Below are 43,663 nucleotides of genomic sequence, written 5' to 3'. Positions count from 1 at the left end.
GTTGGGCCGTATCGAGTTCGACCGCCACGGCGGCAAGGTCAACACGGACGCGATCGACAACAGCGCCGGTGTGGACACCTCCGACCACGAGGTGACCACCGGCGGTGCGGCACGGCTCTCGTGCTCTGCGCACGGTGCCCGCGAAAACTGTGTTTCCCCTCACCGCGCTCCGGCCGGGCCTGGTGAGATCATCCCTTGGGCCGTACGCGATGGGCCGAGGGGAGCTGACTGTCATGGCGGAGCGGATGAGGGGCAAGGGCCGCGTCCTCCCGGTCGACGACCCGGTCGCGGAGAGGGTCTACGCCGAGCTCGCCCGGTCGCCCTGGCTGGAGATCGCGGAGCTCGCCGCCCTGACCTCCCTCACCGAACAGGAGACCCACGCGGCGCTCGGCCGCCTGGTGGACATGGGGGCCGCGGAGCACGCTGCCGGGGTGCCGCTGAAGGTGGTCGTCCTGCCGCCGAGCGCGGTCGCCGCCGAGTGGGTGCGCCGGCTGGAGGACCAGGTCATCCAGTCGCGCCAGGCCGTCGAGACACTCACACAGGAGTACCTCGCCGCCCGTGGCGCGGGCAGCGCGTCGCGGATCCGGGCCGTGTCGGCCCAGGAGATGCTGCACCTCTTCGAGACCGGCCAGGAGAACTGCCGCAGCAGCGTGCGGGGCATAGCGGCGCCGCCCTTCGCGGCGGTGATCGGCACCAACGACGAACGTCAGCTGCGGCGGATGAGCCAGGGCATCTCGTACCGGACGGTCTACGCGGCCGAGGCGCTGAACCACCCGGCCGCCCGCGCGAGCATGCACCACATGCTCGCGCACGGCGAGGAGGGGCGTTTCATCGCCAGGACCCCGATGAAGCTCGTCGTCTTCGACGAGGATCTCGCCCTGGTGCCGGTGGTGTCGCGGACCCGGACCGCCGAATCCCTGGTGATCGGCCGCTCCGACCTGCTCGACGGGTTCCTCAGCCTCTTCGAGACCGTCTGGGAGATGGCGATGCCGCTGGGCGTCGAAGGCACGGTCGACACCGATCTGGGCGACGACGAACGGGAGCTGCTGTGCCTGATGGCGGCGGGCTCGACCGATCTGCGCATCGCCCGCCACTTCGGGGTCTCGTCGCGCACGATCGAGCGCCGGATCAAGACGGTCCTCGAACGGCTGGGCGCCACGAGCCGTTTCCAGGCCGGTGCCCTGGCCGCCCGCCGAGGCTGGTTGTGACCCCCGCCCCCGCCGGCCGCGGTCAGCCGCCGGACAGGACCCAGAAGTGGTCCACGATGCTGTCCAGGAAGTCACGGCCGGGCTCGCCCGTGTCCCTCGACGTCTCGCCCCAGCTCAGGGTCGCCACCATCCGGGACTGGTAGTCGGCGTGCAGCCGCTGGAGCACGGCCTCCAGGTGGCCGCGGTCCAGTGGGAGCATCTTGCCGACCGGACGGACGTACGCCTGCCAGCGCGCGGTCACCGCGCTGCGCAGGAGCTCCGCCAGTTCCTCGTCGCGGCCCGTGGCGGCCAGCAGCGCGCGCGGGGACAGCTGCAGGGCCTCGGCGAGTGCGGCGGTCTGGCGCTCGTTGCCGCGCCAGTGGCCCGATTCCTCCATCCTCCGGTACGCGGCCGTGTCGAGACCGACCCGGCGGGCGAGGTCGTCGGGCGCCAGGCCGCGCGCGATGCGGTGCTCGCGCAGGGTCGTCGCGGCGGCGAACAGCTCGCCGGGGGAGCACCACAGAACACCCGCGAGGGCGGTCAGTTCACGGGTGCCGGGCGTCGCGAGCCCGCGTTCCCAGGCCATGACCGTCTCCGGCGAGACGTGGAGTCCGTACTGGGCGCGCAGTCCGTAGGCGACGTGACCGGGCGCCATCCCCAGGGCCTCGCGGAGACGGCGCGCGGCGGGGGCGTTGAAGGGCGGGGAAGGGGTGTACTGCACGGGCACAACGTACGGGGCCGCGGCCGCCGACGACTACGGTGCGTTCCCCTCAAGCTACATGTCGTAGGAATCTCCGAGCTGATCCACGGCCGTGGACGTATGCGGGAGCTACCGAACAGTACCGGCGTGCCAGTGCGGCCCCCGGCCGGCGTCATCCCTTGACCGCGCCGCCGAGGGCGAACCCGCCGCCGAGCCTGCGCGCGATCAGCACGTACAGCACCAGCACCGGCGCCGAGTACAGCAGCGAGAACGCCGCCAGCTGACCGTAGACGACGGAGCCGTAGTTGCCGAAGAACGTGAAGATCGAGACCGACGCGGGCAGTTGGTCGGGGGACAGGATCAGCATGAAGGGGACGAAGAAGTTCCCCCAGAGCATGATGAACGTGTAGATCGTCACCACCGTCAGGCCGGGGCCCATCAGCGGAAGCACCACACGGGTCAGGGTCTGCAGGTTCGACGCGCCGTCCGTCCAGGCCGCTTCCTCCAGCACCACCGGCACGCCGTCCATGAAGTTCTTCATCAGCCAGATGGCGAAGGGGAGTTGGGAGGCGGCGAGGAACAGCGCCGTACCGTACACCGTGTCGATCAGGTTCACCTGCACGAACAGCCCGTACACCGGGACCATGACCGCGGTGATCGGCAGGCACGTCGTGAACAGGATGGTGAGCAGATACGGGCGGGTGAACCGCGAACGGTGCCGCGACAGCGGATAGGCGGCGAGCGCCGCGCACACCACCGACACCGCGGTCGCCCCGCCGCACAGCACCAGACTGTTGAGCATCGGCGTGAACGTGATCTCGTCCGTGAGCACGGCGGCGAAGTTCTCCGTCGTCGGCGACGACGGAATCCGTACGCGCAGATCGGCGTTCGCGTCCACCGACGCCAGCAGCAGCCACACCAGCGGCAGGGCGAAGGCCGCCGCCGTCAGCAGCAGCGCGCCGTTCGCCGCGAGGCGGGCGCGGGTGGCACGGCGCATCACGGCCCGCATCACACCTCCACCTTCATCAGACGCAGGTACACCACCGAGAACAGCGACCCGACCAGCAGAAGCAGCAGTGCCACGGCCGTGCCGTAGCCGATCAGGGACTTCAGGAACGCCTGGTCGTACATGAACACCGGCAGCGTCTGGCTGCGGTTGCCGGGGCCGCCGCGGGTCATCGCCCAGATCAGGCCGAAGACGGACAGCGTGGAGAGGGTGTTGAGCATCAGGTTGGTGCCGATGGAACGGCGGATCATCGGCAGCGTGACGTGCCAGACGCGGCGCGGGCCGCTCGCCCCGTCCACCTCGGCCGCCTCCGTGATGTCACGCGGGATCTCGGCCAGGGCGGCGGAGTAGATCAGCATCGAGAAGGCGGTGCCCCGCCAGACGTTGGCGAACGACACGGCCAGGATCGGCAGCGTGAACAGCCAGTTCTGCGAGGGGAGGTGGAGCCAGTCCAGAATCGCGTTGAGCGTGCCCTCGCGGCGGAAGAAGGTGTACAGCAGGAACGCCGCGACGATCTCCGGCAGCACCCACGCGGTGATCACCAGAACCCCGGTGAGGGTCCGCACCGGACGCGACGCGACCCGCATCAGACCGGCCAGCGCCAGACCCAGCGTGTTCTGGCCGACGATCGCCGAGACGAACGTGAAGACGAGCGTGAGCCACACCGCGTTGCGGAAGTTCTCGTCGGCGAAGGCCCGACGGAAGTTCGCGAGGCCCACGAAGTCCGCGCCCGACTGGCCCGTGAGTTGCGCGTTCGTGAAGGCGATCCACACGCAGTAGCCGATCGGTCCCGCGAGGAACAGCAGCAGGAGGACGGTGGCGGGGGCGAGCGGGGCCCACCGCCACCGTCCCGTCCGGGACGCGCTCACCGGCCGGTCACCGGGAGACGACCGCGCCGTCGGTGATGGTCCTCAGCTGTTCGTCGTACGCCTTCGCCGCGTCGGCCGGTGACGCGTCACCCGTGGTCACCTTCTCCATGGCCTCACCGATCGCCGTCGACACCTGCGGGTAGACGGGCAGCGCCGGCCGGTAGTGGGTGTAGCGCACCAGGCCGGTGAAGAAGTCGATGCCCGGCATGGACTTCAGGTACCGCGGATCGGCGGCGACGTCCTCGCGCACCGCGATCTGCGCGCCGACCACGCACCACTCGGTCGCGTTCTCCTTCGACTGCAGCGTCCTGATGAACTCGAAGGCCAGATCCGGGTTCTGGGCCTTCGCCGGGATCGACCAGGCCCAGCCGCCGGACATCGAGACCTTGCCGGGCGCCTGGCCATTCTGGGTCGGCATGGGTGCCTGCGCCAGCTTCTCGCTCCACTCCGGCCACTCCTTGGGGCCCTCGTTCACCCAGTTCTGGCCCATCCACGAACCGTCGAGGGAGATGGCCAGCTTGCCCTCGGGGAAGAACTCGGTGGCGACCCGTGTGCCGATGTTCGGGTCGAGGGCGTCGGACACGTCCGGACCGAGCTTCTCCTCGTACACCGTGCCCACGAAGCCGAGGGCGTCCTCGAACCCCTTGCCGCCCGCCACCCACTTCTTGGCCGACGGGTCGTAGAGAGGGTCCTCGCCCGTGCCGTAGAGCAGCATCTCGAAACCCTGCATGACCGCCGCCTCGCCGGGGCCCTTGCCGGTGTAGACGTTGATCGGGATGACGCCGGGGACCTTCTTCTTGACCGTACGGGCCGCGTCGAGGACCTCCGCCCAGTTCTTCGGCGCCCAGTCGGCGGGCAGCCCGGCCTTGGCGAAGATCTCCTTGTTGAACCACAGCCCGCGGGTGTCGGTGCCGTCCGGCACTCCGTACGTCTTGCCGTCCTCCGCCTTCGCCGCGGCCTTCGCGGTGTCCACGAAGCGGTCCCACTGGTCCCACTCGGCCAGATAGTCGTCCAGCGGCTTCAAGTAGCCGGCCCTGATGTCGGAGTTGATGCGGAAGGTGTCCTCGTAGACCAGGTCGGGCGCGGTCTTGGGGGAGCGCATCATCTGCTGCGCCTTGGTGGCGTAGTCGTTGTCCGGGGCCTGGATCGGGATCAGCTTGACCTTCTTGCCCGGATGCTCCTTCTCGAACTGCTTCTTGGCCGCCTCCAGATAGGCGTCCTTGAAGCGGATCTTGTTGTCGGTGGACCGGTTGTAGGCGACTTCGACGGTGTCCGGATCACCGCCGGAGCCGCTGCCGCATGCGGTGAGGCTCGCCGCGAGGGCGGTGACAGCGGCGGTGAGGATCAGTGGGGCGGTGGGGCGCACGAGCACGACCTCCTCTGAGCCGGGGGAGCCGGGCGCCGGGCGTGCTGCGGGCGGCGCGGGGCTGCGGGCTGCTGCCCGTGACGGTATGACCGGTCAGTTGACAAAATCAATCCCCGTGCAGAGCGCGGCGGTTGAGGCCCGAGGCGGTGCTCAGTGGCGGGTGCTGACCCAGCGGTACTGCAGCTCGGGGCGGCCGATCTGGCCGTACTGAGGGCTGCGGACGGCCCGCCCGGCGGTGACCAGATGCTCCAGGTAACGGCGGGCCGTGATCCGGGAGATGCCGACGGCCGCGGCGGCCTCGGTGGCGGTCAGGCCCTCGCCGGAGTCGCGCAGAGTGCGGGTGACCGCCTCCAGTGTGGGCCCGCTCAGGCCCTTGGGGAGCGTCGTCGCGTTGCGCGGCGCGCGCAGTGCGGCGAGGGCGCGGTCGACCTCGTCCTGCCCGCTGGCCTCTCCGGCGGCGGCCCGGAACTCGGCGTAGCGGCCGAGGCGGTCGCGGAGGGTGGCGAACGTGAACGGCTTCAGCACGTACTGCACGACCCCGAGCGACACGCCCTCCCGGACGATGGCGAGGTCGCGGGCGGAGGTCACCGCGATGACGTCGGTTGAGTGCCCGGCGGCGCGCAGGGACCGTACGAGGTGCAGGCCGTGTCCGTCGGGCAGGTACAGGTCGAGCAGCAGGAGGTCGACCTCCGCCCGGTCCAGCGCGCGCACGGCCTCGGCACGGGAGTGCGCGACCCCCACGACGACGAACCCGGGCACGCGCCCGACGTAGAGCGCGTGCGCGTCGGCGGCGACGGGGTCGTCCTCGACGACCAGTACCCGGATGGTCACGCGAGCACCTCCCGGGCACAGCGGCGCTCCGCGGTCAGGCCGTGGCGGCCGGCCGCGTCCGGGCGACCCGGCGACGGAGCGTCCGGCCCGCGAAGGCGCGCCTCCAAGGCGTGCGCGTCGGCGGCGGCGGGGTGGGCCGGGTGGCCCGCGGGGTGCACGGCGGCGACGGCCGGCGTGGACGCGCTGTGCGGCCGCGGGGAGCGGGGCGTCGGTCTGCCGTGCGGCTCGGCGGTCCGGTCGGGGCCCGTCGCCGCGCGGAGGGGATCGGCTCCGGCGCGGACCGGGGCGGTGCCGGCGGGGCGGTGCTCCGCGTCTTCGCGGGGGCGCGGGCCGCGCGCCGACGCGCACGGGCGGTGGCGCTGAGGGCCGGGTGCGGCGCGGGTGGAAAGGGGCGTCATGCGGGTGCCTCCGTCGTGTTCAGCGGGAGCAGAACCGTGAACTCCGCTCCGCCTTCCGGAGCGCGCGTCAGCGTGACCGTGCCATGGCCGCGGTGGACGGCCTGGCGTACCAGCGCCAGGCCGATGCCCCGGCCCGGGCCGTGCGTGGACCAGCCGCGGCGGAAGACGTCCTCGACCGACTCGGGTTCGACACCGGGACCGGTGTCGGTGACGCGCAGCAGCAGCTCGTCCCGCTCGGCCCGCGCCGTCACGGTGACGCGTGCGCGCACGCCGCCCGGCGGGGGCGGCGCGACCCGCAGGTCGGCGTCGGACTCGGCGTGGCCGGACTCGGCGGGGCCGGCCGGCACCAGGGTACCGACGCCGGCCGCCGCGTCGACCGCGTTGTCGATCAGGTTGCCCAGGATCGTCACCAGGTCCCTCGACGGCAGCGACGCCGGGAGGACGCCGTCGTCGATACGGCTGTCCTCGGTGAGGACCAGCTCCACACCGCGCTCGTTCGCCTGCGCCGCCTTGCCGAGCAGCAGCGCCGCGAGGACCGGTTCGCCGACCGCGCCCACGACGCGGTCGGTCAGGGCCTGCGCCAGCTCCAGTTCCGCCGTCGCGAAGTCGACCGCCTCGTCCGCGCGGCCCAGCTCGATCAGTGACACCACCGTGTGCAGGCGGTTCGCCGCCTCATGGGCCTGCGAGCGCAGGGCCTGCGAGAAGCCGCGCTCCGAGTCGAGCTCGCCCGAGAGCGCCTGGAGCTCCGTGTGGTCGCGCAGGGTCACCACCGTGCCGCGCTTCTCGCCGCCGACGACCGGCTGCGTGTTCACCACGACCACCCGGTCCGCCGTCAGGTGCACCTCGTCGACCCGCGGCTCGGACGCCAGCAGCGCACCCGTGAGCGGGGCGGGCAGGCCGAGTTCCGCCACCGGGCGGCCCACCGCGTCGTCGCCGAGCCCCAGCAGCTCCCGCGCCCCGTCGTTGACGAGTGCGATGCGCCGGGACCCGTCGAGCATGATCAGGCCCTCGCGGACCGCGTGCAGCGCCGCCTGGTGGTAGTCGTGCATCCGCCCCAGCTCGGCCGCGTTCATGCCGTGGGTGTGCCGGCGCAGCCTGGCATTGATCACGTACGTGCCGACGCCGCCGAGCGCCAGCGCGCCGCCCGCCATCACGAGCAGCGCCGTGACCTGCTCGGCCACCTGCTCGCTGATCTCCTCGATCGTGATCCCGGCGCTGACGAGCGCGACGACCTTCCCGCCGTCGCGGACCGGCGCCACCGTGCGCACGGACAGGCCCAGCGTGCCCGTGTACCGCTCGCTGTAGATCTCGCCGCGCAGGGCCGGCTCGATGTGGCCGAGATACGTCCGTCCTATCTCGCCCGGCTCCGGGTGGGTCCAGCGCCGCCCCCGCGGATCCATGATCACGACGAAGTCCATGCCCGCGTCCTTGCGCAGGGCCTCCGCGTACGGCTGGAGCGCCGCCGACGGGTCGGCCGAGCGGACCGCCTGGACGACCGAGGGCGACCGCGCCGCGGCCGCCGCGGTCGCGCTGGTCTGCAGCCGGGCCGACTCCTCTGCCTGCGAGCGGTCCGTGAAGTACGCGAAGAGCGCGCAGCCCGCGACGATCGCGGCGACCAGCACGACCTGCATCGCGAAGAGCTGGCCCGCGAGGCTGCGGGGGCGGGGAATGCGCATGGGTTAAGTCTGCCTGGCCGGATTTGTGTGAACGAAACGAACGCAAGGGTGACCGGGGTCACAGGGCTGTTGGATATTCACCGCATCCATCGGGACATGGACGCACAGGAAATCTGAGGAGGACCCCGTGGCCACAGGAGCCGTCAGGCGGGACCGTACCCACTATCTCTACATCGCGGTGATCATCGCGGTGGCGCTCGGCATCGCCGTCGGCCTGGTCGCTCCCGACTTCGCCGTCGAGCTCAAGCCGATCGGCACCGGGTTCGTCAATCTGATCAAGATGATGATCTCGCCGATCATCTTCTGCACCATCGTGCTGGGCATCGGCTCGGTGCGGAAGGCCGCCAAGGTCGGCGCGGTCGGCGGTATCGCCCTCGGCTACTTCGTGGTGATGTCGCTGGTCGCCCTGGGGATCGGCCTGGTCGTCGGCAACATCCTGGACCCCGGTTCGAGCCTCGCGGTGACCGACGCGGTCAAGGAGGTGGGCCAGGAGCAGGTCTCCGCCGAGGCCAAGGACACGACCGAGTTCCTGCTCGGAATCATCCCGACCACGATCGTCTCCGCCTTCACCAGCGGTGAGGTCCTGCAGACCCTCCTCGTCGCCCTGCTCGCGGGCTTCGCGCTCCAGGCCATGGGCCCCGCCGGCCGCCCGGTGCTGCGCGGTATCGAGCACATCCAGCGGCTCGTCTTCCGCATCCTGGCGATGGTCATGTGGGCCGCGCCCATCGGTGCCTTCGGCGCGATCGCCGCGGTGACCGGTTCGGCCGGTCTCGACGCGCTCAAGAGCCTCGCCGTCCTGATGCTCGGCTTCTACGTGACCTGTTTCCTGTTCGTCGTCATCGTGCTCGGCGCGCTGCTGCGGATCGTCGCGGGCCTCAACATCCTCTCGCTCTTCAAGTACCTGGGCCGCGAGTTCCTGCTGATCCTCTCCACTTCCTCGTCCGAGTCCGCCCTCCCGCGGCTCATCGCGAAGATGGAGCACCTGGGCGTGAGCAAGCCGGTCGTCGGCATCACCGTCCCGACCGGATACTCGTTCAACCTCGACGGCACCATGATCTACATGACCATGGCCTCGCTCTTCATCGCCGACGCCATGGGCAGCCCGATGTCGGTCGGGGAGCAGATCGCGCTCCTGCTGTTCCTCTTCGTCGCGTCGAAGGGAGCGGCGGGTGTCACGGGCGCCGGCCTGGCGACGCTGGCGGGCGGTCTGCAGTCGCACCGGCCGGAACTGGTCGACGGTGTGGGCCTGATCGTCGGCATCGACCGCTTCATGAGCGAGGCCCGCGCCCTGACGAACTTCGCGGGCAACGCCGTGGCGACGGTGCTCATCGGCACCTGGACCAAGGAGATCGACAAGGGGCAGGTGCAGGAGGTCCTCGCGGGACGTCTGCCGTTCGACGAGAAGACCCTGCTGGACGACCACGCGGTCGTGGAGAAGGCCGGAGTGCCGGAGCCGCGTGAGGACGAGCGCGAGCCGGCGAAGGTCTGATACCCCGTCACCGGCGGAGGCGACGACCCTCGCCACCGCCACCGGCGGAGCTCCGCTCCCGCCACCGCCACCGGAGTGCGCCGGGCCCCACCCCCTCGGGCCCGGCGCACACCGCTGACCGGCCCTGGCGGAGCAACCTCGAACGTGACCGGCCCTCGTGGAGCCGCCTCCGAACGCCGTTGATCCGGGCCGGAGCCGCCGCCGCGCACGCGCTCACGCGTCGAGCGCCGCCAGCTCCTCCTCCGTCAGGTCCAGTGCGGCCGCCGCCGCGGAGTCCCTGACCGTGGCCGGGCGGCTCGCCCCGGGGATGGGCACGACCGTGGGGGACTTCGCCAGCAGCCAGGCCAGCGCGACCCGTTGCGGACTCACCCCGCGCTCGCGCGCCACGCTGTGGAAGGCCGCGTACACCCTCGCCGCCGCGAGTGCCGACGGGCCGTCCAGGGAGCTGCGCGAGATCCCGCCGAGCGGACTCCACGGCAGGAACGCCAGCCCCAGCTGCGCACACAGGCGCAGCTCGGCCTCGCTGTCGCGCACCTCGGGCGAGTAGCGGTTCTGCACGGACACCAGACGGTCGCCCAGCATGTCGTGCGCGAGAACGATCTGCCCGGAGTCGGCGTTGGAGATGCCCGCGTACCGGATCGTCCCCTCCTCCAGCAGGTCCTGCAGCGCGCCGACGGATTCGGCGTACGGGACCGCCGGATCCGGCTTGTGCAGCTGGTACAGGCCGATGGCGGGGCCGCCCAGCCGGGCGAGCGAGGCCCTCGCGGCCCGCTTGATGTGCCGCGGGTCCCCGTCGACCGTCCAGCCCCCGTCGGCCGTACGTCCCCGGCCGCCCTTGGTGGCGACGAGCACCTCGTCGGTGTCCCCGCCGTACGAGGCGAGCGCGCGGGCCACGAGCCGTTCGCCGGTCCCCGGTTCGCCGCCGGGCACGTGGTACGAGTCGGCGGTGTCGATCAGGGTGACACCCGCGTCGAGCGCCGCGTGGACGGTGGCGACGGCCCGCCGTTCGTCGGGGTGGCCCTCGATGGACAGGGGCATGGCCCCGAAGCCGATGGCGCCGACCCGCAGAGCGCCGAGCATGCGGTGCTTCATCGCCGGGCCTCCGCGTCGCCGCCGCGCGCACCGAGCGTCTCCGCGACGGCGTCGTGCAGCCAGTCCGAGGTGTGGCCGAAGGCGAAGCCCAGGGCGGTCGCGCGGGCGTTGTCCATGCCGTACGAACGGGCAAAGGAGAACGGCGACGTCTCGCCGACCTCCACCGTCGTGAACTGCGCCTCCGCGCCGGTGAGGCGACCGATCGCCGCACAGATGTCCGCGGTCGTGAGCGGTCCGTGGGAATTCGCGTTCACGGGGCCGGTGAAGTCCCGCCCCGCCGTCCAGAGGAGGAAGTCGGCGATCTCCTCGACATGAATGTAGGTCGCCGGGTGGTTCGTCGCGGGCACCGCGACCGGGCGGCCCGCGCGCATCAAGGACGCGTAGTGCTCCAGTCTCCCGGTGAAGTCGTCGGCCCCGCCCAGCACATGGGCGGTCCGCACCGACACCCAGTCGAAGCCGGCACCGGCCGCGAGGACGGCCTCCGCCTGGCGCTTGCCCTCGCCGTAGCGGCCGTCCCGGAAGTCCGCGTCGTCCCACGGGGCGGCGAGGTCGACCGCCACAGTCAGCGGGTCCACGGCGTCCTCGCCGACCGGCTCCGCGGCGTCCTCGTACTCGTAGACCTCCACGGTGGACGTCATGACGTAGCGCCCGGTGCGGCCCGCGAACACCCGGCGGGCGATGTCCGCCTGGCGCGGGGTGTAGCAGACCTGGTCGATCACCACGTCGAAGCCGCGCGGGCCGAGCGCGCCGCGCAGGGCGTGCTCGTCGTCGCGGTCCGCCCGCAACGCCGTCACACCCGCGGGCGGGGCCGACGAACCGCGATTGAGCACGGTGACCCGGTCGCCGGAATTCAGCAGCCGGGATATCAGCCGCTTTCCGAAATACCGATTTCCCCCGATGACCAGTACGTCCCTCATCCGACCCGGATCCTCGTTTCCTGCCGTCGATTTCCTTGCGGGACACCAGTGTTATGTTTGCGGGCCGCGTCATGAAGGGGGAGACATGGGAGATCCGGCCGCGCTGCCGAAAGAACCACGGCATTCGAGGGCCGCCGCCGGGGAAACGTCGGTTGCCGCTCTGGACGCCGTCGACCGGCACATCCTGGAGATCCTCCAGAGGGACGGTCGCGTCAAGCTCAGCGAGCTCGGGCGCCGGGTCCGGCTGAGCCCGGCGGCGGTCACCGAGCGCGTCCGCAGGCTGGAGGCGTCCGGGGTGATCACGGGCTACGGGGCGCACGTCTCACCGGCCCGGCTCGGGCACGGCATCCAGGCGTTCATCCGCGTGAATCCCCACGGCGGCCACAATTTCAAGCACCCGAGGACCCTGGAGCTGCTGGAGCGCCCGGAGGTGATCGAGGCGCACCACGTCGTCGGCGAGGACTGCTGGATCCTCAAGGTCGCCGTCACGGACACGGTCCATCTGGAGGACGTGCTGGAACAGGTCTCGGCGCTCGGCCGCACGACGACGTCGATCGTGCTGACCTCCCCGCTGGAGCGCAAGCCGCTGCTGCCGTACGGCGGTTGAGCGTCGCCCGCCGTCGTTGCCTTGACGTCGGCGTCAAGCATTACGGTCGGGGACATGCGAATCGGCGAGCTTGCGGAGCGGGCCGGCACGACCACCCGCACTCTGCGCTACTACGAGTCCCGCGGGCTCCTGCCCGCCCGGCGTGCGGTGAACGGCTACCGCACCTACGACGAGGACGACCTGCGACTGCTCCGGCAGATCCGGACCCTGCAGGACTTCGGGTTCGACCTGGAGGAGACCCGGCCGTTCGTCGAATGCCTGCGCGCCGGGCACCCGGCGGGGGACTCCTGCCCCGCATCGCTCGCCGTCTACCGGGCCAAGCTCGCGGAGCTGGACGCGCTCATCGGCCAGTTGAGCTCGGTGCGCGCGCAGGTCGGCGCGCAGCTGCTGCGCGCCGAGGCGCAGCAGCAGGCCGGCCCGGAACCCAGATGCGAATTCGGAGGCTGATCGATGATTCTGGCCAAGGACGTGGCCGTGGTGACGGACGCGGATTTCGACGCCGAGGTGCTCGGCGCCGACCGCCCGGTCCTGGTCGAGTTCGGCGCCGACTGGTGCGGCCCGTGCCGGCAGCTCGCGCCCGTGCTGAGCGCGGTGTCCCGGGAGGAGGCCGACCGCCTGAAGGTCGTGCAGATCGACGCGGACGCCAACCCGGAGGCGGTGACCCGCTACGGGGTGCTGTCGCTGCCGACGCTGCTGGTGTTCCAGGACGGCGAACCGGTCCGCTCGATGGTCGGCGCCCGCCCCAAGCGACGGCTCCTCCAGGAACTGGAGGACGTGCTCACGCGCTGACGCACGGCCCTACGGGGCGAGCGTGAGGCGCACCCGGCGCTGCACCACGTTGACCCTCGCGATCACGACGTCGACCTCGTCGCCCGCGCGCAGCGCGCGGCCTGCGCGGTCGTCGTCGTGCAGCAGCCCTTCGACGCCGTCCGCGACGCGCACGAACATCCCGAACGGCGTCTCCTTGGTCACCGTGCCCCGCAGGGTGTCACCGAGCCGGGTACGCGCCAGCTCCCGCAGAGGGTCCGGACACAGGTCCTTCAGCGACAGCGAGACACGCTCATGCCCGTCCGCGTCCTCCGTCTCCACGCCCAGGACGGTGAACGCCAGTTCCTGGCCCTCGCGGACGACCTCGGTGGGGAAGTCGATGCGGTGCCACGAGACCTCGGGGATGTTCAGCATCGCCCGCACGCCGCCGAGTTCGACGAACGTGACGCCGAAGTCCGCGACGACGTGGACCACTCCGGTCACCACATCGCCCCGTTCGAGGCCGCGCAGGAAGGCCTGCCGCTCCTCGCCGCGCAGGGTGAGGACCTCGCGGGCGTCCTCGTACGCCGCTTCCGTCAGCAGCGGGCGCCACGCGGTGAACAGCCGCAGCAGTGCGCCGCCGTGCTCGGCCCGTATCGCGTCGTTCACCACCGCGAGGTCCAGTTCGTTCGCCGCCGTCAGTTCGGCGAAGTCCCGCAGCAGCGCGGGCGCCGGTGCGGACGTGCGGCCCGTGAAGCGGTCGTGGAAGAGCGCGCCGGGCCGCGCCAGGGTGCGGTAGGAGGCCTCGCGGTCGCAGCTCGCGTAGAAGTGCACGAGCTCCTCCGCCTCGGCGCCGATCACGTCGGCCAGTTCCCCGCGCCGCTCCCGTGGCAGCAGCGACGTGGCGAAGCCGTCGGTGCCGTAGAAGGCGTGGCACAGTCCCGCCAGCCGCAGTGCGGGGCGCGCCGACCAACCTGCGAGGCGCTTCTCGACCCGCTCCAGGTGGGCCAGGAGGGTGCCTCCCGGGTGGCCGAGGTCCGCCGCGCCGTGCCGTCGCAGCAGCGCTGTCGCCGCGGTGATGCCCGCCGATATGTCCGTCGGTGTGTCCATGCGCAGAAAAATACCCCGGACCGAATTGACGGCCAGGGGCTTTCTCTGCGTATATTGAATGTTTCCGAGTTTATCCGCCTCAGGGCGCAGCAATAAACGCGGAGAAGTTCATTGGTGACACCCTATCGCGTCAGGAGCTGAATTGTCAACCGAGGAATTGCAGAACGAGCAGCAATTCATCACCCGGCTCTACGAGCGTCTCGACGCGCTGCGCGAGGAGGCGGAAGGGGCCGTGGCGGCCACCTTGAGGCAGGCCAGCACCGGCCTCGCCCAGTCCCGCGTGGAACGGGACGTCAGCGTCGCCGAGCACGGTGCGCACCTCTCCGCGCTGAATGCGGTCGACAACGGCTTGTGCTTCGGTCGCATCGATCTCAAGGACGGCACACGCCATCACATCGGCAGAATCGGAATGCGCAAGGACGATCCTCAGCGCACTCCGATGCTCATCGACTGGCGCGCGCCCGTCGCCCGGCCCTTTTACCTCGCCACCGGCCACGAGGCGATGGGGCTCAGCAGGCGGCGGCACATCAGCACCCGCGGCCGGACCGTCACCGCGCTGCACGACGAGATCCTCGACCTCGCGGACACCACCCGCACCGGATACGAGGCGCACGACGCCGACGAGGTGCTGCTCGCCGCGCTCGGCGCCGCCCGCACCGGGCGCATGGCCGACATCGTGCAGACCATCCAGGCCGAGCAGGACCGCATCATCCGTGCCCCGCGCCACGGCGTGCTCGTCGTCGAGGGCGGCCCCGGCACGGGCAAGACGGCCGTCGCGCTGCACCGCGCCGCGTACCTCCTCTACGCCCACCGCGAGCAGCTCGCCCGCCGCGCCGTTCTGATCGTCGGCCCCAATCCCGCCTTCCTCGGCTACATCGGCGAGGTGCTGCCCTCCCTCGGCGAGACCGGCGTCCTGCTGTCCACGATGGGCGAGCTGTTCCCCGGCGTGCACGCCACCGGGACCGACACCCCCGAGGCCGCCGCCGTCAAGGGCGCGGCCACGATGGCGGACGTCCTCGCCCGCGTCGTCGCCGGCCGGCAGACGCTTCCCGAGACCCTGCCGACGGCCACCGGCGAGGACGGCGGCACCCTGCCCGAACCCGCCCTGGAAATCGACCACGCCGAGTACGGGACGCTGCTGCTGCACCGGGAGATGGCGTACGAGGCCCGCGACCGGGCACGGGACACCGCGCTCCCGCACAACCTGGCCCGCCCCCACTTCGCCTTCCGCATCATCGACGCCCTGACCGAGCAGCTCGCCGACCGGCTCGGCGCCGACCCGTACGGCGGCGAGAACCTGCTGGGACCCGACGACATCGCCCAGCTCGGCAAGGAGATCGCCACCAGCGCGGAGGTCCACGCGGCCATCGACACCCTGTGGCCCCCGCTCACGCCGCAGCAGCTGGTCGCCGGCTTCCTCGCCGAGCCGGAACCGTATCTGGACCCCGAGGACGCGGCCGCCGTCCGGCGCGCCGGAGGCCCCTGGACGCCCGCCGACGTGCCGCTGCTCGACGAGGCGGCCGAACTCCTCGGCGTCGACGACAGCGCGGAGCGGGCCGCCGCCGAGGCCGAGCGCCAGGACCGGATCGCCTACGCGCAGGGCGTGCTGGAGCTGTCGCACGGCTCGCAGACGTACGAGTTCGAGGACGAGGAGTCCGAAGTGCTCGCCGCGCACGACATCATCGACGCCGAGCGCATGGCCGAGCGCCACGAGGAGGCCGACCACCGCAGCGCGGCCGCCCGCGCCGCCGCCGACCGCACCTGGGCGTTCGGGCACATCATCGTCGACGAGGCGCAGGAACTGTCCGCGATGGCGTGGCGGCTGCTGATGCGCCGCTGCCCGACCCGGTCGATGACCCTGGTCGGCGACCCGGCGCAGACCGGCGACGCGGCGGGCTGCGGATCGTGGCGGGAGATCCTGGAGCCGTTCGTCGGCGACCGTTTCGAGCACACCCGGCTGGGCGTCAACTACCGCACACCCGCCGAGGTCATGGCGCTCGCGGCCGAGGTGCGGCGCGCCGAGGACCCGGACTTCGAGCCGCCGCGCTCGGTGCGCTCCACCGGCGTCGACCCCTGGCAGGTCGTCGTCGCCCCGGACGAACTCGCCCGCACCATGGCCGCGCACGTCGCCCGCGCACCGCACGAGGGGCGGCTCGCGGTGATCGCACCCGCCGCGCTGCACACCCTCCTCGCCGCCGAACTGCCGGACGTGACCGCGGGCGAGGAGCCGGACCTGACCCGGCCCGTCGTGCTGCTCGACCCGAAGGCGGCGAAGGGACTGGAGTTCGACACGGTGATCGTGGTCGAGCCCGGCCTCATCCGCTCGGGCTCGCCCCGCGGTGTGAACGACCTCTACGTCGCCTGCACCCGCGCCACCCAGCGGCTCGGCCTGGTGAGCACCGAGGCGTAGGACCGCACCGGTGCCCCGCTGCCGCACCGGCAGCGGGGCACGTCCCGCCCGTCAGGCCGGGCGCAGCCAGATCGTCGCCAGCGGCGGCAGCGTCGGCGCGATCGACGTCCGCCGCCCGTGCGACTCCACCTGCTCCGGCTTCATCGGGTCCGCGTTGCGCACACCGGAGCCGCCGAACCGCTCCTCGTCCGTGTTCAGGACCTCCACCCAGGCGGACACCGACTCCGGCACCCCGAGCCGGAAGCCGTGACGCACCACCGGCGAGAAGTTGCTCACCGCGAGCAGCGGCCTGCCCTGCTTGTCGAACCGCAGGAAGGCGAAGACGTTGTCCTCGGCCGCCCCGCCGTCCACCCAGGCGAAGCCCTCCGGCACGGTGTCGAGCTGCCACAGCTCGGGCGCGTCGCCGTAGACCGCGTTCAGCTCGCGCACGAGGTCCCGCACACCCCGGTGGTCGGGCTCAGCCGAGTACGACGGGTCCAGCAGCCACCAGTCGGGGCCGTGGCCCTCGGACCACTCCGCTCCCTGGGCGAACTCCTGGCCCATGAACAGCAGTTGCTTGCCGGGATGGGACCACATGAAGCCAAGGTACGCGCGGTGGTTGGCCCGCTGCTGCCACCAGTCGCCCGGCATCTTGCTCACCAGCGCACGCTTGCCGTGCACCACCTCGTCGTGCGAGATGGGCAGCACGTAGTTCTCGCTGTACGCGTACACCATCGAGAACGTCATCTCGTTGTGGTGGAACTTGCGGTGCACCGGCTCCTTCGCCACGTACTGGAGCGAGTCGTGCATCCAGCCCATGTTCCACTTCAGGCCGAAGCCGAGGCCGCCGTGGTGCGTGGGCCGGGTCACGCCGTTCCACGCCGTCGACTCCTCGGCGATCGTGACGACGCCCGGGTTGCGCCGGTAGACGGTGGCGTTCATCTCCTGGAGGAAGGAGACCGCGTCCAGGTTCTCCCGGCCGCCGTGCTCGTTCGGCGACCACTGGCCGTCCTCGCGCGAGTAGTCGAGGTAGAGCATCGACGCGACGGCGTCCACCCGCAGCCCGTCGACGTGGAACTCCTCGCACCAGTACGTCGCGTTCGCGACCAGGAAGTTGCGCACCTCCTTGCGGCCGTAGTCGAACTCCAGCGTGCCCCAGTCCGGATGCGCCGCCCGTGCCGGATCGCTGTGCTCGTACAGCGGCCTCCCGTCGAACTCGGCCAGCGCCCAGTCGTCGCGCGGGAAGTGCGCCGGCACCCAGTCCACCAGCACGCCGATGCCCGCGCGGTGCAGGCTGTCGACGAGGAAGCGGAAGTCGTCCGGGGTGCCCATCCGGGAGGTCGGCGCGTAGAAACCGGTGACCTGGTAGCCCCAGGAGCCGCCGAAGGGGTGCTCGGCGACCGGCATGAACTCCACGTGGGTGAAACCGAGGTCCTTCACGTAGCGCGGCAGCTGCTCGGCGAGCTGGCGGTACGACAGGCCCGGACGCCACGACGGCAGATGCACCTCGTACACGGAGAACGGCGCCTCGTGGACGGGGCGGTCGCCGCGGTGCGCCATCCACTCCTCGTCCTGCCACACGTGGTGGGACCGGGTCACGATCGAGGCGTTTGCGGGCGGCACCTCGGTGCGCCGGGCCATCGGGTCGGCCCGCTGCGTGCGCCAGCCGTCCGGGCGGGTGATCTCGAACTTGTACAGGGCGCCCTCACCGACACCCGGCAGGAACAGCTCCCACACGCCCGTCGCGCCGAGCGACCGCATGGGGTGGCCGGTGCCGTCCCAGAAGTTGAAGTCGCCGACGACCCTGACGCCGCGGGCGTCGGGCGCCCAGACCGTGAACCGGGTGCCGGTCACCCCCTGGTGCGTCATGGGATGCGCGCCGAGCGCCTTCCACAGCTCCTCGTGCCGGCCCTCGCCGATGAGATACAGGTCGAGGTCGCCCAGCGCGGGCAGCAGGCGGTACGGGTCCTCGACCTCGAAGCCCTCCTCGTGGCCCTCGTAGGCGACCAGGAGGCGGTAGTCGGGGACGGTCCGCTGGGGGAGCACGCCGGAGAAGAGCCCGTCGCCGTCGTCGTTCAGCTCGGCGCGCAGGCCCTTGGCGACGACGGTCACGGACAGCGCGTGCGGACGCAGGACGCGGATCTGGACGCCGCCGCGGACCGAGTGCGCGCCGAGCACGGCGTGCGGGTCGTGGTGGCTGCCGGACAGGAGCCGTCCGCGGTCGTCGTCACCGAGCGGCTTGGCCGCCCGTACGCCACCGGTCCGGGGGCGCGGTGCGCCCCGGCCGCCGCCGGAGCCCTTGGCGGCCGCGCCCGCCGCGCCCGAACGGCCGCCGCCCGAGCGCTTCGAGGGCGCGGACCCGCCGGCCGCGTCCGCCGTGCCGGCCCGTACCGCGCGTGCCGCTCCCGCCGCGGACCCGCCCACGGCCAACGGCTCGCGCGCCGGGCCGTCCTCCACGGGATCGGCCTTGCGCGCCGCGGTGACGCGCCGCCGGGCGGATGCCTCGTCGCCGGCTCCGGGAACGGGGCTCGTCGCGGGCGCGGGGGAGTCGTCGGCGGTCGCTGTGCCGTGGGCGGAGGGGACCCGGCGCGCGGTGGGTGCGGGGGTGCCGGTCCCGGTCGTGCCGGCCGGGACCGTGGGCGGGGTGGTGGGCGCGGGGCTGTCCGGCGCGGCTTGCTCGTCGTCTCCGGCCTTGCGGGCGGAGGCCACGCGTCGTGCGGTGGGTGCGGGGGTGTCGGTCCCGGTCGTGCCGGCCGGGACCGTGGGCGGGGCGGAGGACTTCGTGCCGGCCGCGTCCCCGGCCGCGGCGGCGGGCGCTTGGCGGGGCTCGCCCGGCGCCGCCTTCGCGTCGTCGGCCCCGGCGGTACCGGACGCGATTCCGGGCGAGGGCATCGACGCATCACCGGACGCGGTGCCGGGCGACGACCCCGACGCGCTGTCCCCGCCCGGCCCGGCCGCCGTCGGCTGCGGCGGGGTGCCGGACACGGACCCGTCCGCCGTGCCGGGCCCAGCGGGCGCGTGCGCCGCCGCGCCGGCCGGACCGGCCGCGGCCCGGCCGGTGCCGGGCGCGGTCCCCGCGGGCCCCGCCGAGGCAGGCGCGTCGTCCCCGCCCGCCCGAGTGGTCTCGGCGCCCTGCGCAGGGGCCTCGGGCGGGGTCGCGCCGTCGTCGCCCGGTGGGGGCGGGGCAGGGGTCGGGGCGGCGTCAGGACGGGAGGAGCGGCGGCGGGTCACGGGGGTCGGCCTCCTGGGCGCGAGTAAGGGAGCGGGGGAGGAGTCAGTCGAGCGTCGCGAGCCGGTCGATCGCGGCCATCGGAACCGGCAGCCAGTCCGGCCGGTGCCTGGCCTCGTACACGACCTCGTAGACGGCCTTGTCGGTCTCGTAGGCACGCAGCAGTTCGGGCTCGGCACGCGGGTCACTGCCGCAGGCCTCCGCGTAGCCCGTGCAGTACGCGTCACGGCACGCCTCCGCCCAGGCCGGGTTCCACGGGCGGTGCGTACGGGCCGCGTAGTCGAAGGAACGGAGCATCCCGGCGACGTCGCGCACCGCAGGCTGCGGCCGGCAGCGCTCGCTGAGCGGCCGGGCCGGCTCGCCCTCGAAGTCGATGACCGACCAGGGCGTCGCGACGGGGCCGCGCAGTATCTGGCCGAGGTGCAGATCGCCGTGCACCCGCTGCGCGGCCCAGATGCGGCCGCGCCGCCCCAGCAACGCCACCGCCTCGAACGCCGTCCGCAGCCGGGGCGCGTACGGCTCCAGCGCCGGAACCGCGCCCACGGCGGCCTCCAGCCGCCGGGTCATCGCGGTGGCCAGCTCCTCGCTCTGCGCTCCGCTCAGCTTCACGCTCGGCAGCGCGCGGGCCAGCGCCGTGTGCACCTCGGCGGTCACGCGCCCGAGTTCACCGGCCTCGCTCCGGAAGGAGCGGCCCTCGGCCAGAGCCTCCAGGGCGAGCACCCATCCGTCGCGCGAGCCGCGCAGGAACGGCTGGAGCACGCCCAGGGTGAAAGGTTCCGGCATTTCCGACTCGTACCAGGCGACCGGCGTGGGCACCCGCTCGCATCCCGCGCGGGCCAGCGCGAGCGGCAGCTCAAGATCCGGGTTGGGGCCGGGGTGCAGACGACGGAAGAGCTTGAGGATGTACGTGTCGCCGTACACCAGCGAGGAGTTGGACTGCTCGGCGCCGAGCGGCCGGGGCGCGAGCCCGCCGGGGATCGCGGGCGAGCCGTCGTACCGCTGGAAGCGCAGCGGCCCCAGCGACCCCGGCGTACGCAGCCGCTCCAGGAGCAGGGCGGCGAGCCGGGGGTCGTGGGTGCCCTCGTACACGGTGCGCCCGGCGAGCGGGCCGTCGGAGAGATGGCCGATGAGCGCGGGGGCGAGAGCCGGCGGCAGGGCCTGCCGTACACCGACCAGCAGTTGGTAGCAGTCGCCCGGCGACCCGGGCTGCTCGACTCGTACGAGCAGATGCAGCAGGCCCGGTCCCGGGCCCCGCAGAGGCAGCAGTTCGGTCGCCGACACGAGCGAGAAGCCGGTGACGGGCGTTCCCTTGCCCGCGAACCAGCGCTGCCGGGGCAGCCATTGGTGGAGCAGGGGGGCGAGCGACGGAAGCAGAGCGAGCGGGATCCGGGTGGATGCAGCCTCCGACATGGGCATCGCGTCCTTTCCCCGGGTACACCACGAATGCGCAAAGTGTCCCGGATTACAGCTGTGGCTGTCCGGCGGCGCGCGGGGATGAGGGGGAGAGTGCCCGGTGCGGGGCGGCGGAAACCGCCCCGCCGGCGCAGGGGGCGCCTTTCGGACTCGTGACTCCCCCTCAGGGGCCGTCAGGCCGGGGTGGTACCCGTTCCGGTGCCGGGCATCACGGTCGGCGCCGGCATCGGCGCGGCGTCCTTCCGCAACCGGAACCAGTAGAAGCCGTGGCCCGCGAGCGTCAGCAGATACGGCCACTGCCCGATGGCCGGGAACCGCACCCCGCCGATCAGCTCCACCGGATGCCGTCCGTTGAACGCCCGCAGATCGAGCTCGGTCGGCTGTGCGAACCGCGAGAAGTTGTGCACGCAGAGCACGAGATCGTCCTTGTACTCGCGCAGGAAGGCGAGCACCGCGGGATTCGACGACGGCAGTTCGGTGTACGAACCCAGCCCGAAGGCGGGGTTCTGCTTGCGGATCTCGATCATCCGGCGGGTCCAGTGCAGCAGCGACGACGGGGAGGACATCGACGCCTCGACATTGGTGACCTGGTAGCCGTAGACCGGGTCCATGATGGTCGGCAGGTACAGCCGGCCCGGGTCACAGGACGAGAAGCCCGCGTTGCGGTCCGGGGTCCACTGCATCGGTGTGCGCACCGCGTCGCGGTCACCGAGCCAGATGTTGTCGCCCATGCCGATCTCGTCGCCGTAGTACAGGATCGGCGAGCCGGGCAGGGACAGCAACAGAGCGGTGAACAGCTCGATCTGGTTGCGGTCGTTGTCCAGCAGCGGGGCGAGACGGCGCCGGATGCCGATGTTGGCGCGCATCCTCGGATCCTTGGCGTACTCCGCGTACATGTAGTCGCGTTCTTCGTCCGTGACCATCTCGAGCGTGAGCTCGTCGTGGTTGCGCAGGAAGATGCCCCACTGGCAGTTCTTCGGGATGGCGGGGGTCTTGGCCAGGATCTCCGAGACCGGGTAGCGGGACTCGCGCCGCACCGCCATGAAGATCCGCGGCATCACCGGGAAGTGGAACGCCATATGGCACTCGTCGCCCCCGGCCGCGTAGTCGCCGAAGTAGTCGACGACGTCCTCCGGCCACTGGTTGGCCTCGGCGAGGAGCACCGTGTCCGGATAGTGCGCGTCGATCTCCTTGCGCACCCGCTTCAGGAAGGAGTGCGTGCGCGGCAGGTTCTCGCAGTTGGTGCCCTCCTCCTGGTACAGGTACGGCACGGCGTCCAGCCGGAACCCGTCGATGCCCAGGTCCAGCCAGAACCGCAGCGCCGAGATGATCTCCTCCTGCACGGCGGGGTTCTCGTAGTTGAGGTCGGGCTGGTGGGAGAAGAACCGGTGCCAGTAGTACTGCTTGCGCACCGGGTCGAAGGTCCAGTTCGACGACTCCGTGTCGACGAAGATGATGCGGGCGTCCTGGAACTGCTTGTCGTCGTCGGCCCAGACGTAGTAGTCGCCGTACGGGCCGTCGGGATTGGCCCGGGACTCCTGGAACCACGGATGCTGGTCGCTGGTGTGGTTCACCACGAAGTCGATGATGACGCGCATGCCGCGCTGGTGGGCGGCGTCCACGAACTCCACGAAGTCGGCCAGGTCACCGAAGTCGGGCAGCACCGAGGTGTAGTCGGCGACATCGTAACCGCCGTCCTTCAAGGGGGACTTGAAGAACGGCGGCAGCCACAGGCAGTCGACGCCCAGCCACTGCAGATAGTCCAGTTTGGCGGTGATTCCCTTGAGGTCGCCGATGCCGTCGCCGTTGCTGTCCTGGAAGGAGCGGACGAGGACCTCGTAGAAGACGGCCCGCTTGAACCAGTCGGGGTCGCGGTCGCGGGCGGGAGTGTCCTCGAACGTGTCGGGAACGGGTTCATTGACGATCATGATGTGGGTGACCCTCCGGTCTGCGGGGACGGTCGCAGGGTGACGATGTGCGCGGGCGTGATGCCCGGCTCGAGGCGCACATAGTTGGCCCTGCCCCAGTGATAGGTCTCGCCGGTGAGCTCGTCGCGCACCGGTACGGTCTCGTGTTCTTCGAGTCCGAGTCGCGGCATGTCCAACGAGACCGTGGCCTCCTGGGTGTGGTGGGGGTCGAGGTTGGCGACGACGAGCACGACGTCCTGGCCCGAGCGCTTCGAGTAGACGATCACCGCCTCGTTGTCGGCGTGGTGGAAGTGGACGTCGCGCAGCTGCTGAAGCGCCGGGTGGCGGCGCCTGAGCCGGTTGAGCAGGGTGATGAGCGGAGTGATGGTGCGGCCCTCCCGCTCGGCCGACTCCCAGTCCCTGGGCCGCAGTTGGTACTTCTCCGAGCAGCGGTACTCCTCGCTGCCGACACGCAGCGGCACGTTCTCGCACAGCTCGTACCCGGCGTACATGCCCCACGACGGCGACAGCGTCGCGGCCAGGACCGCCCGCACCTCGAACGCGGGCCGGCCGCCCTCCTGGAGGTAGGCGTGCAGGATGTCGGGGGTGTTCACGAAGAAGTTCGGCCGCATGTACGAGGCCGACTCGCCGGACAGCTCCCGTACGTACTCGGTGAGTTCGTGCTTGCCGTTGCGCCAGGTGAAGTAGGTGTACGACTGCTGGAAGCCGATCGCGGCCAGGGTGTGCATCATGGCCGGTCTGGTGAACGCCTCCGCCAGGAAGATCACGTCAGGAGCCTCGCCGTTGATCTCGGCGATCACCTGCTCCCAGAAGACGACGGGCTTGGTGTGCGGATTGTCGACACGGAAGATGCGCACCCCGCGGTCCATCCAGAAGCGCAGCAGCCGCACCGTCTCGCGCACCAGGCCCGGCATGTCCGCGTCGAACGCGATCGGGTAGATGTCCTGGTACTTCTTCGGCGGGTTCTCGGCGTACGCGATGGAACCGTCGGGCCGGTGACGGAACCACTGCGGGTGCTCCTTCACCCAGGGGTGGTCGGGCGAGCACTGGAGCGCGAAGTCCAGCGCGACCTCCATCCGCAGCGAGCGGGCCGCCCGTACGAAGTGGTCGAAGTCCGTGAGCGTGCCGAGGTCGGGGTGGATCGCGTCGTGACCGCCCTCGGCCGAACCGATCGCCCAGGGCACGCCGACGTCATGGGGGCCGGGCGTCAGGGAGTTGTCGCGGCCCTTGCGGTGGGTGGTGCCGATGGGATGGACAGGCGGCAGGTACACCACGTCGAAGCCCATCGCCGCGATGGCGGGGAGCCGCTCGGCCGCGGTGCGCAGCGTGCCGGAGACGGGCGGCACGCCCTCCTCGACCACCGCGCCCTCCGAACGCGGGAACAGCTCGTACCAGGAGCCGTACAGCGCGCGCCGGCGCTCGACCTTGAGCGGCAGCGGCGGTGAGGAGCTGACCAGTTCGCGCAGGGGGTGACGGGCGAGCGCGGCGGCGGCGTCGGCGGCGAGCGCGGCGGCGAGCCGCGCGCCCGCGGACCTCTCCGTGTCGCGGAGCGCGTCGGCGACCGCGAGCACCGCCTCACGGCCGTCCTCCTTGGGCACTCCGGCCGCGGCGCGCTCGTACAGCTCGGCGCCCTCGGCGAAAACCAGTTCGGTGTCGATGCCGGCCGGGATCTTGATCTCGGCGTGGTGCCGCCAGGTGGCGACCGGGTCGCTCCACGCCTCCACCGTGTAGGTCCACGCGCCCTCGCAGTCGGGGGTGACGTCGGCGCCCCAGCGGTCGGTGCCGGGAGCCAGCTCCCGCATCGGGGTGAAGGGCCCCGGGCGGCCCTTCGGGTCGTGCAGCACGACGTTGGCGGCGACCGCGTCGTGGCCCTCGCGGAAGACCGTGGCGGTGACCTGGAAGGTCTCACCCGCCACGGCTTTCGCCGGCCTTCTGCCGCAGTCGACGAGCGGGCGTACGTCCAGGACGGGAATGCGGCCAATGAGCGAGTTCACAACATCACCTGAGGGCTGTGCGGGCAGGTCGGGTCGATCACGTGGAGGCAGTGTTTGTCTTCTTTGTAACTGCTCGGTCGGTGACTGGCCGGGTGCGGGCATGTCGGCTCCTGTCCGCGTTCACTCGGGTGGCCGGAAAGGATGCGATCTTCAGGGCGCGCTGGCGTACGTACCGGATGAGCCTTCCCCCGCCCTCGGGGAGGCCAATCCGGCGATGTGTTAACTACTAGGACGTAGCGGGGCGCGCAAGACGGACGAAAAAGGACCGGACCCGTCACTCGAACGGAACCGGTCCTTCCTGTCTGCCCTTGTATACGGTCGCTCCCGACGAGCCGTCAGGAGGTCTCGGCGGACTCCGCCGTACGGCCCGACCACATCTGCCACGGCTGCCGGGTGACCCACTCGTCCACCGCCGCCGCCGTGAAGGCCAGCTTCCGCGCCGCCCGGCCCCCGTCGCCCGCCATCAGGCCCGGCTCGGCGCCGCTCGCCATGAAGTGGTAGATCCCCGCCACCCCGGCCGCCGTCCGGGGGCCGAGGATCTGCGCGAGTCCCTGCTCGAAGACGTGCGGCTCCAGTGCCGTGTAGCGCACCGGACGACCGAGTCCCCGGGCGAACGCCTCGGCCAGCTCCGGGCCGGTCAGGGTCTGCGCGCCGCCGATGTCGAAGACCCGGCCGGCCGCTCCCTCCGCCGTGAGGGCCCCGCACACCGCCTGCGCCAGGTCCCGGTGGGAGATCCAGGCGGTACGGACGTCGGCGGGCAGCGGGTAGGCGAGCACGCCCTCGTTCACCAGCGCCGGTCCGTTCCAGGGGCTGAAGAGGTTGTCCAGGTACACGGGAGGGCGCACGACGACCAGTTCCACGCCGCTGTCGGCGAGGCTCTCGCGCAGCACGGTCTCCACCAGGCGGCGCGTCTCGAAGGCCGCGACGTTCGTCGTCTGCTGCGGGACACGGGTGTTGGCGTTGTAGACGATCCGGTGCACCTTGCTGTCCCGGGCCGCCCTCGCGATGTGCTGGGCGTAGCGCATGACCTTCTCGGCCTCGTACACCAGCGGCATCGTCACCGCGGCGTGGGTCGCGCCCTGGAAGAGCTGCCGCACGTCCTCCTGCCGGCCCAGGTCGCCGCTCGCGACCGAGACCCCGGGCAGCTTCGGGCGGTCCTCCTCGGGCTTGCGGCTCAGGGTGCGTACCCGGTGGCCCCGCTCGGCCAGCAGACGGGCCGTCGCGCCGCCCTGGAAACCGGTCGCGCCCACCACGGCCACGCGCATCGGAATGTGATCGGACATGTCTCAGAAGGGCCCTTCGATAGGGTGTGGCTGCTGCCGTGAACGGCACGTCCAGGCTCGCGGCGGCGGCTTCGGCCGATCAATTAACAATCCGGGGCGGGGGTTGAAGGATCGTCCAATGGACCGACCACTGGAACCGACCCATAGTGAGCGTGACGACCTCCTGAGCGAGCTGCTGAAACCACTGCGGCTCACCGGGGTGTTCGACAGCCGGTGGTATCTGCGCGCGCCGTGGGCCATCGAGGGGGACGCCGAGCAGAGCTGCGCCGTACTGCACTTCATCACCGAAGGGGGCTGCTGGATCACCGGCGAGGACCAGACGCCGATCGAACTGCGCGCCGGCGACCTCGCCGTCTTCCCCACCGGGACGGCGCACCGGCTCGCCGACCGCCCCGACCGGCGGGGCGTCTCGCTCGCCGCGGTGCTGCCCGAGCGGCGGCCCGGCACGTCCGGCGAGATCCGTATCGAGGGGGAGGGGCCCGTCAGCAGAATGCTGTGCGCCGGACTGCACTACGACGCGAGCGCGGCGACCGGTCTGTACAAGGCGCTGCCCTGGGCCCTGGTGCTCGACAGCTCGCAGGTCGACCAGGAGCCGCTGCTGCGCGACACCCTGCGGCTGCTCGCCACGACGGACCGGCCGGTGGGCCCGGGGGACCGCCTGATCACGCTGCGCGCCTTCGAGATGGCGCTCGTGCTCGCGCTGCGGCCGCTGCTGCGGGACCTGGCCGGCAATCCCTCCGCGCTGCCCGTCCTCGGGCACCCCGGCATCAGCAGGGCCATGGTGATCATCGCGACCCGGTTCGCCGAGCCGTGGACCATCGAGTCGCTCGCCCGCGAGGTCGGCATGTCCCGCTCCGCGTTCACCGCGGCCTTCCGGGATCTCGTCGGGGAGGCGCCCGCCCGCCATCTGACGGGCCGCCGGATGCAGGAGGCCGCCCGGCTGCTCGGTGAGACCTCCCTGCCGCAGTCGGCGGTGCCCGAACGGGTCGGGTACCAGAGCACGGTGGGCTTTCACCTGGCCTTCCGCAAGTGGTACGGGATGACGCCCGGCGAGTACCGCAGCAAGGGTGCGTCAGCCGCATGACTGGCCGGTTCTTAAGGACCGCTGGACGGTCGTTCATTGCCCGGTGTCCTCGGCGGGGGACAGGCTCGGCTGAAACCGGCCGCCGCCGGCCGGCCCCGAGCGGGTCAGGCGGAGGTCCGTCCAGCCGCAGTCCCTTCGAGGAGAGACGTTGACCAGGTCCGGCCAGGAATACCTCGCATCGCTGCGGGACGGGCGCGAGGTGTGGATCGACGGCGAGCGGGTCGCCGATGTCACCCGCCACGCCGCTTTCCGCAACACCGCGGCGTCGATCGCGCGGCTCTACGACCTGGCACACGACTCGCGGTACGCGTCGGTGCTCACCGCGGACGGCGTGCATCGCGCGTTCAAGGTGCCGCGCTCGTACGAGGACCTCGTGGCGCGGCGCCGCGCGTACAAGGTGTGGGCCGAGTCGAGCTTCGGCTTCCTCGGGCGTACGCCGGACTGCATGGCGGGTGGGGCGGCCGGATTCGCGGCGGTGCCGGAGCTGTTCACCACCGACGGCTTCGACGGCGCGGACAACGCGCTCGCCTGCCACCGCAGGCTGGCCGAGGGCGACCTCTATCCCACGTTCACTCTCACCAACCCGCAGATCGACCGCACGAAGGCGGCCTGTGAGCAGGAGGAGGACGATCTGGTCGTGCGGGTCGTCGCGGAGAAGGACGGCGGCGTCGTGGTGCGCGGCGCGAAGATGACCGGCACGGCGGCCGTCTTCGGCAACGAGGTCGTCGTCGGCACGATCGAGCCGCTCGCGCCGCAGGACGTCGACCACGCCCTGTGCTTCTCGGTGCCGGTCGGCACGCCCGGGCTGAAGTTCCTCTCCCGTACCTCCTACGAGGCGCAGGCCCGCAGCGTCTTCGACAACCCGCTCTCCGCGCGGTTCGACGAGAACGACGCGCTGCTCGTGTGCGAGGACGTCTTCGTGCCGTGGGAGCGGGTGCTGACCTACCGGAACGTCGACGCGACCTTCGGCATGTGGTGGCGCACTCCGGCGTACGTGAACTTCGTGCACCAGGCCGCCACGCGCTTTTGGACCAAGCTGGAGTTCCTGACGGGCATCGCCATTCTGCTGACCAAGGCGAACAACACCTACCAGCTGCCGCCCGTCACCCAGGCGATCGGCCGGCTGATGGGGAGGGTGGCGCAGGCCAAGGCGTTCGTGCTGGCGGCCGAGGCGTCGTACGAGCAGGTCGACGGGGGACGCGGGGGCGTGATGCCCGGAAAGGAGATCTCGTTCGCGCAGCGGATCATGGCGGGCGAGCTGTACCCGGCGGCGGTGCAGGAGATCAAGATGCTGGCGGGCGGCGGCGTCATCCAGCTCCCGGCCTCGGCCGAGGACCTCCTCCACCCGGAACTGGGGCCGCTGGTGCGCAAATACATCCGGTCGCCCGGTCACCCGGCCGAGGACCGCGTGAAGCTGCTGAAGCTGGCGTGGGACGCGCTCGGCTCGGAATTCGCCTCCCGCCACGAGCAGTACGAGCGCTTCTACCACGGCGCGCCGCACGTCTACCTCACGCAGCAGGTGTGGGAGGGCGACACGGACAGCTGTGAGGCGCTGGCGCGGGCGTGTCTGTCCGGGTACGGGCTCGACGAGAGGACCTCGCAGCGGTGACCCCCGACCGCACCGCGGACGCGACCCACGCCGACCGGGCCGTGTCCGGGGCCGGCCCCGCGCTCCTGCTGCTCGCCGCCACCCAGCTGCTCCTCATCATGGACACCGCGATCGTCAACGTCGCCCTGCCCTCCGTGGGCGAGGACCTCGGGTCCGGCTCCGCCGGGCTGTCGTGGGTGGCCAACGCGTACCTCATCACCTTCGGGGGACTGCTGCTGCTCGGCGGGCGGACCGCCGACCTGTTCGGGCACCGCGGGGTCTACCTGACCGGGCTGGGCCTTCTCGCCGCCGCGTCCGCCGCGGGCGGCGTGGCCGGCGGGCCCGGGCCGCTGATCGCCGCGCGCGCCGCGCAGGGCGTGGGCGCGGCGCTCGCCGCCGCGGCCGCCTTCGCCCTGCTGCTCACCCTGTTCCCCGACGGGCCCGGCCGGCACAGGGCGCTCGGGGTGTTCGCCGCGATGGGCGGGCTCGGCGGGGTGCTGGGCACGGTGCTCGGCGGCGTTCTCACCGATCTCCTGGGCTGGCGCGCCACGTTCTGGCTCAACGTCCTCGTCGCGCTCCTGCTGGCCGCCGTCGCACTGCGGTTGCTCGCCCCGGGTGAACGCCGCCGCGAACGAGGCTTCGACATCGGCGGGGCCCTCACCGCGACCGGTGGGCTCGGGCTCCTGGCGTACGCGCTCGTCGGCGCGGGCGAGGCGGGCTGGACCGCGGCGCGGACGCTCGTGAGCGGGGCGGCGGGGCTCGCCCTGCTCGTCGCGTTCGCGCTGCTGGAGCGGCGGGTCGCCCGGCCGCTCGTGCCGCCCGCCGTGCTGCGCCGCCCCGCCCCGCGGCTCGCCAACGTCCTGGCCGCACTGGCCCAGATGGCGCTGTTCCCGATGTTCTTCCTGGTCAGCCTTTTCCTGCAGAGCGTGCTCGGCCGGTCGCCGCTCGCCGGCGGCCTCGGTCTGCTGCCGCTGTCCCTGGTCGTCGTCGCGGTCGCGCCGCGGACCGGGCGGCTCATCGGGCGGCTCGGGCTGGGCCGCACCATGACGCTCGGCTTCGGCCTGCTGTTCGTGGGCATGGTCTGGCTCGCACTCGCGCTCGACGCCGGCGGCACGTTCCTGACCACCGTCCTGGCCCCGAGCCTCGTCCTGGGCGTCGCGCTGCCGCTCGTCATGGTCACCACCAACGTGGCGGCGACCGCCGGCGCGGCGCCCGACGAGACCGGGCTCGCTTCCGGACTCGTCAACACCAGCCAGCAGTTCGGCTCGGTCCTCGGGCTCGCCGTCCTGGTCGCCGTGGCGACCGCGGGGACCACGGCGGCCGGCGGCGCCGCGGCCGAGACCGCGGGCTTCAGGTCCGCCCTTCTGGCCGGGGCCGTGTTCGCGGCCCTGGCCGTCCTGCTCTCCTCCCGGCTGCGGCTGCCCGCGTCCGCCATGGCGCCGCCACGCCAGGACCGGGTCGGCGGCGCCGTGGAGTGACCGGGGGCGGGACGGCGCCCCGGCGGGAGACGCGCGGCCCTGCGGCATCGCGGCGCCCGTGCACCGCCCGCCCCACATCCCACCAGTGAACCGTTCTGTCCGAAGGGGACATTCCGTTGACCCTGTACGACCTTGTCGCGCCCGGTCTCGATGTGCTTGGCGAACCGCGTTACCGGATAGCGGAGATACGCGCGGCGGACCCGCTGGGCGCGGACGCGCTCCTCGCCGCGCTCCCCGCGATGAACGCGGAGGCGGACGTGCCCGCGCTCACCGTCGCGCTGCGCACCCTCATCCCCGACGAGGAGCGGGTGGCCGCGCTCGGCATCGTCGACGCGCTCGCCGCGATGCGCGACCTCGGCATCCTGCTCGGTTCGCTGAAACGTCACGGCGCGCAGCCGCTCGCGGCCGTGCCGGAGGCGCTTCCGGTCCTGGAGGAACTGGGCCGCCGCACCGACATGGTCCCGCGCGACACCGTGCACCACTACACGACCTGGAACCCGTCGGGGAAGCGCCAGCGGATGTACACGGGCGATCCGATGGAGGGCAATCTCCAGGACGCCGTCCGCATGGTCTTCCCCAGCCTCGTCGCGTCCCTCGACACCTGCGCGGAGCTCGCCCGCCTGGAGCCCTACGATCCCTGCTTCGCCCTCGTCCTCGACCGCGTCGCCCAGCAGGTGCAGGCCATGGTCGACGCCATCGACCTCACCGTCGCCCGTGTCTCGCCCGTCTTCTTCGCCCGCGAACTGCGCTCCTACTTCGAGGAGATCGACGTCGCCGGCCGCGACTACCTCGGGCCGGCCGCGGCCCAGGTCCCGCTGTGGCTGGTCGACCTGACGCTGTGGCAGTGCGATCGCGGCAACGAGCGCTACGACGCCTTCCTCGACGACTCCGTCGAGTACAGCCTGCCGTCCTGGCGCGCCCACTACGCGGCCCACCGCGGCGGCGTCTCGGCGGTCTCCAAGCTCTCCGCCGCCTTCAGCTGGGAGGGAGGCGGCCGTGTCCCCGCCACGCTCACCGCGTCGGCCGTCTCCCTCACCCGCGTCCTGCGCATCCTCAAGACCTTCCGTGCCCGCCACCTCACCATCGCGCGCAAGGCCTACAGCGAGGAGGTACGGCTCTACGACGAGGGCAGCGGCGGCGCCCCCGTCGCCCTCCTGCGCTCCGTGCTCGACCTGACCCGGGACAACGAGACCCTGGTGCGCCGCTCGGTGGAGCCGCCCGCCCGGGCCGCCCGCTGACCGACGAAGGAGAGCCACAGGAGAGTTCGAGGAGACCGTCCCCATGACCCACATCATGATCGCCGGCGGCGGCATCGCCGGTCTGACCGCGGCGCTCGCCCTGCACACGGCCGGGTTCGAGCGGATCACGGTCGTCGAGGCGACTCAGGAGATCCGCCCCGTCGGCGCCGGCCTGAACATCATGCCCAACGCGGTGCGCGAACTCGACGCGCTCGGCGTGCTCGACCGCGTCGAGGAACGCGCTGTACGCACCCGGGAGCTGCGCTACTACCACCGCAGCGGCGGCCTCATCTCCCGTGATCCGCGCGGGCTGGGGGCCGGCTACCACTGGCCCCAGCTGTCCGTCCACCGCGGCGACCTGCAGCTCGTGCTGGCCGAGGCCGTGCGGGCCAGGCTCGGCGAGTGCGCCCTGCTCGGCGGCGTACGCGTGACCGGCGTCGACGCCCTCCCGGACGGCCGCCCGCGCGTCATCCTGGAGCACAGCGACGGCACCCGGCGCGGCCGGGCCTCGCTGGAGCCGGACCTGCTCATCGGCGCGGACGGCATCCGTTCCGCCGTACGCGCCGCGCTCCACCCCGGCGAGGGGGAGCCGCCGTGGAACGGGATGCTCGTCTGGCGCGGGATCTCCCGCGTGCCGGCCGCCCGCGCGGGCCGCTTCATGCTCATCGCCGGAGACGACCGGCTGCGGGCGGTCGTCTACCCGATCTCGGAGCCCGCCGACGGCGGCGACGTCCTCGTCAACTGGGCGCTCGCCGCGCCCTCCGAGACGGCCGGGGGCACCTTCCGCGGCGACTGGAACCGGGCCGTCCCCGTGGAGACCTTCGCGGGCCGCTTCGAGGGCTGGGAGTTCGACGGGGTCAGCGTCCCCGAGGTCCTCGCCGCCGCCGACGCCGCGTACGAGTACCCGATGGTGGACCGCGACCCGCTGCCCGCCTGGTCCATGGGCCGCACGACGCTGATCGGCGACGCGGCCCACGCGATGTACCCGATCGGCTCCAACGGGGCGACCCAGTCCATCGTCGACGGCCGCGCGCTGGCCCACGCGCTGGCCCGCCACCGCGACCCCGTGACCGCGCTCGCCGCCTACGAGGCGGACCGCCGGCCGGCCATGACCCGGCTTCAGCTGTCCAACCGGCAGCAGGGCCCCGAGGTCGTCATCGATCTGGCGCACCGGCGTGCGCCCGGCGGATTCACGGACATCCGCGACGTGATCCCGGAGTCCGAACTCGCCGAGATCGCGGCACGGTACGCGGCCACCGGCGCGTTCGACCCGCGGAGCGTGAACCAGGGCTCCCCGTACGGGGGAACATTGCGCACCTCCCACTAGGGCCGTGGCCGGCTGCTGTGGCGGCGGTTCCCGGCGGCCGACGACGGGTCCCGGCCGCGTCGTGGCGTGGGGGTCACCCCCGGCGCAGCCAGGGGAGCCGAAGGGCCCAGGCGCCCCGGAGGCGAACCGAGCCTCCCGAAAGGGACCGTGCGCCGTGGTGGGGGAGGACGGGGTGCGACTACGGTCGAGGACGACGGAAAAGGGCGCACACCGTCGTGCGTCCCCTCGGATGCGTACATCCCCTGCGAAGGTGGGACCTGTGAAGGCCATTCGTCGATTCACCGTCCGCCCCGTCCTCCCCGAACCACTGCGACCGCTCAGCGATCTGGCGCGCAATCTGCGCTGGTCCTGGCACGCCGAGACCCAAGAGCTGTTCCGTTCCGTCGATCCCGAGGGGTGGCAGGCCGTCGCCGGCGATCCCGTGCGGCTCCTCGGGAACGTGTCCGCCGCCCGGATGGCGGAACTGGCCAAGGACCGGCGCTTCCTGCGCCGGCTCGCCGCGGCCGCCGACGACCTGGACGACTACCTGCACGGACGCAGGTGGTACCAGTCCGGGGACGGCGGCCCCGGCGGCTGCGAGTTCCCCACCGCCATCGCCTACTTCTCCCCGGAGTTCGGCGTCACCGCCGCCCTGCCCCAGTACTCGGGCGGCCTCGGCATCCTCGCGGGCGACCACCTCAAGGCCGCCAGCGACCTCGGCGTGCCGCTGATCGGTGTCGGCCTGCTCTACCGGCACGGCTACTTCCGCCAGTCGCTGTCCCGTGACGGCTGGCAGCAGGAGCACTATCCCGTTCTCGACCCGAACGAGCTGCCGCTCACCCTGCTGCGGGAGGCCGACGGGACCCCGGCCGGAGTGTCCCTGGCCCTGCCCGGCGGCCGCCTGCTGCACGCCCACATCTGGGTCGCCCGGGTCGGCCGCGTCCCGCTGCTGATGCTCGACTCCGACGTCGAGGGCAACGGACCGGGCGCCCGTGACGTCACCGACCGGCTCTACGGCGGCGGCAGCGAGCACCGCCTGCTCCAGGAGATGCTGCTCGGCATCGGCGGCGTCCGGGCTGTCCGCGCGTACTGCAGGATCACCGGACACGAGGCGCCCGAGGTGTTCCACACCAACGAGGGACACGCCGGCTTCCTCGGCCTGGAGCGCATCCGTGAACTGGGCGAGAGCGCCGGCCTCGGATTCGACGCGGCGCTCGAAGCCGTGCGCGCGGGCACGGTGTTCACCACCCACACCCCGGTGCCCGCGGGCATCGACCGTTTCGACCGCGAGCTCGTCGCCCGCCATTTCGCGGACGGGGCCGAGCTGCCGGGAGTGCCCGTCGACCGGGTGCTCCAGCTGGGTGTCGAGAGCTATCCCGGCGGTGAGCCGGGCCTGTTCAACATGGCGGTGATGGGCCTGCGGCTGGCCCAGCGCGCCAACGGCGTCTCCCGGCTCCACGGAGCCGTCAGCCGTGAGATGTTCTCCGGCCTGTGGCCGGGCTTCGACGCGGCCGAGGTGCCCATCACCTCGATCACCAACGGCGTGCACGCGCCGACGTGGGTCGCGCCCGAGGTCTTCCGGCTGGGGGCGCGCCAGATCGGCGCGGGCCGCGCGGAGGACGCCCTGTCGGTCGGCGGGTCCTCGCGCTGGGACGCCGTCGCGAACATCCCAGACGCCGACATCTGGGAGCTGCGCAGATCGCTGCGCGAGCAGCTGGTGCAGGAGGTGCGGGACAGGCTGCGCGCGTCCTGGCGGCAGCGCGGCGCCGGCACCGCGGAACTGGGCTGGATCGACGGGGTGCTCGACCCCGACGTGCTCACGATCGGGTTCGCCCGGCGAGTTCCGTCGTACAAGCGGCTCACGCTGATGCTGCGCGACCGCCGCAGACTCACCGAGCTGCTGCTGCACTCGACGCAGCCGATCCAGATCGTGGTCGCGGGCAAGGCCCACCCGGCCGACGACGGGGGCAAGCGGCTCGTACGCGAACTGGTGCGCTTCGCCGACGACCCGAAGGTGCGCCACCGCATCGTCTTCCTGCCCGACTACGGCATGGCGATGGCGAAGAAGCTCTATCCGGGCTGCGACGTGTGGCTCAACAATCCGCTGCGTCCGCTGGAGGCGTGCGGCACGAGCGGGATGAAGGCCGCGCTGAACGGATCGCTCAACCTGTCGGTGCTCGACGGCTGGTGGGACGAGTGGTACGAGCCGGACTTCGGCTGGGCGATCCCCACCGCCGACGGCGCGGCCACCGACGAGGACCGCCGCGACGAACTGGAGGCCGCGGCGCTGTACTCGCTGATCGAGGAGCGGGTCGCGCCCCGCTTCTACGAGCAGGGCTCGGGCGGTCTGCCCGACCGCTGGATCGCGATGGTGCGCCGCACGCTGACGACGCTCGGCCCCAAGGTGCTCGCGGGCCGCATGGTGCGCGAGTACGTCGAGCGGCTCTACGCCCCCGCCGCGAAGGCCCACCGGGCCCTGGACGCGTCCGCCGCCGTGGAGCTCGCGGACTGGAAGGCGCGGGTGCGGGCAGGCTGGCCGCAGGTCGCGGTCGACCATGTGGAGGCCGTGGACCAGGACGCGGGTGCGGGTGCCGCGGCGACGGCGGGTCTCGGGTCCACGCTGACCCTGCGGGTGCAGGCCCGGCTCGGTGAACTGCGGCCGGATGACGTGGAGGTGCAGGCGGTGGCGGGCCGGGTCGACGCCGACGACGCGATCCGTGACGCCCAGACCTTCCCGCTGAAGCCGTCGAGCGGCCCGGATCTGGAGGGCCGCTGGGTGTACGAGGGGCCCTTGGCGCTGGACCGCACGGGACCGTTCGGTTACACGGTGCGGGTGCTGCCCGCCCACCGCCTGATCCCGGCGGGCGCGGACATGGGGCTGGTGGCGCTGCCGCCGGAGGCGGCGGGGCGGGAGGCGGGCGTCCTGCTGCGCTGAGCCCGGCCGGTGTTCGGGGTGCGGTCCTTCCCTGTTCGGGCAAGGACCGCGCCCGCTGTGCCGCCGGATCGACGCGGCCACACCGCTGAGCTGTGGCCGCGGAGCGGAGTCCGTCGGGCCGAGTGCGCCCGGTTCGTGACCGTTCCATGACGCCCTGGTGCAGCTGATGTGATCAAGACGTGATGATCGCCGATGAGTCGATGTCGGACATGTGATCTTGTGAGGTTGTGCCGTTCATGTCATAGTCCGGTTCCGCTTCTGCTGGTCGCGAAGGTTCGGACCAGGATGTGACGGGAGTCGGCGGAGCAGGGTGGCTCCGTTTGGCATTCGGCCGTATCGGCACCGACGTGCTGCCGGCGATGTCCCCCACCTCCGCACCGGCCGGCAGAGGCATGAGGCCGCCCGTACGACCGATCGGGCTTGCCTCGTGGACATGTCACACGGATGCCGTGCTTCTCGTTGTCGAGGACGCCACACGGCACAGCAGGTGGGGGGAAGAATGCCGCGTGTCGGCACACGTACGGCCCGGGGGGTGACGGCGCTCGCTCTGGGCGCCGCGATCACCCTGCTCGGGCAGGGCGCGGCACCGGTGCCGCAGGCGGCCGCAGCCGTGGGCTGCGCCGGAGCCCAGAACGACTTCAACGGTGACGGCATCCGCGACATGGCCTTCGCGGACCCGGAGGCCACGGTCTCAGGCAAGGAGCGCGCCGGGCAGATCCACATCGTCTACGGCGGCGGCAAGGGCACGTTCGCTCTGTCGCAGGACTCGCCGAACGTGTCGGACGCAGCCGAGACCGGCGACCAGTTCGGCTTCTCGTTCGCCGTCTACGACGCCAACAACGACGGGTGCAGCGACATCGCCGTCGGCATCCCGTTCGAGGACATCAACCTGACCGACCGGACCGTCAAGGACGCCGGCCTCGTCCACCTGATCTACGGCTCGCCCACCGGCGTCGCCTCGGCCGGACTCGGCACCTACGGCTTCCGGCAGGGAGCCGACGGGAAACTCGGCGGTGGCTACGAGGCGGAGGACTGGGTCGGATACGCGGTCGCCGCGGGCAGGTCGGCCACCAACATCCCCTTCCTCGTGATCGGCGTCCCCGGCGAGGACGGTGCCGAGGGCAAGGACATGGGGATGTTCCACTACGTCTACGGCACCGGCTACAACGTGGCGCACGTCGCCCAGGACAGCACCGGCGTGTGGGAGGACCCCGAGCCCAACGACCGCTTCGGCGCGTCGATCGCCGCCACCGACCGCCACTTCGTCGTCGGTGCTCCCGGTGAGTCCACGGCCACCACCACGCAGAACATGGAGTTCGCCGGTGCCGTGATCGCCTTCCGTCCGTCGATCAACACCAACGGGATCCCGGACCCGCTGTTCGGCATGGGGCAGGGCCGCAGCGGCACCGGTGACACCACCGCCCAGGCCGGAGACCAGTACGGCACCTCCCTGGCGATGGCGCCCTACCGCCCCGCCGGAGCCACCTCCAACACCGACTCGCTCCTCGCGGTCGGCGTACCCGGCGAGGACCTGGCGACCACCGTCGACGCCGGCGCCGTGCACACGTACCACCTCAAGGCCGACGGCACCGTCCAGCACCTCAAGTGGATCGACCAGAACCAGCCGGGCGTGGAGGGCGAGGCCGAGGCGGGCGACTTCTTCGGCCAGCGGCTCGCCGCGGCCAACACCTCCCCGACCGTGACGGGCACGGCGGCGACGATGCGGCTCGCCGTCGGGGCCCCGGGTGAGGAGTCGACCGAGGAGTATCCGGAGGAGGGCGGGGTGCAGATCCTGCCCCTGCTGGGTGACCCCGGAACCGGGGACAGCTGGATCTCGCCCGGTAACGGCATTCCCGCGACCCGTGCGCCCCGCATGCTCACCGGCATGGGCCTCGGATCGAGCCCCGGCGCCCTGTACGTCGGTGTCCCGTACGGGCCCGTGGCGAACAGGGCCGTCCACGCCTTCCCCTGGAACACCCCCGGCGGCGGCGCGCCCACGCAGAGCTGGCGGCCGGGTGAGGGTGGCATCCCGGTGGACAACGTCGCGTTCGGCGCGTCCCTGAGCTGATCGACCGGGCGCCGCCGCCCCGTCGGCGGCAGACGCGGCCCGCGGACGCCCCGCGGGCCGCACCCGACGCCTGCGCCCCGGGACAGCAGGCCGTGCGCTGCCCGCGGCAGGCACCGACGGCACGACCCAGGGCCGGCGAGCGGCCGACAGACCCCGGAACAGCCCCTGCCCTCCCGGGCGGACCGGGCATCCCGGACTGGGCTGTTCTCACCCGTGCCGTACCCGCGAGGCACCACACCCCGTCAACCGGCGTATCCCGCAGGGTGCTTCGGCCCCCACCCGCCAGGGCCAACGGCGGGCGGTGTGGCCCGGCACGGCGAGGGCGGGTCGGCCGACGGCGGCGGGGACGGGAGCAGGGCGTCGGCCACGCGGACCGGACGGGCGCGTGGCACCAGGAACCGCCGGCGGAAATCAGCCGGCTGCGTTAGGGGAGGACCCATTTCAGTGAGCAGTCCAACATGCCCGCGACCGCGGGCAGTCCGACGACGAACGGCGCTCGCAGCGAGCGCCGTCGTCCTGACCGTGTCCGCCCTGGGCCTCGGCCCGGCGGCGAGCGTCGCGGTCGCCGCCGGCTGTTCCGGCGCGGAGTCGGACTTCAACGGCGACGGCATCCGCGACACGGCGATCGCGGATCCTGAGGCGACCGTCGCGGGCCAGGCACGGGCCGGGCTCGTCAGGATCGTGTACGGCGGAGGCAAGGGGACGTACGAACTCACCCAGGATTCGCCGAACGTGCCCGGCGGACCCGAGGCGGGCGACGAGTACGGCACAGCCCTGGCCGTCTACGACGCCGACCTCGACGGGTGCAGCGACCTCGCGGTCGGCATGCCGTACGAAGACATCGGCACCGCCGCGGATGCGGGTGCCGTCCACATCGTCTACGGGTCCGCCGCGGGCATCAACGGCGGCAAAGTGCCGAAGGAACACATCCAGGGAGAGGGCAGGACCCTCGCGGGGACCGCCGAGGCGGGGGACTGGGTCGGGTACGCCCTGGCCGCAGGCAGGACCTCCGCCGGGACCCCGTATCTCATCGCCGGCATCCCCGGAGAGTCGATCGGCACGGTGGAGGACGCCGGCGGCGCCGTCTACATCCATGGGGCGGCTCAGACGGTCGCCGGCATCCACCAGGACTTCGAGAACGCCGGCGGGGCCGTTCCCGGAGTGGCGGAGACCGACGACCGCTTCGGTTCGTCGATCACCGCTTCTCCCACCCATTTCGCGATCGGATCGCCGGGCGAGGCCCTCGGGACGACGCCCTTCGCCGGAGCCGCGACGGTCTTCAGCCACACCCTCGTCTCCGGCTGGCCCAAGCCGCTCTTCGGCCTCGGGCAGGACCAGACCACCATTTCCGGAGCGGAGGAACCGGGCGACGGCTTCGCCACGGCACTGGCCATGGTTCCTTACCGTCCGTCCGGTGCCACATCGACGACCGAGTCGCTCCTCGCGGTCGGCGTACCCGGTGAGGACCTGGCGACCACCGTCGATGCCGGTGCAGTACAGACCTTCCGGATCACGGCCTCCGGCACCTTCTCGGAGGTGGCCTGGATCGCGCAGGACACTGCCGACGTCGAGCAGGAGAGCGAGCCGGGCGACTTCTTCGGTCAGCGCCTCGCGGCCGTCAACACCGCGCCGAGCAGCACCAGTTCCGGTGCCAACAGTCGGCTCGCCATCGGCGTCCCCGGTGAGGAGTCGTCGGAGGAGCACCGCGAGAAGGGCGGCGTCCACATCGTGCCGATGGTCGGCGCGCCCGGAGCGTCCGACTCCTGGATCGACCCGGGCTGGGGCATCCCCGGTGAACCGGCCCCCACCCAGCTCGCGGGACTCAGCCTCTCGGCGACTTCGGGCGGGCTGTACGTCGGCATGCCCTACGGGCCCGCGGCGGGCCACGCGGTCCACCTCTTCCCGTGGAACGTCGCCAACGGCGGCGCGCCCACGCAGACATTCAGACCCGGCGAGGGCGGCATCCCCGCGGGCGGCACCGCCTTCGGCGCGGCGGTCCGCTGATGAACCACAAGGAGAACGGACACGTGTCCAGACGTATACGACGCGGCCTCGTGCTGCGCGGCGCGATCGCCGCGGTGGCGGCCGGCGCCGTACTGACCGGCGGCTTCCACGCGCTGCCGGACAACCCGGACGGTGCGGACGCCGCACCGAAGCAGGCCGCCGTCGGCACGGGGACCCCCGTGCAGACGGAGGCCGAGGCCCTCGCGGTCGCGAAGAAGAGCAACAAGAAGATCGAGATCCTCGGCATGCGCACCGCGCGCCGCGAGATCTACGCCGAGCCCAACGGGACGTTCACGGCCCGGGAGTACACCGATCCGATCCGCACCTTCCAGGACGGCTCGTGGGTCGACATCGACAAGACCCTGGTGCGCCGGTCCGACGGCAGCGTGGCGCCGAAGGCGACCGCCGTGGCCCTGTCGTTCTCGGACGGCACGGCCGGCAAGCCGTTCGTCACGATGAACCAGGCGGGCCGCGAGCTGTCCCTGACCTGGCCGTACGGCAAGCTGCCGGCGCCCGTCCTCGACGGTGAGACGGCCACGTACAAGGACGCGCTGCCCGGCGTGGACCTCACGGTGCGCGCGGAGGCCGACGGGTTCGGTCACCTTCTGATCGTCAAGACGCCCGAGGCCGCAGCCGATCCGAGGCTCGCCCGGGTCGACCTGGGTCTCACGACCGACGGACTGAAGGTCACCGAGGCCGCCACCGGCGCGCTCAGGGCCGAGGACGCCGCCGTCGGCGGCACCGTCTTCGAGGCCGGCAAGCCCGTCATGTGGGACTCGGCCGCCGTCAAGGAGGCCGCCGCCAGGAAGCAGGGCCCCAAGGCCGTCTCCAAGGCGCTCGCCGCCGCGTCCGCGGAGGCGGCTCCCGCCCCGGCCGTCGCCCCGGAGCCCGCGCTCGCGGGCCCCGGCGGTGGTGGCAAGACCTCGCCGCTCGGCGTCCAGGTCGGCAGGGGGAAGCTGTCCCTGGTGCCCGACCAGAAGCTGCTGAAGGGCAAGGACACCGTCTTCCCGGTCGTCATCGACCCGATCCAGCGCACCACCTCGCGCACCGCGTGGACCGGCGTGATGTCGGGGATGCCGAGCGAGCAGGACTGGAAGTACTCCGGCAGCGCGGGCGTGGGCAAGTGCCCCACCGACTACAGCCCGGTGTCCTGCAACGGTGTGGGGGTGCGGCGGCTGCTGTTCACCATGCCGATGTCGTTCTACTCGGGCAAGCAGATCCTCGGCGCCTCGTTCTCCGCGCGTGTCGAGCACATCTACAGCGCCACGCCGACCGCCGAGCCGATCCGGCTCTACCGCATCGGCGGCAAGAACTACAGCATCACCTCCTCCTCCAGCTGGTCCAACACCTCGGACGACTGGCTCGACCACATCGGCACGGTCGACAAGGCGATCTCACCGACGAGTTGCTCCAGCCAGGCCAACCTGCACTTCGAGGCCGGCGTCACGGGTGAGCTGACCACCGAGGTGAAGACGGCCGCGGCCGAAGGCTGGTCCTCCATGACGCTCGGCCTGCGCGCCGCCGACGAGACCCGGCTGCCCGAGTGGAAGCGGATCTGCGGCAACGCCTACCTCTCCATCAGCTACAACAACCTGCCGCGGAAGATCACTTCGCTGTCGCAGAACCCCGGCGGCGTGTGCACCTCCGGCGCGGGCCGTCCGTACGCCGAGGTCCCGCCGCAGCTCCAGGCCATCGCCAGCGACCCGGACCACACGAGCACCAGCACCGACAAGGTGAAGGTCGAGTTCAAGGTCGACTGGACCGACCCGGTCACCAAGGAGGCCAAGAGCTACACGTACCTCACCCCGACCTGGCTGGCGCCGACCTCCGGCACCAAGTTCACCCACACCGTCAGGTCGACGATCCCGCAGAACACGGTCATCTACTGGAGCGCCCGCGCTTACGACGGTGACGGCTACGGTCCGTGGAGCTCCGACGGCGAGTCCGTGCGCTGCGAGTTCGTCTACGACGCGACACTGCCGGGCAAGCCGAACGTGCTGTCCAAGCAGTACCCGTCCGACAGCGTCTACCACGACGGCGTCGGCACCTACGGCTCGTTCACCTTCTCGCCCAACCCGAACGACTCCGTGCCCGACACGGACATCGTCAAGTACCGGTACGCGTTCGACAGCACCGCCACCCCGGCCACCACGGTCCCCGCCACCACGGCCGGCGGTCCCGCGACCGTGAGCTGGATGCCGACGCGTTCCGGACGCCACTGGGTCGACGTCATCGCCGTCGACAAGGCGGAGAACCCGAGCACCAAGGCGCACTACGAGTTCCTCGTGACCGAGGGCACCCCCGTCACCGCCCAGTGGAACCTCGCCGACGCGCCGACCAGCACCGAGGCGCACGACGAGACCGGAGCGTTCTCCGCGAACGCGGGCACGGGCGTCACCTTCGGTGTGGAGGGTCCCGGCGGCAAGGTCGACGCGGCCGCCCGCTTCGACGGCACCTCCGCCGCCTACGCCGACGTCAACGAGACGGTCCTCGACTCCTCGAAGAGCTTCAGCGTCAGCGCCTGGGTCCGCCCGGAGGGCACCCCGACCCGTGACATGGCCGTCGTCAGCCAGGACGGCACCGGCGAGCCCGGCTTCACCCTCGGCTACGACCACACCGCCGGCACCTGGGCGTTCTCCGTCCCGGTGACCGATGTCGACTCGCTCGGCGAGTGGAAGGCCGTCGCCACCGGCGTCAGCGTGGTGCCGAACCAGTGGGTCCAGCTGACGGGCGTCTACGACGCCACCAAGTCCGAACTGCGGCTCTACGTCAACAAGGACTCCAAGGGCGTCGCCTCCCGCCGCTCGGTGTGGCGGTCCTACGGCCCGCTGCAGCTCGGCCGCACCACGGCGAAGAGCGGCTACCGCGACAACTTCGACGGCGACCTCGCCGAGGTCCGCGTCTTCGACCGCGTCCTGCCCGCCGCCCAGGTGGCCGAGATGATGACGGTCAAGCCGCAGCGCAAGAACTACTGGCAGCTGGACTCGGCCACTTCGGGCTCGTCCCCGGACACGGGGACGGGACAGGCGCTGACGCTGGCGGGCAACGCCGCCGTCATGGGTCCGCCGTCCGACCCGCTGTCGCTGGACCCGTACCCCCTCGTCGGGGCGGGCCACCTGGTGCTCGACGGTGACGGGGACTACGCGTCCACGGCCACCGCGCCGGTCACCGGAGCGAGCAGCTTCACGGTCAGCGCCCGGACCCTGATCACCACGCCCTACTCGGAGAAGGCCCAGACGGTCCTCTCGCTGCCGGGTACGGCGGCCAACCGCCTCGCGGTCCGCTACCGGCCCGCCCCGGACGCCGAGACCCCGTCGATGTGGGAGCTCGCGGTCGCCGAGTCCGACTCGGCCACGGCGACGGTGAAGTCGTTCACCGACAACCAGGAGCTCCCGGACAGCGATCCGGCCGGCCAGCACCTGGCCGTCGTGTACGACGCGTTCGCCAACGAGATACGGCTGTACGTGAACGGCCAGCTCGCCGACATCGCGCACGGGTCCGACGACACCCTGTGGGCCGCCACCGGCGCCCTGCAGGTCGGCCGTTCGGCACTCGGCGGCGGCAGCGAGTACTTCGCGGGCGCGATCGACGAGGTCCGCGTCTACAGCGGAGCCGCGGACAAGACCGCGATCCAGCAGATGGCCAACCCGATGGCCCTGCCGGACATGTGAGCCCCGGGCGGTCGGGCCGCCGCGCTGCAGTCGCTGCCCCGGCGGAAGCTCGGACTCCTC

At 72.1% G+C, this 43,663-nt stretch carries 30 protein-coding genes and 1 pseudogene; 16 read left to right on the top strand and 15 right to left on the bottom strand.

All coding sequences use genetic code 11. The features are described 5' to 3' along the window. Position 1 precedes the first annotated feature (1 nt). A pseudogene (locus AB0K02_RS30620) lies at positions 2–85 on the top strand (NAD-glutamate dehydrogenase domain-containing protein); the annotation flags it as partial. A gap of 148 nt (positions 86–233) precedes the next feature. After that, complete coding sequence (locus AB0K02_RS30615) at positions 234–1,208, top strand: helix-turn-helix transcriptional regulator (protein WP_365995830.1); 975 nt, start codon at positions 234–236, stop codon at positions 1,206–1,208. Positions 1,209–1,230: 22 nt separating this feature from the next. Here the strand turns inward: AB0K02_RS30615 and AB0K02_RS30610 are convergent, their stop codons facing one another. The 7 genes from AB0K02_RS30610 to AB0K02_RS30580 form a co-directional block, all read right to left on the bottom strand. Next, positions 1,231–1,842: a helix-turn-helix transcriptional regulator gene (locus tag AB0K02_RS30610; RefSeq protein ID WP_365995832.1), complete on the bottom strand. Its 612-nt coding sequence runs from the start codon at positions 1,840–1,842 to the stop codon at positions 1,231–1,233. 217 nt (positions 1,843–2,059) lie between these two features. Further along, positions 2,060–2,896: a carbohydrate ABC transporter permease gene (locus tag AB0K02_RS30605; protein WP_365995829.1), complete on the bottom strand. Its 837-nt coding sequence runs from the start codon at positions 2,894–2,896 to the stop codon at positions 2,060–2,062. Beyond that, the gene (locus tag AB0K02_RS30600) at positions 2,896–3,762 is read right to left on the bottom strand and encodes a sugar ABC transporter permease (RefSeq protein WP_365995828.1); all 867 of its coding nucleotides are present in this window, start codon (positions 3,760–3,762) and stop codon (positions 2,896–2,898) included. Before AB0K02_RS30600 ends, AB0K02_RS30605 begins: the two co-directional genes overlap by 1 nt. 7 nt (positions 3,763–3,769) lie before the next feature. After that, positions 3,770–5,128, bottom strand: coding sequence for an ABC transporter substrate-binding protein (locus tag AB0K02_RS30595; protein WP_365995827.1), 1,359 nt, complete (start codon positions 5,126–5,128; stop codon positions 3,770–3,772). 150 nt (positions 5,129–5,278) lie between these two features. Next, positions 5,279–5,959, bottom strand: a complete 681-nt coding sequence (locus tag AB0K02_RS30590; protein WP_365995826.1) for a response regulator — start codon at positions 5,957–5,959, stop codon at positions 5,279–5,281. Further along, a complete protein-coding gene (locus tag AB0K02_RS30585; protein ID WP_365995825.1) occupies positions 5,956–6,357 on the bottom strand; it encodes a hypothetical protein in 402 nt (133 codons plus the stop codon). The genes AB0K02_RS30590 and AB0K02_RS30585 overlap by 4 nt, the downstream gene beginning before the upstream one ends. Next, positions 6,354–8,033: a sensor histidine kinase gene (locus AB0K02_RS30580; protein ID WP_365995824.1), complete on the bottom strand. Its 1,680-nt coding sequence runs from the start codon at positions 8,031–8,033 to the stop codon at positions 6,354–6,356. The genes AB0K02_RS30585 and AB0K02_RS30580 overlap by 4 nt, the downstream gene beginning before the upstream one ends. A 127-nt stretch (positions 8,034–8,160) precedes the next feature. Here AB0K02_RS30580 and AB0K02_RS30575 point away from each other — a divergent pair, with 127 nt between their 5' ends. Continuing rightward, complete coding sequence (locus tag AB0K02_RS30575) at positions 8,161–9,522, top strand: cation:dicarboxylase symporter family transporter (RefSeq protein ID WP_365995823.1); 1,362 nt, start codon at positions 8,161–8,163, stop codon at positions 9,520–9,522. Between the two features lie 213 nt (positions 9,523–9,735). On the opposite strand, the gene AB0K02_RS30570 is transcribed toward AB0K02_RS30575, so the two are convergent. Together AB0K02_RS30570 and AB0K02_RS30565 are read right to left on the bottom strand one after the other, a co-directional pair. Continuing rightward, positions 9,736–10,614, bottom strand: coding sequence for an aldo/keto reductase (locus AB0K02_RS30570; protein WP_365995821.1), 879 nt, complete (start codon positions 10,612–10,614; stop codon positions 9,736–9,738). Then, complete coding sequence (locus AB0K02_RS30565) at positions 10,611–11,531, bottom strand: NAD-dependent epimerase/dehydratase family protein (protein ID WP_365995819.1); 921 nt, start codon at positions 11,529–11,531, stop codon at positions 10,611–10,613. Before AB0K02_RS30565 ends, AB0K02_RS30570 begins: the two co-directional genes overlap by 4 nt. A gap of 85 nt (positions 11,532–11,616) precedes the next feature. On the opposite strand from AB0K02_RS30565, the gene AB0K02_RS30560 reads away from it, so the two are divergent. From AB0K02_RS30560 to trxA, 3 genes are read left to right on the top strand one after another with little or no spacing between them, the layout of a single operon-like run. Beyond that, positions 11,617–12,138 (top strand): Lrp/AsnC family transcriptional regulator, encoded by a 522-nt coding sequence (locus tag AB0K02_RS30560; protein ID WP_365995818.1) that lies wholly within the window; start codon positions 11,617–11,619, stop codon positions 12,136–12,138. Positions 12,139–12,192: 54 nt separating this feature from the next. Next, positions 12,193–12,585 carry a MerR family transcriptional regulator gene (locus AB0K02_RS30555; protein ID WP_365995817.1) on the top strand — a complete coding sequence of 131 codons (393 nt, stop codon included), beginning with the start codon at positions 12,193–12,195 and terminating at the stop codon, positions 12,583–12,585. Between the two features lie 3 nt (positions 12,586–12,588). Beyond that, on the top strand, positions 12,589–12,927 hold the full coding sequence (trxA, locus tag AB0K02_RS30550) for a thioredoxin (protein ID WP_365995816.1): 339 nt from the start codon (positions 12,589–12,591) through the stop codon (positions 12,925–12,927). Positions 12,928–12,936: 9 nt separating this feature from the next. On the opposite strand, the gene AB0K02_RS30545 is transcribed toward trxA, so the two are convergent. After that, the gene (locus AB0K02_RS30545; RefSeq protein ID WP_365995814.1) at positions 12,937–13,995 is read right to left on the bottom strand and encodes a DUF6817 domain-containing protein; all 1,059 of its coding nucleotides are present in this window, start codon (positions 13,993–13,995) and stop codon (positions 12,937–12,939) included. 142 nt (positions 13,996–14,137) lie between these two features. Here AB0K02_RS30545 and AB0K02_RS30540 point away from each other — a divergent pair, with 142 nt between their 5' ends. Beyond that, positions 14,138–16,405, top strand: coding sequence for an ATP-binding domain-containing protein (locus tag AB0K02_RS30540; protein WP_365995813.1), 2,268 nt, complete (start codon positions 14,138–14,140; stop codon positions 16,403–16,405). A 51-nt stretch (positions 16,406–16,456) separates the two neighbouring features. Here AB0K02_RS30540 and glgB read toward each other — a convergent pair whose 3' ends face one another. The 5 genes from glgB to AB0K02_RS30515 form a co-directional block, all read right to left on the bottom strand. Then, a complete protein-coding gene (gene glgB, locus AB0K02_RS30535; RefSeq protein WP_365995831.1) occupies positions 16,457–19,276 on the bottom strand; it encodes a 1,4-alpha-glucan branching enzyme in 2,820 nt (939 codons plus the stop codon). 382 nt (positions 19,277–19,658) lie between these two features. Then, positions 19,659–21,023 (bottom strand): phosphotransferase, encoded by a 1,365-nt coding sequence (locus AB0K02_RS30530; RefSeq protein ID WP_365995812.1) that lies wholly within the window; start codon positions 21,021–21,023, stop codon positions 19,659–19,661. Between the two features lie 176 nt (positions 21,024–21,199). Then, complete coding sequence (gene treS, locus AB0K02_RS30525) at positions 21,200–22,954, bottom strand: maltose alpha-D-glucosyltransferase (RefSeq protein ID WP_365995811.1); 1,755 nt, start codon at positions 22,952–22,954, stop codon at positions 21,200–21,202. Continuing rightward, positions 22,951–24,948, bottom strand: a complete 1,998-nt coding sequence (locus tag AB0K02_RS30520) for an alpha-1,4-glucan--maltose-1-phosphate maltosyltransferase (protein WP_365995810.1) — start codon at positions 24,946–24,948, stop codon at positions 22,951–22,953. The genes treS and AB0K02_RS30520 overlap by 4 nt, the downstream gene beginning before the upstream one ends. Positions 24,949–25,283: 335 nt before the next feature. Beyond that, on the bottom strand, positions 25,284–26,231 hold the full coding sequence (locus AB0K02_RS30515; protein WP_365995809.1) for an NmrA family NAD(P)-binding protein: 948 nt from the start codon (positions 26,229–26,231) through the stop codon (positions 25,284–25,286). Positions 26,232–26,349: 118 nt separating this feature from the next. Between AB0K02_RS30515 and AB0K02_RS30510 the strand changes: the two genes are divergently transcribed. The 9 genes from AB0K02_RS30510 to AB0K02_RS30470 all read left to right on the top strand — a co-directional run bounded on the left by AB0K02_RS30510 (position 26,350) and on the right by AB0K02_RS30470 (position 43,603). Further along, positions 26,350–27,315 carry an AraC family transcriptional regulator gene (locus AB0K02_RS30510; protein ID WP_365995808.1) on the top strand — a complete coding sequence of 322 codons (966 nt, stop codon included), beginning with the start codon at positions 26,350–26,352 and terminating at the stop codon, positions 27,313–27,315. Positions 27,316–27,463: 148 nt separating this feature from the next. After that, positions 27,464–28,924, top strand: a complete 1,461-nt coding sequence (locus AB0K02_RS30505; RefSeq protein WP_365995807.1) for a 4-hydroxyphenylacetate 3-hydroxylase N-terminal domain-containing protein — start codon at positions 27,464–27,466, stop codon at positions 28,922–28,924. After that, a complete protein-coding gene (locus AB0K02_RS30500) occupies positions 28,921–30,381 on the top strand; it encodes an MFS transporter (RefSeq protein WP_365995806.1) in 1,461 nt (486 codons plus the stop codon). Before AB0K02_RS30505 ends, AB0K02_RS30500 begins: the two co-directional genes overlap by 4 nt. Before the next feature lie 116 nt (positions 30,382–30,497). After that, positions 30,498–31,619: a monodechloroaminopyrrolnitrin synthase PrnB family protein gene (locus AB0K02_RS30495; RefSeq protein ID WP_365995805.1), complete on the top strand. Its 1,122-nt coding sequence runs from the start codon at positions 30,498–30,500 to the stop codon at positions 31,617–31,619. A 43-nt stretch (positions 31,620–31,662) separates the two neighbouring features. After that, positions 31,663–32,946: a flavin-dependent oxidoreductase gene (locus tag AB0K02_RS30490; protein WP_365995804.1), complete on the top strand. Its 1,284-nt coding sequence runs from the start codon at positions 31,663–31,665 to the stop codon at positions 32,944–32,946. A gap of 259 nt (positions 32,947–33,205) precedes the next feature. Next, a complete protein-coding gene (glgP, locus tag AB0K02_RS30485; RefSeq protein ID WP_365995803.1) occupies positions 33,206–35,860 on the top strand; it encodes an alpha-glucan family phosphorylase in 2,655 nt (884 codons plus the stop codon). Positions 35,861–36,392: 532 nt separating this feature from the next. Beyond that, positions 36,393–37,928 (top strand): VCBS repeat-containing protein, encoded by a 1,536-nt coding sequence (locus AB0K02_RS30480; protein WP_365995802.1) that lies wholly within the window; start codon positions 36,393–36,395, stop codon positions 37,926–37,928. Between the two features lie 522 nt (positions 37,929–38,450). Continuing rightward, positions 38,451–39,932 (top strand): VCBS repeat-containing protein, encoded by a 1,482-nt coding sequence (locus tag AB0K02_RS30475; RefSeq protein ID WP_365995801.1) that lies wholly within the window; start codon positions 38,451–38,453, stop codon positions 39,930–39,932. A 23-nt stretch (positions 39,933–39,955) separates the two neighbouring features. Next, a complete protein-coding gene (locus tag AB0K02_RS30470; RefSeq protein WP_365995800.1) occupies positions 39,956–43,603 on the top strand; it encodes a LamG domain-containing protein in 3,648 nt (1,215 codons plus the stop codon). Positions 43,604–43,663: the final 60 nt, after the last annotated feature.

The organism is Streptomyces sp. NPDC049597, assembly GCF_040675505.1.
In the GTDB taxonomy this organism is placed as follows: Bacteria; Actinomycetota; Actinomycetes; order Streptomycetales; family Streptomycetaceae; genus Streptomyces.
The sequence above is the reverse complement of the archived record's forward strand: the minus strand, read 5'-3'. Positions and strand labels throughout refer to the sequence as shown.

What these genes read in the sequence shown, in the direction of transcription:
- AB0K02_RS30615 (WP_365995830.1), top strand. Translation starts at nt 234, where the DNA reads ATGGCGGAGCGGATGAGGGGCAAGGGCCGCGTCCTCCCGGTCGACGAC.
- AB0K02_RS30580 (WP_365995824.1), bottom strand. Translation starts at nt 8,033, where the DNA reads ATGCGCATTCCCCGCCCCCGCAGCCTCGCGGGCCAGCTCTTCGCGATG.
- AB0K02_RS30585 (WP_365995825.1), bottom strand. Translation starts at nt 6,357, where the DNA reads ATGACGCCCCTTTCCACCCGCGCCGCACCCGGCCCTCAGCGCCACCGC.
- AB0K02_RS30530 (WP_365995812.1), bottom strand. Translation starts at nt 21,023, where the DNA reads ATGTCGGAGGCTGCATCCACCCGGATCCCGCTCGCTCTGCTTCCGTCG.
- AB0K02_RS30610 (WP_365995832.1), bottom strand. Translation starts at nt 1,842, where the DNA reads ATGGCGCCCGGTCACGTCGCCTACGGACTGCGCGCCCAGTACGGACTC.
- AB0K02_RS30515 (WP_365995809.1), bottom strand. Translation starts at nt 26,231, where the DNA reads ATGTCCGATCACATTCCGATGCGCGTGGCCGTGGTGGGCGCGACCGGT.
- AB0K02_RS30510 (WP_365995808.1), top strand. Translation starts at nt 26,350, where the DNA reads ATGGACCGACCACTGGAACCGACCCATAGTGAGCGTGACGACCTCCTG.
- AB0K02_RS30490 (WP_365995804.1), top strand. Translation starts at nt 31,663, where the DNA reads ATGACCCACATCATGATCGCCGGCGGCGGCATCGCCGGTCTGACCGCG.
- treS (WP_365995811.1), bottom strand. Translation starts at nt 22,954, where the DNA reads ATGATCGTCAATGAACCCGTTCCCGACACGTTCGAGGACACTCCCGCC.
- trxA (WP_365995816.1), top strand. Translation starts at nt 12,589, where the DNA reads ATGATTCTGGCCAAGGACGTGGCCGTGGTGACGGACGCGGATTTCGAC.
- glgB (WP_365995831.1), bottom strand. Translation starts at nt 19,276, where the DNA reads ATGCCCTCGCCCGGAATCGCGTCCGGTACCGCCGGGGCCGACGACGCG.
- AB0K02_RS30570 (WP_365995821.1), bottom strand. Translation starts at nt 10,614, where the DNA reads ATGAAGCACCGCATGCTCGGCGCTCTGCGGGTCGGCGCCATCGGCTTC.
- AB0K02_RS30555 (WP_365995817.1), top strand. Translation starts at nt 12,193, where the DNA reads ATGCGAATCGGCGAGCTTGCGGAGCGGGCCGGCACGACCACCCGCACT.
- AB0K02_RS30545 (WP_365995814.1), bottom strand. Translation starts at nt 13,995, where the DNA reads ATGGACACACCGACGGACATATCGGCGGGCATCACCGCGGCGACAGCG.
- AB0K02_RS30565 (WP_365995819.1), bottom strand. Translation starts at nt 11,531, where the DNA reads ATGAGGGACGTACTGGTCATCGGGGGAAATCGGTATTTCGGAAAGCGG.
- AB0K02_RS30560 (WP_365995818.1), top strand. Translation starts at nt 11,617, where the DNA reads ATGGGAGATCCGGCCGCGCTGCCGAAAGAACCACGGCATTCGAGGGCC.
- AB0K02_RS30605 (WP_365995829.1), bottom strand. Translation starts at nt 2,896, where the DNA reads ATGCGGGCCGTGATGCGCCGTGCCACCCGCGCCCGCCTCGCGGCGAAC.